Raw genomic sequence first — 48433 nt, forward strand, 5'->3', positions numbered from 1 at the left:
AGGGCCGTCCCGTTCTCGATGATGATCGCCGCGCCGATCCACAGCGCGGCGATGCCGATGGCCGCGGAGGTGCCGGTGCGCAGCCAGTTGGCCCCGCGCTGCGCCAGCAGCAACGGAAAACTGACCACCGCCGACAGCGCTGCCATCCCCGCCATCGAGCCCAGCCCGAATACCGCAAAATAGGCGAGCGCCTGACCCAAGCTCTGCGTCGCGCTGACGGTCAGAACCAGAAGTGCTCCGGACCCAGCCACGCCGTGGACCAGCCCTACGCCAAGTGCCTTGGCGTTTGTCCGTCGGTGAACGTGGTCATGGCGGGTCTCCTCGTGCGGCAGGGTCTCGCCCTTGTGCGAATGGGCATGCATGTGCTTGCGGTCGCCGTGTTCGTGAACGTGGATGTGGACACGGTCCCGGTGCAGCCGCCAGAGCGTCTGCGAGCCAAGCGCCACGATCATCACGCCAACCATGAACTCAAGCCCTGCCTGCACCCGACCTGAGATCGTCAGACCCAGAAGCAACACCACTGCACAAAAGCCGAATAGCGCGAGGGTGTGCCCGAGCCCCCAGAACGCCCCGCGTGCGATCAGCGCGCGGCGGTTGCCCTTCTGGGCCAGCATATTGGATACGGCAGCAAGATGATCGGTTTCAAGCGCATGGCCCATGCCGATGACGAAGGCAAGCGACAGGATGGCAGAGTAGGTCATGTCGTGGTCCTCATGCCTTGGGAGAAAGTAACATCGCCAGGATGTAGCCCTTGTCTTCGATACCACCGCAGCCGGTGCACAACCGCGCCGGATCGTTCACGCAGCCGACATTCCTACTTTTGGCGTCGGCGGCAAGCACAACCTGCGAATTTGGTTTGATGGAAAATCCGCGTCACCGGCAGCACGCATGCCCATGTCGCCGCCCACATTTTCAGCGCAGTCTTCCGCGAATTGCGGGGAATTTGGCACACAGTTCCGCCGGAGCTGGACAAGCCCGAAATCATGGCCACCCTGGAGCAGTCAGCGGCTATCATCTCCACGAGCGGGACCATCTGCCAGGCCAGCGAGGACAAGCCCGATGCAGAAACTGAGCCCGCCGCGCAAGCGTCCGACCTTGACGCTCAAGCGCCCCACAGCGTCGCTGACGGCCAAGGTGCCTGAGGAGCGGACTTACGTTGATCGACCCGCTGACGGCCCTGAGAATGCCGCTCAGCACCGTGCAGCGGCCCGGGCCGGTTTGGCCGAGTTGGCAAAGCGCTTCCCGGCCGCGTTCGGGCCGAAGCCGGTTCCGCTCGCGGTCGGCGTCCATGCCCATCTCCGCGAGGCCACCGGATGGTCGAACAAGCGCGCACGGCGGGCGCTGGGCTATCGCTGCAGCTGGGACGAATACCTACGTGCCCTTGCAAGCCCCGGTGCCCAGCGCCACGATCTGACTAGGCAGCCCGTCGCGGCCGATCACGCCGAACAGGCTCGCGAAGCACTGAACCGGATGCGCCAGGGCGGTCGCTAACTGCGCAGAGCCGCCGGTCACGACACATTAGTATTTCGCATGTGCAGCATCATGGTCGGAATCGGAAGCCGCCATTCGTGCCCGGAGCGGCGAAGGGCTGAGATGAGCCCGGAGCAGTCGTTTTGGACCGTTGATTAAGAATGTCCCGTTGGACTCGGCATTGTCGTTCTGGATGGTGGATTTGTGGTTGGTAGCATCGCGAGAAGAACCAGCGAGAGTCCTAATACAGTCAAACCGAGGCTCACCCACACAAAAGCGGTGGGCCAAAGCGTAGCCCTGACCGTGTAGAACGTGGGCGGAAAGCCTTGCAGGCGAAGCGGGATGTCGGAGAACCAGTAGGCCCACCAGGCGGCAATGATGAGGGTCGGCAGGATTGCTGCTGCTCTGCGCCATGCCGAGTATCTTCGCGGCCGGGCGCGGCGGCCTCTTCGCCAGCCCGATAGAACATTGCCCACGATTGCGGCACCGACCACCGTTAAGAATAGACCCGCCGCCAAATGCGCCTTGTGCAACAGCCCGAGTTGCGAACACACACCCTGCAGCGGGTCATCCGTCAACGCACGGCTCCACGGGCAGGCGATGTCAGCGAAAATGCCGGGTGCCGCGCGGTCGCTGTTGGCGAGGATCGCTAGACCGGCACCGGTCTCGGGCATCAGGAACACGATGGCCTTGTAGCCGCGATGATCGCCGCTCTTCCGTGCGACAAGCGTTTGACTGCCAAGGTGCAAGTTGTAGCCGAGACCAACTTCGCTGGCATCGTCGGTGAATGGAAACGGCTCGAAGGTCTTTCTCACGGATTCGGGCGTGATCACTCCCCGTCCAGGTTCACCTTCCTCTACGTCCAGCATCGAGGCCGCAAGGAACAGTGCCACATCGTCGGCGGTCGCCACCAGTCCTCCTTGTGCCTTGGTCGCGTGCTCGTAGTGCGGCAAAGGCTTCCCGTACCAATCGTGCCCCCAAGCGGCGCGGGTCTCCAATTCGGGAGTCCAGCCGAAGGCAGTGTCGTTCATTCCGAGCGGTCGGAGGATCTCTCGCGTGACATAGTCGCTAAATGGTTCGCCTGTGACCGCCTCGACCGCGATCTCAAGAAGGACAAAACCTTTAGACGAATAGTGATAAGTCTCTCCTGGCGGATGAGAGACCCGGACCGGGCCGAACTCCATAGTCGCGCCATCGGCGGCTTCCAGAAGCGACGGTGGGTCCTGTCCCGGATCGACGCCGGTATCGCCCCCTTTTGAAAGGCCAGCACCGTGGGCGAGGATGGCACGCGCGGTCACTTGGGAATGGTCAAACTCAGAAGGCGGGAGGGTCCAGCCGCCTAGGTAGGTTTCGATCGACGCGTCGAGGTCGATCTTGCCCTCTTCAGCGAGCTTCAGCATTGCCCATGCGGTCACCGGCTTGGTGACGGAAGCGATCTCGAAGACCGTGTCCGCCGTCACAGGCTCCCCGGTCTCGACATTGGTCACCCCGAATCCGCCCGACCAGATCGGCTGACCGCCGAATACGATGGCAACGCCCACCCCTGGCGTTCCTTGGCGTGTCAATGCGGCCGGGGCTGCCTGCTCAACGGCCGCGATCATCGAGCGGGTCTCGTCCTGCGCCCATGTGGGATTAGTCAGGATCAAACCGGCTGCAAGATACGATACCAGGCGCATGACCAAGTCTTCAGGCGGGCGTGGCGGCAGGGCGCCCGATACGTGGGATGTCCTTCTCGGTTACGCCCGTCATCAAACAGATTCCAACCAGGGTGTTGAGCCCCGCGATACCAAGGTGAACCCGGATGTCCAGCGGCTCCGCAACGAAGGGACCAGCGGTTCCCGAGGTTACGTAGATGTAATCCAGAAGTGTGTGGAGGAAAATCAGCGGCAAGAGACTGCCGGTCCGCAAGAATAGCGCGCCGTAGAGCACCGCGAAGCCGAATGTGTTGCCGAACTTGTCAATCCATTCCAGCAACGTGAACTCCTCGAATGCCGCATTCGTGAGATGACCAGCGCTGAAGATTGCCGCCGCGATCAGGACGGCGCTCCACTTGCCGAACTTGAGAAGCACGGGCAAAGCGATACCTCGCGCGAAGCCTTCCTCGCTGATACCCGTCGCCAGTACGGCCAAGAAATAGAACAGGACCCAACCAGCCGAGATTTCGACTGAGCCATAAAGAAGGGCTGGTACGAAATGGATCAACGCCGGATAGATCAGTAGATGCGTGTTTCGAACGGGACCGGCTAGACCGCTGGTCCGCCACCATCCGAGCGCCCAGATCAGCCACAGGACGAAGACCGATTGAGCCGTCGGAATGATCAGGCGGAGCGGCGTGATCTCGGTTCCGAGCACCTTAGCGACGACAACGAAGGGTAACGCGATGATCGGTTGAAGAATGGCCAGTGTGACGACAAACCAGAATGGATGCCTTTCAGCGAAAGCGCGAATTGCGTCCATTGGCCCATCTCCCCAAGATCGAATCCCGGTTTATAAACGATGCGTTTCGTTTCAAAACTTGTCAAGTTTCTCGAAATCGGCTTTACGAAAGGCGCAGCTTCGGATCAGACGAGTGAATGAACGCTAGGAACGAGAACAGTGGGAGCCGCAGCGGTGGTCGCCCAAGAAGCGAGCGATCCAAAGCCGCCATACACGCGGCGGTAAGAAAGCTGCTGCTTAAAGACGGCTATGCGAACTTGACCATAGAAGCCGTCGCGCAAGAGGCCGGTGTCAGCAAGGCAACGATCTACCGTTGGTGGAAGACCAAGGGTGAGTTGGTCCTGGAAGCGTCAGAACAGGAGATCGCCATCGGCTCTGTCCCCGACACAGGAGGTTCCAGGGCCGACATGGATGCCGCCATAGGTCAACTTATCGACACGTTCACGCGTCCCCTGGCCTCTATCGTCATCTTTGCAGCAATCACAACGGGCGGCAGTGATCCGAAAATGGCGCAGATATTTCGCGACCGGTTTGTCTACCCTTGGCGTGTTTCGGCATTTGAAGCGCTTGAACGTGCGCAAAGAAGAAACGAAATCTACCATGAGGACCTTCACTTCTTGCTCGATGTAATCGTCGGTACCGTCTTTCAGCGAACTTTGGTGATGAAGGAGCCGATGATCGACGGGTTGAAGGAGAGCTTGCTCGGCGTGATTTTCGGTCGTGACAGATGACCTGACCCTGTGCTGCTGCGAGTTGGAAGCGCGGCGCATATTTCGACATAGTGCGTGTCGTCTGGACGTCTGCTAGGTCCGCAGAACCGACCATGGTTAGCCGTGCGACGAACGTCCGGTTCTCAGAAATTGTCGACATTCGTTCTGACTCTAGAAATAGTCTCTTGTATCGTCGCTTCGGCCAAAGACGGAGTTCAACATGAAAATCTCGCTCGCTGCTGCCGTCGTCGTTGTGTCGACGTGCTCCGCGCATTCGCAGGAAGCGCAGACGCTTATCGACCACGCCGCCGCCGATTGCCGGTCGTTTGAGAACGGTGAGTTCGATCCGGGCGATGCATTGCAGCAGATTGAACTCCGTTCGCAGTTTGGGGCGGTCAAAGCGGAGCTCGTCGACGAAAGTAAATACTCATGCTCGACAGCGGCATCCCTTTACTGCGGGAGCGGCGGTTGCATGCTCAATCTCATTGTGGACGGGTCTGTCATGGCTTGGCAAGCAACGGGCTGGCGACTTGTCGACTGGGGTCCTGACACCATCCTGTTGATCGGTCGCGATGGTGGCTGGTGTGGAGGTGCTGGCGCCGAGGTCTGCTATGAAGCCTTGGTATGGAGCAACGGAAAGATCCTTTCAGTTGGGCCCGCTCCAGAGCTACGCTAGCGCCGATGGATATGGAGTTGGGAAACAACTGCGCATTTGCCTACGTAGCAGACCTCGAAAAACGTCATCGACCAGCTCTCACATGTTGCCTGACTACAATCGGTTGTCTATTTGAACGCGTGCTGCAGTCCTTCGTTTTCGGAAAACCAGAATGGTCATTGGCGCCGGAATAATACTCGCGACCGTTCTTGCGGTCTTCACGGTCTACTTCGGCGTCCGCTCGGTACTTGAACCGGATCCGGAAGACCGAACACGTGACTTGGCCACGTCTGTAGTGTTCCGGATCTCCTCACTGCATGGCCTCGTCCTTGCGCTGGTTTTCGCATCGGAGGTTGTCGAATATCATTCCTTGGCATTCGAAAGCGCCAACGAGGTCAACGCGATCTCGGACGCCTACTACGATGCTGTAAGATATGGCGACGAGGCGCACGGTGTCCGTGCGGCCCTTCGAGAGTATGTTGCAATCGTGCCGTCCGAGGAGTGGCGCGGCCTCGGAAAGGAAGGTGATCTTTCGCCAAGGGCTTGGGCACAGTGGAATGAAGCCTACCGTATCGTCTTGGACCTAACGCCCGTGTCGCCCAGACAGGTCGCCTTGCGGGACAATATGCTCAGAAAAATCCACCTGATCGCAGAAAACCGCGACCTCCGCGAGTATCAGGCCAACGCGGCTCTGAGTTCGTTTTTCTGGGCCGCAGCGCTCATCGGTGTCCTCCTGGTTTCGGTCGGCTTCTATATCTTTCCATCGAAACGCGACAATCTTGTCCTGCTCACGGTCTTCTCGGCCTACACAGGCCTGATCCTGTTCACGATATACGCCATGTCTAATCCATTCAGCGATCCTGCGGCGCTGGAACCTGTACTGTTCTTTGAACTCTCGCAAGAATTTGAGGGCTGAGAGGTCAGGCATCAGTTTCCAAATTGAACGCCGACTCGAGGCAAATGTCGGGTGCTCGCCAGGGCCATCGACCGACTCCATTCAGCCCAAAACTTCAAAGCTTCATCAATCATAAAGGTCTGTTTTGGGTTCTCTTGAGACATCTGACCATTTGACTCAGATGTCCGCAACGTCGGCAAACCTGCCATCTGTGGCCTCGTTGGGCGAGACCTGACGCTCCCTTGTCTTACAGGTCGGCTCCCTGCGCATTGCCGTCATCGAGCCGATCTCGCAGCTTCGCAGTTGCAGCAACGCTGCTTCAACCGGAAGCTGCCATTTGTGCCCGACGCGGCTAAGGGCAGCGAGGAGCCCATCTCGGACCTTCGGGTTGAGCGCAGCATTCGACACTCAAGGCGGAACGGGGCCGTTCGTCACACAAAGCTCTGAGGTCCGGTTCGGCGATTTTGGTGACTTCTGTGTCATCAGGCGGATACCCGCCATGGTACGACGATCGGAGCGTCGGAGAGCGAAGCTGCTCCCTATGGAAATAGCAGTACGGCCTCCCGAGGGACTTGCGAGAAAGAGCTTGCCTCGCCAGCGAATTCCCTGAAGGTGAAAGCGTTGGCGTGAGGTTGGGGGGACGGCGCGATGATTTCGATACTTGCTTCGCTTCTTGCGGTGAACGCGGTCCTGCACGGGATGATCATTGCTCGCTTCGGCGTGAAGGGAAACGAGCCTCCGCTCGCCTTCGGAATCGCCTACGCCGCCCTCGCCGTCGGAGTGTTCCTGGCGATCCCCTACGCGCTCTGGGCCACCCTGATCGTCTCGGTCGTAGGTGTCGCGGGCCTTACGGCGGCCTATGCGAAGATTCCGCACGAGAAATCAGTGGAGCGCCTCTGTTGGGCACTGGGGGCGATTATCATCGTGCTCACAGCCTACCTCCTTTTCCTGCACTGAGGGCGACGCTCACTCATCCCGGTGCTTCATGAAGGCCGAAGCATTGGCCCGCCCTCTGGACCTTTGCCGCGATAGGCACAACGGCAGCTTCGTCGGGATCAGTGGCCTCTGTCTGGGCCATGGTGGAGGTCAGAACAGGGTCGTTCTTTATGGTTTGGGCTCAGCGAACGAAGGTCCACTTCGTCCGCTGAGTCGGCTTTGATGTGTGGCGTGGCGAAGGTCCGGTCCTTGATCGCCATGCTGGATACCGGGCGACCGCGACGGGGATTGCTGCACTGCCGAGAATGACCGCGAAGTCGGCAAACTCGCCGTTCGATCCTGGTCGGCGGCGACCGGACCTCCCGCGCCAGCGCGAACGGCAGTGAACTGCGCATTGCGGCCCTTCAGCATTGGTGTTGGCTTCGCAGGTGCAGCAATGCCGATTTGGAGCACCCAACCACAAACCGGACGTTGGAGGAAGATGTGGCGAACGGCAGCGGGCAGCGGACATGAACGGTCGGGCATGCCGGCGACCTCCATGCGTGAGAGCGGTCACCATCGAACCGAGGCAGCACGGACAGCGGCTCGCCGAGAGTTGACAGCCAAGACTGCGTCGAACGTCCGTCGCAGATGGGGGCTCAGTCGTGCTCTCGAAGGAACTCCGCGACCACGGCACAGTAGCGCTCGGGCTCCTCGATGTGGGCGCAGTGGGCGCTGTCCTCGAAGATGACCACACGTGACTCCGGCAGACGTTGGTGCATGGTTTCGGAGCAGACAGGAGTGATCTCGTCATGGCGGCCGACCGTAATCAGCACCGGCTCGTCGATCTCGTGCAGCCGATCGGTACGGTCCCAGTCTTTCAGGTTGCCGATCACCGTGAACTCGTTTGGGCCATTCATGGTCATATAGACCTGATTGCCGTCGAGATTGGCGACGGTGCGGTTGAGGCAATCCGGCCAGTCCGGCAGACGGCAGACATGTAGGCGATAGAAGGTTTCCATGGCGGAAAGGTAGTCGGGGTGGTCATAGGCGCCCGCAGCCCCGTGAATCCGCAGCGCCTCCCGATCGGCCTCCGACATCTGGCCGATCAACCGTTGTGCTTCGGTGACGAATTGCCGGGTCGAACTGGACGTGGATGCCAGGACAGCGCTCTTCACCCCTTTTGGCCGCCGCAACAACCATTCGATCGCGAGCCACCCCCCCCATGACTGGCCAAGTACGTGGCATTCGGTCAACCCGAGGGCGTCCCGCACCTCGTCGACCTCGTCGCAGAACCTTTCGACGGTCCAAAGTGTCGGATCATCCGGTTGGTCAGACCGGCCGCAGCCGAGTTGATCGAAGAACACCACCGGGCGGTCGGCAGACAGCGCCTCAAGCGGCTCCAGATAGTCGTGTCCGGCCCCTGGTCCTCCATGGAGCAACAGCAGGGGCGTCCCCGATCCTTGGCCGGCGATGCGGTACCAGAGCTTGTAGCCGTTCCCGAGGGTGATGTGGCCGTCGTAACTCATAGGCGTTCTCCATTTAAGGTCGGTTACCGCGCAGGAGCGGTCAGATCGATTTTAAAAGAACTGTCAGCACTCAGTAAGCATCAGAGTGGATGACACAGAACATCTCGAACCCCTCGCGGTTACCTGTCCCCAATGGAGTTCCTGATGACCGAAACCGCGTCAACGCCAGAGATTTTTGCGGTTTCCGCGCCGCCGCTCGACACTCAAGCCCAACCGGAAGATTCTGGATCGACCCGGCCCTAACCGCGGGGGAAGGTCACTGGCAATCCGACAGTGATCCCTCACCTTGACCGAGGTCATCAAGTTCCTAGGAAGAATTGTGTATAATTTGGCTCGTAAGATCCAGTTGGAGGCTAACAGGAAACAGTTCTTCATCAAGGAGAGGAGTTCCACAATGAAAGGGATTTTCGCGATCTTTTGTGCTGCTCTCGTCGCCGCGCCTGCGCAATCCTTCGCCCAGGATGCAAACATCAAAGCGGGAGAGCGGGAGTATATAATAGCTTGCGCCGGATGCCACGGAGAGTCGGGCAAGGGCGATGGCCCTCTTGCGGGCCTTCTCGAGATCGAAACGCCCAATCTGACCACGATTACCGAACGCACTGGTGGAGGTGACTTCCCGTTCCACAATACATTGCTACTAATTGACGGTCGCGACGTTCGTGCTCATGGCGGGGCGATGCCCATTTGGGGTGAGCGCTTCACGGCTTCGGCAACGAGCCAGCGTGGAGAGACCGACGACATGGTAGCCCGGGGACGCATCCTTTCTCTCGTCTACTACCTCGAGTCAATCCAGGAGTAGAATCCAGGAGGCGAGTTCGGTTTCGACCGTCCGTTCCGTCCAAATCAGAGACTTCGCTGGCGCTTGCAGTGCGGGACCGGTCCCCGAGTGGTTTACGAATTGCCGGATGAGTGAAGTAGGGAGTGCTGCGCATGCAGCGAATGCCCGGTAGGTCGGCAGACTAGACCGTGGCCGGTCGGTTCGTTGCGGCTGTGAACCCTTAGCGATGGGAGGTCCGTTCACTGCGCTAGCTGCCGGTCACGGCGCATGAGCCCTTCGCAAGAGCAGCATCTTCGCTAGTACCGAAAGCCGCCGTTCATGGTCAGCGCGGCGAAAGACGGTGACGAGCCGAGAGCGGCCAGATTGAAATCGCTCAACGCCATACCCAAGAATAAGATGGTCTCCCCTTGATCTCCGAAGTGCGCGCCCTTCATCCAAAGGTCTCACGCCGAACTTGGCTCGCTAAAACAGATCAACCTGAAAATCCCCAAAACAGCTAAAATGACGTTGTTTCCCGTTTTGGCTCGGGACCTGCTACATTGCCTCACTGAATGAATCTTGTTTTGACATTGAAGGGGCAGACATGACTTCACACGCGCAGCGTTCCATCTACCTGTTCAGCTGGCACGACCGCATCAACAACGGGGCAAACACCGTTGTGGGCAGACTGCGAAAAATCACCGATGTGACGGGGCTCGTGCTCCACCAAACGTCGTTCAACCGCGGCAATGACACGGGTGCCTACGATAAGATCAATGCACATTTTGTCATCCTTCCGAATGGAACGACAGTTACCAAATTCGACGAAACTGAGAATCGTCCCTGCTCGGGAGGCTTCAACTCTTACACGGTCGGTGTCGAGTTTGTCGGTAACTTTCCAATGGATAGCGGGAGTTGGTGGAAGGGAAATGCTAGCCATGACATGCCTAGCTGGGCTCAGATCCACGCCGGACGATGCTTGGTAAATTATCTCCAGAATGCCGTGGGAATCACCCATGTCTTCGCCCATCGGCAGACCGTGCCCGGCAATCGGCGTAGCAACTGTCCGGGGCCTCACATATGGTACAATGTCGGGGAATGGGCGATGAAACGCGGTTTGAGCGATGGAGGGCTGGGCTATGCCATTAAAGGCGGAAACCCCATCCCGGAGCTCTGGCGCGAGCAGCAATTCGACTTATTTGCGTGACCTTGCGGTGGTTTGCCGAAAAGCTGAACCGAAATCCACCACTTCTCGCACTCGGCGCGAATGCTCATTCCACTACGCGGTTTATTGAGGAAATGGAGTTAAAAGGGTCCCGATACAGGTCCAGCAGGGTTTCATTGCTCAAATCGATTGAGTGGCGGACTTCTCCTTTCCCTGACGGGTACAGCCTATAGCCAAAGTGATGAGCATTGCGTACGGCCGTTTTGTCCGCTGAGCGCCTGCTCGGGGACCTTTCGATGAATGGCAGCGTCTGAATGCAGCCGGAGTTCGTACAATTTGCAGCAAAAGCCGACTTCGATCCGAGAGCCGACGTATCATCCGGCATATGATTTCTGCTACCGGTGAAGAATGACTGCATCCACTCGACCTGGTCATCGACCGGGCAAAGTTCGGAGTGGGCATTTTCGTGTTTCCGACTAGCAGTCGCCCGCTACCAACCAGGTTCGTGCCTTTTCGTTAGGCACAAGTTCAGCCAGGCGGCTGTTGAAAAGGTCGATTTCGGCTTGCGAGAGTTGGCCTTCCCACTTGCCAGAACTGCCGGAATCGAAAAAACCGGCGTCGGATTTCCAATAACCGGTACCTCCCACGGGGGCATAGTCGACTGCTCTGGCTTTCATGGCGCTAAAGGCGGTGGCCTCTGCGACCTGATCAATAAGCTCTGCATCGGCTTCAATGCCAGCTGCCCTGGCCAGATGTCGTACGGTGCGGTGACCGTCGCGCAACATGTCTGAATAGTGAGAGACGTTGAGGTTTGGATAGCGTCCGGAAAGGACAGTCTTGGAATAGTGGAGGGTTACAGACGCCAAGGTGTCTTTGTCAAAATCTTCCGGGTCCACTGGTTCGTCGATAAACCGCAGGATGGATTCCGGGACAGGTAAACTCATCGGATGATCCGGCGTGACCACTTTTTTGTTGGCTTCGTGTTTGCGTAGGGAAAAGAAGATGTCCAGCGGGTGTCGATAGACAGCAATTACTGTTACGCCGTCCCAGATCGGAAACCCGTCTGCCGGCGTATGGGTCTTTACAACCCGCCGCCCCTTTTGTCTGGCCAGGCTCGTGGCAACCTCATCGGCGGGAACCCCAAGGTCCGCGTCAACCCAGGGAGATAATACCGGTATCTTTTCCTGCAGATGCGAACTGCCGTTCACAAGCATAGCGAGCATAGTTTGTGTCCAGGTCGTACCACATTTAGGCGGCGTGCACACAAGGATGTCACCCTTTCTCGGAGCCCACGTCGCCCAACGCAATGGGTCGGTGGTCGATCCGCGATACTCCCGGACCGCGGGTGCAAGAACTGGAGCATGGGCATCCATCATCAGACGATTTCATGGTTCGGCAATTCAGGCAAGTCTCGCTGTTTCTTCTGATCACGCGTACTCATGCCACCCGCTTCCGGCTTGGCATCATCGGCCGCTACCGCGCATGCCTGACCCGTCAAGTTCCGTTTTGTCCGCTGAGTGAATATCCAACCCGCCACTGTGTGCCGAAGTCCAACGTACGGCCGCTTCGTCCGCTGATCGATCCTTGGTGTTGGCCGCCGCGAACGTCCGGTCCGCGAAGACATTGCGTATTCTCGGATGGGCGCTGATGGGAGTGCTGCGTTTGCAGCGAAGGTCTGGAAGGTCGGCAAACTCCCCGTTCGGTGGCACGAAGCGTTGGCTCTTGGACCGGACACGCCAGCGCGGTCGCTCACTGCGCTTTGCAGCTGTTGGTCGGTTTCGGGCAACGGTCCGGTGGTGCGGAAAAAAGCACGAATTCACTCTTACTAGGTTTAGGTCTTGGCCAGCATTTCCGGAGCCGCATGTGCCCGCCTCCGGCGCTAGACTGGTTCTCCTCCCCTGCGCAGGCTGTCCAGTCGGGCGTTGGTTTCCATGAAATCGTGGGCTTCGTTCGAGCGGGGGAACGGTTCGTCCGGAACATCGCAGCCAAGGAAATCACACAGTCGGGTCCACCCCTCACCGAGGTCGTAGGTCAGAAGTCTGTCGGGTCCGAAAGCGGCCTGCACCTCGGCGGTATTGCGTTCGTAGGCCGCGATCATGTGATCCTTGTCCGTGATGTTGCCTTCGAAAACACCGTCACGGATCAGCGGAATGGCTACGGGGTTCGGATCTGGCTTTTCGCGCAGAACGCGCAGGATTGTCTTCTCCATGCTGGTATACCAGGATTCGGCGCTGCGAACCGTCAGCAGGACTTTCGCCCGCGGATAGTGCTCGGCAATCTCGCGCCAGAACCTCGCTGCAGGCCAATCGACCGTCGCGCGATAACCTGCGAAGGCTTCGTCCCAGTCCGGAATTCGGCCAGACGCGGCATCGCACCACATGTCGATGCGGTCGGGGCTGATAACTTCGCGCATGTGATAGCAAGGTCCGAACCCTAGTTTCTCGAGCGCCAGTTTCATGGATTCCGTGCCAGTGCGTCCGAAACCGGCACCGATGACGTCGAGGCTCATTCAGGTCCCTCCCCCGATGGCTCGAAACGAGTAGATCACAGCGCGGTCTGAATTGCCAAGAACGGGTTCGATGTTGCGTTACCTGCTCCCGCGCCAGGCGAACACTGTAGCGATACCAATAACCGCTCTGGGGCTTTTTGCGGACATTTGATCCTTTCGCTCGGATGACCGAACTGTCGGCAAACTCCCCCTTCAGCGCCACGCGGCGCTGGCCCGCGACGCTGGCGCATCACGGCTGTCACTTCCTGCGCAATCCTGCGTTCACGCTGTGTGAGCGCTTCGCAGGTGCAGCATCATCCCTTGAACCGGAAGCCGCCGTTTGAGGTTGGCGCGGCGATTGGCGGTTAAGAGCCAAAGCACTTTCTTCCGACAAGCATTAACCGGACATTCAGGAATATTATCAAATTTCTCCGTTCCTGGCTGCTTGGAAGGCTGCCGCGATTCCGGGATCGTCTTCTGAACGTGTCTGCGGAAGATCGCCGTCAATCTTGACCCAGGGCAATTTCGACTCCACGCCGAAATGAAATTCCAGCTCAACTTTTTCGGGGTGGTCGAGGGTCCCAATTGGAATCCAAACTATGTCCGGACCGGAAGGATCGCCTTTCTCGGGTCGGAAATCGTTCAGGCTGACCAAGTATCGGTCCCAGATCGGACTGCCACATCTTCCGCAAAAACCGCGTTCCTTGATAGCGCCGGGCTCATGGAACATTGTAAGCGTGCCTTTGGTGAACTTGAGGGTCGCCGTAGGGAAGCCTACCAAGGCATAGTAGGGTCCGCCGGACCATTTCTGGCAACGCCTGCAATGACACAAACCAGCCGAGACAGGGTCTTCGTCACACTCGTACTTGATCGCACCGCACAGGCATCCCCCAGTCCACTTCATGTGCGTCTCCAACGAGCCTGCATACGTCCATCGCAAGAAGGATATATCACATCTTGGGCGGCTTTTCCTAAGTCGTATGATGCCCGGTCGCATCCGCCCGTTCCAAAGGCAACTATGTCCGCTGTGCTGACCTGCGTGCGGGTCGCCGCGAAAGTCCGGTCTGGTTACCGACGCCGGGTGCCGGGCGGGCATGTCGCGGAACTGATGCCGATGCAGCGAATAGCGGCAAGGTCGGCAAACTCGACATATTATTGCTTTGGAAATCTCCTCAAACCCCGTTATTATGTCAGCATAACTGCCCCTTTTCCGGCACACACAATGGCGACAAAGGCGACCCGATGACTGAAGACACAATCAACGACAAACGTGGCCCGGACGGTCGCTTCCTGCCCGGCAACAGGCCTCCGAGATCCACTGGCCGCCCGCCTGGATCCAACGGCGTGAATGCACGAGCCGCCCACCTCGCCAACGAGTGTCTGGAGACCATGCTCGGCAAGGCCGCCGATGTCATCAACGCCGCCCTCGACGAGGGCGACAGCCATGTCGCGACATGGCTCATCGACCGGATCCGTCCGCTGAAGACAGCTGACTTCGTACGGATCGACATCGCCTCGGATCTCGAAACCCCTCGAGAGGCCGTGGAAGCCGCCAGAGAGGCCATTCTGGCCGCTGGCAGGGGTGAAGTCAGCATGTCCGAGGCGAAGGCCTACGTGGCGCTCCTTGAGCGTCTGGGAGGCATGCAGGGGTATCTTGAGCTGGAGCAATTGAAGGCGTCTCTTGAGGAGTTGAAGGCAAGCCGGGATCGGCCGCCGCTGCAACTGCCGGAGATTTCGCGGGTGCAATGGGGGCATGGTTCGGTTGATCGGGAGATTGGGTAGACTGCCATGTTCTCGGGAGGTGCGTGAATAATTCCGCTGCCTGCGCGGAGCCGGCACTGGTGTGCCCAAGGCAACGTCCGGTGTGCGAGCTATCCGGATCTTTGGCTCGGATCGCTCAACCTTCGTTAACGGCCCACTGCCGTCATTCGTGCGTGCCGCTGCGAACGGCCGGAACGAGCCCTTCATGCCTGATTCTGCGTTCGGGACGAACTGGTAAAATGCCGACCTACCGGGCATTCGCTGCATGTGCAGCACTCCCTGCTTCACTCACCTGGCAACACGTAAACCACTCGGGGACCGGTCCCTCACTGCAAGCGCCAGCGAAGTCTCTGATGTGGACAGAACGGACGGTCGAAACCGAACTCGCCTCTTGGATTCTACTCCTGGTGACCTTCCCCCGCGGTTAGGGCCGGGTCGATCCAGAATCTTCCGGTTGGGCTTGAGTGTCGAGCGGCGGCGCGGAAACCGCAAAAATCTCTGGCGTTGACGCGGTTTCGGTCATCAGGAACTCCATTGGGGACAGGTAACCGCGAGGGGTTCGAGATGTTCTGTGTCATCCACTCTGATGCTTACTGAGTGCTGACAGTTCTTTTAAAATCGATCTGACCGCTCCTGCGCGGTAACCGACCTTAAATGGAGAACGCCTATGAGTTACGACGGCCACATCATCCTCGGGAACGGCTACAAGCTCTGGTACCGCATCGCCGGCCAAGGATCGGGGGCGCCCCTGCTGTTGCTCCATGGAGGACCCGGGGCCGGACACGACTATCTGGAGCCGCTTGAGGCGCTGTCTGCCGACCGCCCGGTGGTGTTCTTCGATCAACTCGGCTGCGGCCGGTCTGACCAACCGGATGATCCGACACTTTGGACCGTCGAAAGGTTCTGCGACGAGGTCGACGAGGTGCGGGACGCCCTCGGGTTGGCCGAATGCCACATACTTGGCCAGTCATGGGGGGGATGGCTCGCGATCGAATGGTTGTTGCGGCGGCCAAAAGGGGTGAAGAGCGCTGTCCTGGCATCCACGTCCAGTTCGACCCGGCAATTCGTCACCGAAGCACAACGGTTGATCGGCCAGATGTCGGAGGCCGAGCGGGAGGCGCTGCGGATTCACGGGGCTGCGGGCGCCTATGACCACCCCGACTACCTTTCCGCCATGGAAACCTTCTATCGCCTACATGTCTGCCGTCTGCCGGACTGGCCGGATTGCCTCAACCGCACCGTCGCCAATCTCGACGGCAATCAGGTCTACATGACCATGAATGGCCCAAACGAGTTCACGGTGATCGGCAACCTGAAAGACTGGGACCGTACCGATCGACTGCACGAGATCGACAAGCCGGTGCTGATTACGGTCGGCCGCCATGACGAGATCACTCCTGTCTGCTCCGAAACCATGCACCAACGTCTGCCGGAGTCACGTGTGGTCATCTTCGAGGACAGCGCCCACTGCGCCCACATCGAGGAGCCCGAGCGCTACTGTGCCGTGGTCGCGGAGTTCCTTCGAGAGCACGACTGAGCCCCCATCTGCGACGGACGTTCGACGCGGTCTTGGCTGTCAACTCTCGGCGAGCCGCTGTCCGTGCTGCCTCGGTTCGATGGTGACCGCTCTCACGCATGGAGGTCGCCGGCATGCCCGACCGTTCATGTCCGCTGCCCGCTGCCGTTCGCCACATCTTCCTCCAACGTCAGGTTTGTGGTTGGGTGCTCCACATCGGCATTGCTGCACCTGCGAAGCCAACACCAATGCTGAAGGGCCGCAATGCGCAGTATGCGGTCCTCTCGGAAACGAATGACTTAACTGTTTAAACCCATGCTAGATAGTGAGCGTCCCCGATGTTCGGCAAAGGTCAAATCCAGCCCCCTCAACCAGAAATTACCAAAAAACAGACACTTACAGACGCGCCCGCAAAAGCGCTCGTAAGCTGTTTTTTCTTGCTCACCACTAGCTCACCAAATTACTCGTTCTCCAGACGCGGCTTTGGCGATCGCGCGATGCGCATCGCGAGGTAGGCGAATCGGTCGATGAAGGGCACATGTGAGATTTAGTTCAGGTCGAAGGTGGGGAGGAAAGAGCTGAGATATCCGCAACCACTTCGGTTCCGAAACGCAAGGGCGGTTCCGAGGTCCGATTCGTGACCGGGAAGATTGTGCGCGCGGTGCTCGTGGTTTCGGGTGCCGGCGAGAACTCTCCGCGTTCTGCACAGGCAGCAAGGGTCAAGGTAGCGAGGACCGCCAGCACTCGGATCATGGCGTGCGGTCGTCAACGATGCGCCCATCCTCCAGCGTCACGATGCGGTCTGCCAGGTCAAGGATGCGGTTGTCATGGGTGACCATCACGGTCGTCGTGCCGCGCTCTCGTCCCAGGGCCTTGAGCATCTCCACGACCGTTCGCCCGCTTTCCTTGTCAAGCGCTGCGGTCGGTTCATCGGCAAAGACGATCTCGGGGTTTCCGACGAGGGCACGGGCCACGGCGACCCTCTGTTTCTGTCCGCCAGACAGGCTGCCGGGCAGATAGTCCAGCCGTTCGCCCAGCCCGACAAGGCCCAGCATGTGATTGGCCGCCTCGACATAGGCCGCCGAGGCGCCGCCTCCGTGAACTTCCAGTCCGATCAACACGTTTTGTCTTGCGGTCAGGCTGCCATGCAGGTTGTGGGCCTGAAAGATGAAGCCGAGGCGGCGGCGCAGCGCCACCTGCTCGGCGGTCCGGGCACCGTTGAGTTCGTGATCGAGCAGGCGCACCGATCCGCCTTGGACATCGCGAAGACATCCCATGAGTGTCAGCACCGTCGTCTTGCCGGAGCCTGAGGGGCCCATCAGGATCGTCAGGCTGCCGCGTGGAATGGTGAGGTTAACGTCGAAGATCGCCTGTTTGCGGGCCTCGTTCTTGCCGAACCAGTGGTTCAGTCCGGTCACGCGGATGGGCGAGGCGACTTTGTTCACGGCGGGGCTCAGAACAGATCGGCCGGATCGGCGGCCGCGAGCCTGCGCGTCGCGATGGCGCCCGACAGCGCGCAGGCGGCCATGGTGCCGGCGAGAACCGCAAGCGCCGTATCCACGGTCATAACCAGCGGCAGCCCGGTCGCGGTATTGAGCGCGGCATAGAGGCCAGTCGCGATTGCAATGCCCGGCACAAATCCGAGTGTGGCCAGGATCAGTGCCTCTTCCAGTATGATTGAGATAAAATACCGATGGGGATACCCTACCGCTTTGAAAGTTGCGTATTCGCGCAGATGGTCGGCGACATCAGTGGACAGGACCTGATAGACGATCACGATCCCGACGAGAACGCCGATGACGACCCCGAAGCCGAAGATGATGCCAGTGGGCCGCTCGGTCCCCTGGTATTGCTGGTCCTCGGCGATGGCATCGGCCATGGACCGGACGCGAAGATCGCCGCCCAGATCCCTGCGCAGCCGGTCAGCCACCTGCGCCGGATCGGCGCCGGGAGCGAGCCGGATCAGAAGATGGTTTGGCGCGCCGGACAACCGCCGCGGAAACAGGGACAGAAAGGTCTGGTCCGAGACCAGCATGTACCCATCTGCGCTGAAGCCGACGCCACCCGTGAAAGCGCCGGTCACGCTCAGGGTCCGCCCGCCGCCTTCGAACGTTAGGGGCGTGGTTTCCGACAACGTGGCGACAAGCCCCGGCTCCAGCCTGCGGGTCATCCGGTCGATCACCGCAGTGTCCGCCCGCATCAGCGAGGCCGCGTGGGGAGCCAGGTTCGGCGCGAGGAAATCCCCCTTGTCCGGACCGATCCCGAAGGTCTGGAGCGCGGTGTCCCCGCTCGTCCGTGACCAGGTTAGCGTGCCGATATACAGCGCAGCACCGTCGGCTACATCCGGATCCGCCAGTGCCTGCCACAGATGCTGGCGCGCGACGTTGCCACCATCCGTCATCGTGTTGGCGTCCGGAGCCGAGATCAGGATGTCGGCACGAAACAGGTCATATCCCTGCGCAATGGTTCCATTTAGCGCGCCGGCGATCCCTAGCTGGACGAGGACGAGCACGTTGGCAAAGGACACGCCCGCGATGGCGGCCGCGAGTCTGCCGCGCGAATGGGTCAGCTGAAGCCAGCCCACAGGGAGTCGTCCGAGAATGCGTTGGAGAAGCCGAGTCACAGAGCGCCCTCGATTTCTATGTGAGCAACGGCTTCAAGGTTCGACAGACGCGCGGCGCGAGCAGAACTGTCGGCGTCCAGTCGCACCAGAACCTCAATAACGCGGGCATCCGTATTGGCCGCCGCGTCGTCCGAGACAAGGTTCTGCCGCCCGACGACAAGTCCGATCCGCTCCACTTGGCCGGTCAGGGGCGTATCGAGGGGGGCGGCGGTCAGTCGCACCGGCTGGGCTTCACGCACGCGTCCGATCTCGGTCTGGTATATCTCGACGCGCGCCACCATCCGCTCGGTTTGGCCCAGCGTCATCAAGCCGTCCGAACCGGGCCGTTCGCCGGGACGGCTGTCGATCTCCAGCACGACGCCTGAGATCGGTGCTCGCACTTCCGACCGGGCCAGGTCGCGCGCGGCGCGCTCGAGGTCGATCCGTGCTGCATCGCTTGCAGCCTGCGCGATGACGATGTCCGGGTGGGTGCCGATTTCCCCGGTGTCCCATCGCGCAAGCGTCGCGCGCGCCCTCGCCAGACCTTGCGCAGCCTGCGCCGCTGCGGCTTGCAGATCATCCAGTGTTGCTGCCGTTGTCACACCACGCTCTGCCAGAGCCCGCGCTCTCGCGAGGCGGGTTTCGGCAATTTGCGTTGCCGCCTCAGCCTCGCCGACCGAGGCCCGCGCTTCCAGAAGGCCGATGCGGACCGTCTCGCGCGATTGGGCAAGGGCGGCTTCGCGCTGCACAACAGCTGCCTTCGCCGCGAGGCGCGCGCTTTCAAGAGCCGGGCGGTTGTCGAGCACGGCGAGCAGATCGCCGGTCGCGACCCGATCGCCTTCAGACACAAGGATCTCCGCTATACGCGCGTCCGCCGCACCGAAGGGGGGCGACACACGGATCAGATCGCCGTCCGGCATCAGCCTTGCGAGCCCCAGGACAGGGCGGGACGCCTCGGCGATCGGGATAATCGCCTCGGATTGTGCCGGCAGCGTCCCTGCCGCCCCGTCCACAAGGTCTGCAAGGCCGGCGAAGGCCTCCGGTTCCCGCACGGTCGCAAATACCCCGCCAGTTACGAAGGCGGTCGCGACAACGGCAAGAACCAGTAGTTTGCCTGCCCACTTCGAGCATGCACGAGCCATCTTCTTTGGAAGCTGGACTTCGAGCGGCAAAGGGGGGGCGCCCGGATCGACCTTCTTCAGCATGTCAGACTCCCGGCCAAACGATCAGCACGATTTTGAGATGAAGTCGGCTGCCCGGGTGCAAGAGCCAGTTGAACCAGTGCCGGATGATATTGCGCGGCAAAAGGATAACGGAACCACCGTCCAAAGCCGATCTTTGCGAATTGATCGACGATTTGTGGAGCGCTAGCGAGCTTTGTACTCGCCGCTCCGCGAAAGGCGAGGGACAGGACGATCTGTCCGGCCATGCGGAGGCGCGGGCGCTCTGCGCCATTTGGTTGCCTTGGCGAATCCATCGGTTTCTCCTTCGATCACCTCAAAAGTGGCCTTTGGGTCATTTTTGTCAAGATAAAACTGTCCCTAAGGTCATTTTTAATGTAATATCGAATCCAAACAGGTATTGAGGGGCATCGATGGCAGAGACACGTCGCGGGCGGGGCCCGAGCCCGCAGAAGACGGCGGAAACCCAGGCGAGGATCTGCGAGGCGGCCCTGACCCGGTTCCTGTCAGAGGGCTTCGAGCGCACGCGGATGCTGGACGTTGCGCGGGATGCCGGACTCGCGAAAGGAACGCTTTACCTTTACTTCCCAACGAAAGAGGCGCTGTTCGAAGGTGTCGTGACCGAGATGTTGGGCGGCGCAGTGGAACGGTTCGACCTCGAACCCCCAGGAGAGGACGAGCCAACGCTCGACTTCGTGCTTCGCGCGATGATGCCCCTTGTCACCGACGAGCAAGCCGAGCTGCGGCAGGCGCTCTTTCGGTTGATACTGAGCGAGGGGCAGAGGTTTCCAGAAGTGCTGGTCGCCTACCGAAAGGTCGCATTGGATCCAGTGCTCGCGGCGGCGCGTCGGATCGGTGCCCGAGCGAGGAGCAGGGGCGAGATCCAAAGCGATGCGCTGGAACGCTTGCCGATGCTTCTGCTGGCGCCGGGAGTGCTGGTAACGATGTGGAACCACTTGTTCCCAGGCGAAGCGCTGGAACCTTCTGATCTGTTCAGAAGCTATCTTGGGCTACTGTTCGACGAAGCTGACTCAGATAGGAGGCGAGGCCAACAATGACGCCGTAGCCCAAGGCTCGGAAATGGACTCGAGCAGTAAATCTCACAGCATATCATGTAGTTGGGTGGGGCTTCGGGGTGCGGGAACGGTGTATTCCCAACTGGAGGATTTTTTTGCGTCGGGCCCGTCCGCTACATGCAATGACGGATAAAGAGCGGACTTTCGTCGGGGGTATCGCCGAGGTTCACCAAGCGGACGAGGCAGACCTCTGTGATTGTCAGATTTCGAGAACGCTCAAGACTTCGTTCGTTAGCCACAGAGTTCGCGGGTCATTGTCGTTTCGGCGGTGCCAGAAGACAGACACCGGAAAGCGCCTGGCGTCCACCGGGGGCTTTGCCGTGACGAGACCGAACGCAGGGGCAATTGCATGAGCAACTCGGGCGGGCAGAGTGACGAGCGCACCTGACGCGGAGACCGCTGAGAGTGCGGGCAGGAAGGCGGGAAACCCGAGGACCACGCGGCGAGAGAGTCCAAGGGCGGCAAGCTGCCGGTCCACAATGCCGGAGAGATCTCCGGCAGGTGAGACAAGAACGTGCTCCGCCGTGCAATAAGCGTTGAGGCTGATCGCTGGCGCCTCGGGAAGAGCCTCCGGCCGCCCGGCGACGAGAAAGCCTTCGTCGTAGAGCCGCTGACCAGAGAGCCAGTCCGGGACATCCCACAGGAAGCCAAGAGCGAGGTCGGCCCGCCCATCAGCCAGCGCCGCCACGGCCTCGCCCCGGCCGAGGGGAAGAACCGACATTCGCAGGCCTGGCGCCGCCGCCCGAACTCTTGCCGCGAACGGCGGGATGAGAACGGCTTGCTCGGCGTCGAGAGCGCATACGCGCACGACGCCGTTCGCCCCCGCTGGGTTGAAACGGCGCGCGACCCCGAGTGCTCCCCTGAGTGTCTCCACAGCCTGCGCCACCGGAAGCTCGAGCGCGAGCGCCGTCGCTGTCGGATCCATGCCATGTGGGCGGCGAAGGAAAAGCTCGTCGCCGAAGATCTCGCGAAGGCGCTTCAGCGCTTGGCTGATAGCCGATTGGGTGAGGCCGAGTTCCACTGCCACTTCCGAAGCCTTCCGGTGCCTCAAGAGGCCGAGGAAGACCAGAAGCAGCGTCAGGTCGAGCCTTCTGAGTTCGTTAATACTTAAGTCAGACATGATACGTATTCGTTTTCACTTTTATCTCCTTGCGCCTAACTCCGGACCATGGCTTCGCGCAAGGAGAATTTGATGCGGATATCAATCATCGGCACGGGAAGCGTGGGCACGGCTCTTTCACGCGGGCTGAGTGGCAAGGGCCACGAGGTCATGCTCGGCGCACGGACGCCCGACGCAGCAAAGGTTCAGGCAATCGCCGCCGGGACGCAGGCTGCAGTGTCCGAGCCAGCCGAGGCCGCAGCATTCGCTGACGTCGTCATCCTCGCCCTGCCCTGGGCGGCGATGGAGGACGCACTGTCGGGGTTGGGTGATCTCGCGGGCAAGATCGTGATCGACTGCACCAATCCCCTCGGCCGTTCGAACGGCGGCATCGCTTTGTTGCTCGGACACACGACTTCGGGCGGCGAGACGGTGCAGCGTCTCCTGCCGCATGCGCGCGTGGTCAAGACGCTGAACCAAGTCGGCGCTGAATTGATGGCGGAGAATGGTCGCCTGTCCCACCGGCCCGCGATGCTGATGGCGGGTGACGACGATGCCGCCAAGGGCGCCGTGGCCGATCTCCTTCGCGACCTCGGTTTCGAGCCACTCGATGCAGGTGACATAACGATGTCCCGCCTGCTGGAGCCCTTCGCGCTCGTCTGGATCAACCAGGCGCTCGCGCGCGGAAAGGGCCGCGACTGGGCCTTTTCGGTCATATCTTGAGAAGGAGCCCAGGGTGTCCAAGAACCTCCACGCTTCCTGCCATTGCGGTACCGTGCGGATCGCTCTTCCGTCAGAGGCGGCTGGCGTCCTCGCCTGCCACTGCGGCGACTGTCTGAAGACGCATGGCAATTTCAACGCCTTCCTCGCAGCCCCTGTCGCGGACGTATCACTCGACGGCGCGGAAGCGCTGGTCTGGTACCAGTCCTCCGAGACCTCTCGCCGTGCCTTTTGCGGCACCTGTGGCGCGCGTGTCCTTAAAGAGGTCACGCCTACGGGGCGCTGGCTGATTTCCGCAGGCCTTGTCGACGGCCCGACCGGAAGACGCATTATCAAGAACCTCTGGGAGCAGTCTATGCCCGACTGGTACGACCTGCCTTCGGTTGTCCCATGAGCGACCCCGTCACCGTCGTCGTCCGCCGCAGGGTCCGGGCGGGATGCGAGGCGGAGTACGAGGCCTGGCTCGCCCAGCTAACCAAGGGTGTTGCACAGAATTTCGAGGGCTACCTCGGAGCCGAGTTCTCCCGGCCCCGGCCCGGCGGCGCCTATCGAAGCGTCTTCCACTTTGACAGACTCGACCATCTCGAGGCGTTCGAAAGCTCAGATTTCCGCACGCCAATTGTGGCGGAGGCCGCGGACTACTTCGACGGGGAAGCAGCCTGGGATCGCATGACCGGACTCGAGTTCTGGTTCGGCCTGCCACACGGTACGCGGATGCCGCAGCCTTCGCCGCACCGTATGGCGCTGGTTCTGATCGCGGTGATCTTCTTCCTCGTCCTAGCATTAAATCTCGCACTCGGCCCCGCCATGGCGGGCTGACCCCTTCCCCTTCGCATCCTTGTCACCGTCGCCACCCAGGTCGGGCAGATGACCTACCTCGTCATGTCGAGGCTGACGCCTCGGATCGCCCGCTTTGTCTACCCCAAAACCACAACTCTAAGAACTGGAGAGAGAAATGACCGCATCCATTGACATCCACGTGAAGAAGCGCGTCCTGATGATCGCCGCCAATCCTGGCGTATCGCCGACAACCGGCTGGCCCATCGGCTTCTGGTGGGCCGAGCTTACCCATCCCTTCTGGGTTTTCACCGAAGCGGGATACGAGGTCGACATCGCGAGCCCCAAGGGCGGCGACCTTGAGACCGACAGCTACTCGGACCCCGAGGACCCGTCTGGATACTCCGCCCATGACCTTATTTCGCTTGGCTTCAAGAAGTCCGAAACCCACGCCAAGCTACTGAAAGGCACGCGCTCCATCGCAGAGGTCGAACTCGACAGCTACGACGCGATCTTCCTCGCGGGCGGGCAGTCGCCCATGGTCACGATGATCGGCGACACTGACCTTCACGACTTCGTCGCCCGCGCCTACGAGGCGGGCAAGATCGTGGCCGTAGTCTGCCACGGGACCTGCGTCCTCCTAAAAACGAGGCTTTCAAGCGGAGATCTCCTCGTCAAGGGCAAGACATGGACGGGCTTCGCCAACAGCGAGGAAGCCTACGCGGACGCTTTCGTGGGCATGAAGATCCAGCCCTTCTGGATCGAGGAGGAGGCAAAGAAGCTTCCGGACACGAACTTCATCGTCTCGGGCATGTTCAAGGCGTTCGCCGTGCGGGACGGCAACCTGATCACCGGGCAGCAGCAGTATTCCGGTGCCGCCGCGGCCGAGTTAACGGTCGAGGCATTGGGAAGATGAATGCCTCAAAGGGTGGTCACGGGTCGTTCTGCTCGGACCGGCAAAAGGAACGCCCGCGAGTTCCGACACACCGCAGATAATAACATGACAGGGCCCAAAACAGGCGCTCGGTGCGGTCGCGCTGAACATCCACTTCTCGGACAAAGCCGTCATTCTTCACAGCGCAGCATCAACACGCTTTCTGAAAGTCGACTGAGCGGACGAAGACGACCTGTCGCGGACCTGACGATCCTCATTCGACGCAGCATCGCTACACTCACCTGGCGACGCAGCGGTTTACAATGCGTACGGTTCTGCAAGACTTCTCCCCATCGGATGCCTCGGAGCAGATTCTTATGACTGACTTTCTTCTGCTGGCCTTCGTCTTCCTGATCGCGGGCGTCGTTTCGGTCCCACTCGCAGCTCGCCTGGGGCTCGGGTCGGTCCTCGGCTACCTAATCGCTGGGATCGTCATCAGCCCGATCTTGGCCCTGCTTCATGTGGATGTGGTCTCTATCCAGCACTTTGCGGAGTTCGGCGTCGTGATGATGCTGTTTCTAGTCGGGCTGGAACTGGAACCGAAGATACTCTGGTCCATGCGGGCGCGGCTCTTGGGTCTCGGCGGCGGTCAAGTGGCACTGACGGCGGTGGCCGTCATGGCCGTGACGATGGCCTTTGGGCATGTCTGGTCCGTGGCTCTGTCCGTCGGGCTGGTGTTGGCGCTCAGTTCGACGGCCATCGTCCTTCAGACGCTGCAGGAAAAAGGCCTGATGCGGAGCGACGGGGGGCAGTCTTCATTCTCCGTACTTCTGTTCCAGGATATCGCGGTGATCCCGATGCTGGCGCTGATCCCGCTGCTTGCCATGCCGGATCTCGCTCACACGCTCGTCGAGAACGCAGGCGGCGGACACGGTGGTGGTAACGAGCATGGTGCCAGTCTTAGCCTGGTAGACGGCTTGCCGGGTTGGGGAGTGGCGCTGGTTACACTGGCAGCTATCTCGGCGGTCATCGTCATCGGTTCGTTCCTCACTGGGCCTATCTTTCGCTTCATCGCGGCCGCCAATTTGCGCGAGCTCTTCGTCGCGACCGCACTGATGATCGTCATCGCGATCGCGCTGCTGATGACGCTGGTCGGGCTGTCACCGGCCCTCGGAACTTTCCTCGCGGGCGTGGTGCTGGCCAACAGCGAGTACCGCCACGAGCTCGAAAGCGACATCGATCCGTTCAAGGGTCTGCTCCTCGGGCTGTTCTTCATGACTGTGGGAGCAGGGATTAACTTCGGGCTTCTCTTCGATGATTTCCTCGCCATTTTCGGCCTGTCGGTAGGGCTCATGGCGGTCAAGGCGGCGGTCCTCTACGGACTGGCGGTTGCGTTCCGGATCGGCGGGTCGGACAGGTTCCTGTTTTCCCTCGGACTGGCGCAAGCCGGCGAGTTTGGCTTCGTGCTCTTGTCATTCACTGTTGCGAGCGCCGTTATTCCCGGAGACTTGGCGGACCGGCTGCTCCTGATTGTGGCGCTGTCCATGCTGCTGACGCCGGTGCTGTTCATCCTCTACGATCGTATGGTTGTGCCCCGCTTCTCGGCACAAGAAGAGCGGGAAGTGGATGCGATCGAGGAACAGAGTGACATCATCATTGCCGGGCACGGCCGGGTCGGCGGTATCGTCGCGAGGCTGCTGCGTGGGGCGGGCCTGCGGCCGACGGTGATCGACTACAGTTCAAAACAGCTGGAGATGCTCAAGAAATTCGGGATTCAGGCGTACTACGGCGATGCGACCCGGGCCGATCTGCTTCACGCCGCCGGTATCCAGCATGCGAAGCTCTTCATCATCGCCATCGATGAAAAGGACCAGATCACCGAGCTCGCCAAGCACCTGCACGAACACCATCCCGACGTACACGTCATAGCCCGCGCGGTGGATCGCAACCATGTCTATGACCTCTGGTATGTCGGCTGCCGCGACATTATCCGTGAGACCTATGACAGTTCGCTAAGAATGGGCCGTTCCGCGGTTGAGGCCCTGGGCTACTCGCGCGACCAGGCCGAGCGGGTCACGGCGGTTTTTCAGGACTTCGACCGCAAGGTAATGGTGATGGCGGCGGAGCACTACGACCCTGCCGTGCCCGCTACCGAGAACGAAGCCTACCTTGCTAGCATCAACCAGATGCGGGACGAATCGGAGGCTGAGTTGGCCGACCGCATGCATGGGATCATGGCAGAGCCGAAGGCCGGTACAGCGTGAGCGACCTGCCGGCCGCCTTTCTCACCGGAAGCCTTACTCGACATATCATCGTCATGTCGCTCACGTCGGCGGTAGGACTCGTCGCCATCTTCTTGGTCGACGTCGTGGACATGCTCTTCATCTCGATGCTTGGGGTGGAGGAACTTGCCGCAGCCGTGGGGTTCGCCGGAACGGTCCTGTTCCTGACGACTTCGATCTGCATCGGTATGGCCATAGCGGGCGGGGCCCTCGTGGCCCGCGCCCTGGGCGAGGGCTTCACCGATCGGGCCAGCGAAGTGCTGACGCACGTCATGATCGTGGGCGTCGTCTTCGCGATCGCTTTCGCGACGCTGATCCTCGTCAATCTCGAGGACCTGACAAGGCTCATTGGCGCCCGCGACGAGACACAGCGTCTCGCCATGTCCTACCTGACGATCCTTCTGCCGAGCATGCCGCTCTTGATGATCGGCATTGTCGGCAGCGCTGCGCTGCGCAGCCATGGCGCCGGACGGCTATCCATGCAGGTTACGCTGGTAGCCGGGGTAGTGAATGCGGCGCTCGACCCGATATTCATCTTTGTCTTCGGTTGGGATTTGGACGGCGCCGCGGCTGCCAGCGTGGTTTCGCGGTTCGCCCTTGCCGCCACTGCTCTCTGGCACCTGCAAACAAGATTTGGCGGCTTGTCGCGGCTGGACCCAGCGGCCTTGGCCCGTGACCTGAAAACCATCGCGGCGATCGCCGTCCCGGCCATGTTGTCGAACATTGCGGCACCCATCGGCGGCGCGTACGTTGTTCGCGCCGTGGCCGAGTTCGGAGAGGCCGCGGTCGCGGGGATGGCGATCGTAGGCCGGATCACTCCCATTGCCTTCGCCCTGATCTTTGCCATGTCGGGCGCCATCGGACCCATTATCGGGCAGAATTTTGGGGCTGGACGGCACCACCGCGTGCGCACGGCCTTCAACACGAGTATCGGGCTGATCGTCGTTTACGTTGTGCCAGCCGTTGCTGTCCTGTTCTTGGCTCGTGGCTGGATCGCTGACTTGTTCGGGGCAACAGGGGACGCCCGGGAACTCGTCTTTCTCTTCTGCGGGCCGCTCTCGCTTCTCTGGATCTTCAACGGCGTGATCTTCATCGGAAACGCTTCATACAACAACCTAGGCCACCCATTCTATTCGACATGGGTCAACTGGGGGCGCAACACGCTGGGTATCTTTCCGTTTGTCTGGGCTGGGGCGCAGATCTGGGGCGCCGAAGGCGTGCTCATTGGGCAGATGGTGGGAGGTGTTCCCGTGGCCGTCGCCTCATTCATAATTGCAGAACGACTGATGCGTCGTGCCGAGGTCCGCAAGATATCGCAAGCGCCAGACTTTGCTGCGCACCGGAGGTGGTTCAACATCGTGCACACCAGGCGCTGATGCCGCTGTTTGCGGAAATCGTCTGCACTTCGCAACAAGACCCCAATGCGCCGGACCCGAAATTGAAGACAATCTACGGTCGATCTTTTTCAGTTTCTCAAGGGCAACACGCCCGATCAGGGAGTCCTTTCCCTGAGAATGTGATGCCACCTGTCGAACTTTATAAAATGTTGCGTCCGCTGCGGTCTGTCATCGGTCCTTCGTCGCACGGCTGACGAATGGCAGCTTCCGAGTGTCGGCGCTTTCTGCAGCGATGCTGCACGTGCAATGCGTTCGGGTATCGTGAGTGACCGCAATGAGCAGGTAGCGACCCAACAGGTTGGCACGCTCGACTGGCGGCTTAGTTCGCAGAGCAGCGTTCTAAATCGTTCTCACAGCAACTGAGGCGCACTGGGAATCTTCTGTATGGTTTTGAACAATAGCTGCCATTGAAAGTGAGCGCCTTGACGACATGCAGCGTGCGCTGAGAATGGTGATCCGTACCGTTCGACAAAAGGCGCATGGAATGTCTGACCTGCAATGAGGTATTTTTTTCTGAGCACCTTGCTGGCCGCCTTGGCAATCCTTCATCAGCGCGATGTTCTGGCGGAGGAGGTAGCGAGCTTCGATTGCGCGAAGGCGAGCACCGCCGTGGAACAGACGATTTGCGAAGATGCGTATTCGATGCTCATGGACCGGGAGATCGCGCGCCAATTCGACGCTCTGCAGTCAACGCACCCGGGCATCGTCGCCGAGCAGTTGAACTGGTTGAAACAGCGGAACCGTTGCCAAGACGACCGCATCTGCCTTTGGACTGCGTTGGCGGATCGGTGGGTCGCGTTGGGCCGGCAGATCGAGGAAAATCTGGGCATTCCAAAGCTTTCCGGTGTCTACGACTATGTCGTCCGCCCCGAAGAGATCGCGGGCGATCTGACGCTCGCGGCGGGACCTGGGGGCGATTACGGGTTCTTCATCTCTACGGTGACCCTGACGCACGGACATCTATGCGAAGTCATGGGTGCCAATGCCAGCCGGGCCGAAGCCGGCGAAGTTTTCTGGCGAATCCCCGAAACGGGCCGGGCCCTGACATTGACCCCCGGTGATGACGGGGTCGTAACACTCGCAATCGAGTACGACGACGAGCGCAGCTTCTGTGGCGCACGCGCGTATCTTTACGGCCCGTATCGGCTCACGGCAGACGGCGGAAACTGAATTCTCAGCTGCCGCGGCCAACGGGTCACTCTACCGTCGCGGGCTCCGGGGCATTCGCGAGGGCGGAGGTCAGGAAACCATGCAGCCACTCGGCATTTTTCGGGCTCAACGGCCTGATTTTCATGACATTCCTGTCGGTCTCCACGCGCACGCTGGCGACGATGTCGTCAAACTTCAGCACTTCCATGATCGCGTCGAGTGGATAGCGCCGGCCCGGTAGCGCCAAGACGCCGAGCGTCCGACGCATGATCATGTGCTCGGGCGTCATTTCGATGCGATAGTCTACAGCCATCCAGACCAGCAGGATCGCCGCCGGCCCACCAACGATCACCAGCTTCACGACCGGGGGATCGTTGGGCAACATCACGGTGAGGAACAGCACCGGCAGCAAGCTCAGCAGGAAGGGCCAGCGCGACTTGCGGATCACTACCGAGACCATGCCGTCGGCATGCCACCAGGTCAGGCCCTTGGGGACCTCCTGCTGAAGGTCGAAGAAATACGCCATGCGCCCCTGGCGAGCCCGCTCCCGGGCTGATCGGGTCAGGTCCTCGACTTCAAGGCGCGTTACCTTTCCGTTGCCCGTGTCGCGCAAGGCCGGCAAGTCCAAGGCGAGCGCCATTTCGCTCCACCGCCGGCGCATGCCATAGTCGCTCTGCGACCGGTAGAGGGTGATGGTGCGCTTCGGATCGGTGCGGTGGACCAGCATGAGGATGTTCCAGATGCCGGTCTTGTCGCGAGCCGCTCGTTCCACCCGCCACAGGACGCCGTCGAAATTCCTGACCGGTTCGGACCAGTCGTCCTGACCGTCGTCGAAATGAACGACACCGCCCTGAACCGTGATCTGGTCGGTGAAGTCGTCGTCGTTCGCCATCGCCTCGGAAAATGGCACGTCGCACGTGGCCATTCTGTAGACCACGATTGCCGAGAAGAAGCCGAAAAACGCGGCGCCGATCGGGTCTTCGATGAAGCGCAAATAGGCGTAGACTCCCAGCGCGCACAGAACGGCAACCGGGAGCCATCGGGGGAGGGCATTGAAAGCCATATCGCCAGTCTAGGCGTCGCGGCTTGGGACATCCACCGCGAAACACGCCCAATCTGCGAACCGTAGCAGGGGACGAATCCGCCACGCAACAGGGTCGATGGCGGATCGGGACTTCAGCCCCGAGACCGCATCAGGGCGCTGACGCCCTTGTAAATCAGATATAAGCCGTAGAGGACCGGCCCGGCAGCGGTGACCAACACCGTTCCACCGCCCATTTCCATCACCCACAGAACGCCGCCAATGGTGACGGCGCTACCCACAACGACCACTGCAAGACCGGCCTTGATTGCGAACCAGCCCGCGCTGGCGAGGGTAGATCCGGGAGGCTGCGGCGGGACGAAAAGCCTGAGCAGGACAAGCCCGCCCGCGGTCACGGCCATTGGCATGGACCAGTAGAACAGTTCGGGATCGTTGAGGCCGATCAGCGGAGCCGACACCACGGGCGCGGGACCCAGCGATACCGCCAGCGCGCCCAGATAAGTGACGAAGCCAGGCCATCGCAACATGGCCAGGCCAAGCAGCGAACCACCCCCAAAAACTACCGCCATCAAGACGGCGACATCGTCGAACTCACGTCCCATCTCGGTGATGGCAGCGTTCAGCCGGTCAACCCGTTGCTCGAGGGTGGAATTGTCGCGTTGCCAGGTGCTGGGCGCCGTTACCGCCCTGGTTCGGTCCGCAACCCAGAACAACGGCCCCGCCACAAGTGGCCGCGCCGTTGCCGTCAGGTTCCCCTCGATCCAATCGAGAGCCTCGGCCGCCTCGATCGCTGCTTGTCTTTCCGCCGTGTTTGCCGCTGCGGAAAGCCGGGGGAGCTCCGATGGAAATGTAAGGATGGCATGCAGCACCGCGCCACTGCCGAGCAGTGCGAAGACCAGATAGGCCACGGCCAACAGGCGATTCAACCGCTCCAAGATGTCGGTCCCCAGCCGAGAAGTGTATAGCGTAATTGTAGAGCAGATTCCGCCATCCTACACTACCGATCACAAAGCCATGGCGAGGGGACACGCCATCATGGGAAGCGGCAAGCGGTCGCGCAAACCCCGCGCGGTCAAACCGCCTACAACCGCAACCGCCTGGTCGAAAGCGGTGTCGATCGTCATGATGGTCATCATCATGGGGCCCGCGGGGGGCTTCATGGGCGGTATGGTTGGGGCGGCCGTCTCGTTTGACCTGCGGGCGCTGCAACTGGGCGCAGGAGACCTGTTCACGGACGTGATCGTGGCCGCAGGAGTTGGCATCGGAGTTGCCGTCGCGGCCGGTCTCGCGACCGCGCCTTTCGACCGTGGCAGCATTGTCCCGTTCGCGACGATCGGAGGGCTGGTGGGGGCCGTCGGGTATTTCCTCTACTCGGTATCGGTGAATGCTTGGACGATGAGCCCCTGGGGCGCCAGGATTGGCGGCAGCATCGGCGCCCTATTGGGCATACCGGCCGGGTTGGCGGTCAGCCGCGAGGAATACGTTTCTCCGTCGTTGCGCGCGGCGGCCATGCGGGCGACTCGAGCGCCGGGCCAGCGGATTGACGACGTGGACTGGTGGCGCGCCGATCTGCGATCAGGGGATACCGCGGCCGACACCGATGCCGAAGACGCGGATTGAATGCCTGCGGGAGGTGCGGCGCTGACCGTCTCTGCCAGTGTTGACGGCCTGTCCCGACACCCCTGGCATTACCACCCGAGGTCGGCGCGCTCACGGCATCGAGACACGAAGCCATCACGGCAACGCCGTGAACCGCCGTCACTCCTGGACGAGATCCACGAAGCAGAAGGCGGATCTGGCCTCCTCGATCTGTGCCGCCGAGAGCTGGTCGCTCAACGCCTTGAGCCGCCGGTTCGCCGGTTCGTAGTGGCTCAGCGCCGCACGGAAGTAGCATGACCAGGCCCGCAACGGCTCCTTTTTCATCGACTGGCCGTATTCGAACATGATTCCCAGGTTGGTCAGGGCGGCATAGTCGCCCTGACCCGCCGCCTTCAAATACCACGCGAGAGCAGCCGGGAAATTCTGGGCCATCCCCTCCCCGTTCGCGGCCATGATCCCGAGGTTGCGCTGGGCCGGTGCATAATCCTCGGCGGCCGCTCGGCGATACCATGTGAGGGCGGCGCGTGGATCCTTGTCCACGCCTTCTCCGTGGCGGTAGAGGTCGCCCAGCGCATTCATCGCCGCCGGGCTGCCGTCTTCTGCCGCCCGGGTGAACAGCGAGACGGCCCGCGCGATATCCCGGTCAACGCCGTCACCGCGTCGATACAGATCGCCGAGCCCATACAGCCCCCCGGCATGGTTCTGCGCCGCCGCCTTCTCGAACCACCGGCGCGCCGCTGTCGAGTCGACGGGCAGGCCCTGTCGCCCCGTTATCCGGTAGAATCCCATCAGATATTGTGCGTGCGCCTCGCCATCTTCGGCCCGGGCCAGGATCCGGAGGTCGTGGCGGGTCGGGTTGGTATCAGTGTAGACGAAGTAGTTCAGATAGAGTTGGTAGCCGATGAAGATCGGCAGCCCGATGATCATCGACAGGAAAAGGAGTCTTTCTAGGGATCTCAAGGCTTTCTTCTTCCGGCGGCGCTGGCGGCAGGCCGCGTTAAAGCGGCCAAGGCAGGCAATCCAATCACGGCGGCCGATCGCCCCTCGCGTCCGGGCTTTCCTTGCATTTTCTACGGGAAACGTGCGCTGAACAGAAGAATGTTATCGCAATGGCTAGCGTGCTTTCGTCGCCCGCGAAACAACATTCAGTTGCCCGAGATCGGCGCAATCCGGCAAAGTAGAAGTTATCGGATGAGGAGGGAAGCCATGACCCGGTGGTTCGTTCTTGCGGCGTCTGTAGCGCTGTTTGCAATGCAATCGAGCCCTGGGCTCTCCGAGGACCTCAGTTCTAACATCATGAGGCGGGTCAATGCGGCAAACCTTGCTCTGGACAAGGTAGAAGACTTGATCAGGCGGGAGAATGCCGACCTGACGGAAGGACCATTTCGCGAGGCGCGTCAGGAATACGAGCACATTTTCAACTATTATGGGTCATCCTTCGACCACGAACACCCGATCATCGTGGAGCTGAAACAGCGGATCGACACGCTGTCGGCTCAGGCCGAGGGCGCATCCGCCGCCGCAGAGGCACCGGCCGCTTCGACGGAGACAGCAGCATCGCCGCCGAGGGACCTCAGTGCCAACATCCTGCGCCGGGTTGACGCGGCCAAACAGTCGCTCGATCGGGTCGACGGCATGATCAGGACCGGAAATGCGGACCTTGCGGCGGGACCGTTGGCCGCCGCGCAGACCGAGTATGACAACATCTTCACCTACTACGATAGGCAGTTCGATCCTGCGCATCCGACCCTGACGGCGCTCAAGGCACGCATCGACAGGCTGACGGCCGAAGCGCAGAAAGCGGAGGAGGAGGCGGAGGCGACCGCCGCGGCCGGATCGCCGGCCTCGGGCGATTCCGATCTGCTTCCGAACGTCCGCCGCATGATCGGAATCATCGAAGAGGATGTCGAAAGCGTGGAAACCCTGATCGCCAAAGGGCAGCGTACTGACGGCGCCATGAACCGTCTCAGGAACGACTACACTCAGATCGCCGCGCGCTACAGCGGCCTATACGATCCCAATCACCCGGACCTGGTCGCGTTGGAGCAACGGATCGCCACACTGGAACAGTCCGTGACCGCGGCGAACCAGACGAAGATGGCCGCTACCCCGGTCGAGAAGATGGATCTGATCACCGGGATGTCGGAGGAGGCGGCAGGCCAGCTCAAAGAGGTGGGAGTGGCCCTGTCGATGCTGGACCGCGCGCTCGCGCAGGCCCGCGAAGCCGAAGCCGCGGCGGCAGGGATGGTGCCCAAGCTGACGCCGCTGGCCGACAACGCCCAACTCATCGCAGGACGGATGCAGGAGGTCGAGACCGCCTTCGCCGCCTTCGACCGCGAATTCGACGGGTTGGTCGATCCCGATCACGCGGCCTATGTCCAGGTCAAGAACCGGATCGCCGCGGCGCGCGATGGGGTCGTCGCCTACCAGGCCGACGTGGCCGCCGAAGCCCGCGCGGTGCAGCAGGAACGGGACGCCAAGTTCGCCGCGGAGATCGCCGCGATCATGGGGAAATACAGTGACCAGCCGCCAACCAGCAATCTGCATGCCGCCAATGCCGGGAAGATGGTGTTTTCCACCCAGCCCATTCCCTTCGCCGAGCAGGACCAAGCCGAGATTCTAGACACGTTCAGGCTGACCGACCCGATCTTCGGCCGGGTATTCCTGATGCACTCGATCGGCAACACACCGATTTACGGATCGGATGGAAGACCAAGTGCCAACGACGCATTCGGCTATACAGTGCGCCTGTTCATCAATGGCGAAGAGAAGGCATACAAGTTTGACGTCTTTGCCGAAGGCCAGCTGCAAGGCGAGGCGGGGGAGAGCTGGACGACATGGCAGTTCGCGCCCAACCCCCAGCCCTTCGATGAAGCCTTCAAGGCCGAAGCCGACGCCTGGCGCGCCACCACCCGCGAACTGGCGCCCGGCGCACACGAGGTCCGGTTCGAGCTGTGGAGCACGCAGGGACAATTCACGTCACGCCAACCGGTCTCGGTGGGCGAGTTCGCGCTGATGGTCGGCGAGGGTGACCGCATCGCCGCCGGTTCCGCGTTTCCCAGCGACGCCCATGAAGGTGGCGATACTGAAGCACTTCGAGCCCAGATGCTCCAGGCCATCGTTGGGCCGGTCACGAAAAGTGCCGACGAGATCCTGAAGATCGCGGTCACCAGCAATTGGCGCGAAGGGGTCTACAGCGACACCAAGCGACGCTATCGGACTGTCAGCGGCGCGGTGCTGTGGCGCGACACGGACAGCGATGGCGTCTGCCGGTTCACGACCTACAATTTCGTTTCCGACCACCTGGGCGGAAACGACTGGAGTCCCGCCGCTTTCAATTCCTTTTGCCTAAGTTGCCCGGAAGGAGATGTGGAATGCCCGTGAGGCGAGGCTCGGTCTCGTCCCGACGCTGGCGATCGGCGGTGTCGCATCAGCCGATTGCCGACTCGTCGAGCGCGCGCTGTATCCGGTAGGCGTCCCGCTCCTTCAGGTTGGGTATGGCAGTCTCGCGGTGGCCCGCGCACAGGAATGTAAACAGCGCTACCCCGAAGCGGGTATAGTGGACCATGGTTCGCTCGACGTCGCGGCGTTGTATGGTTCTGACGTCGTAGCGCCAGATCCAAAGTCGCGAATAGACGGTGACGGTGGTGGCATCGATGTGGACAGCTTGTTTCGAATAGGCCCAGGCAAGAACCAGCAGGTAGGCGATCGCCGACGCCAATGCCGCCGCGATGTGGATTTCGCGAATGGCGCCTATCGCGCCCCGCGCGAAGTTCTGGATCACCGCCGCCAGGACGAGAGCGGCAAGACAGGAAGACAGGATCGGCCAAGCGTGGCGCTTTGCCTTGGCGAACTCCAGGATGACCGGCGTTTTGTCCTCCGGGTCGGGCCGTGCCGGGACCGGAAGCCACGTTTCCTGCAGCAGCGTGCCGGGGATTGTCCCAGCGAGCAATCTCTGCCTGTCCTCGATGCGCTCGCGCGCCCTTGACGGGTCGAAAACCTGCGCCCCCGTGCTGCCCGTAAATTCGAGCGGAAGCCCCAGGGCCTCGGCCAGCGCCTCGGCCCGGGCGCGCCAGGGCTCCCTGCGGCTGGTGAACAGACCCTTCGAATACAGGGGGACGGACCGGGCAGAATCGCTGCCATGGCGCAGCACGATCGCCCACCCCACCAGGTTCGCCCCACCGCCGCGGTAGCTGCGTATTTCCTCGACAGTCTCGCTCCAGGCGACCGCCCGGTAGGCGGACAGGGGTTCAAACCACTCGCTGCTGCCGCGCCGGAAGCGGACTCCGGTGGCGTCGATCTTGTAGCGCTTCCCGAATGCCCGTTCCAGCAGCACGCCGATGGCTTCGAGGACCAGGGGCGCGGCAACGGCGACCGGCAAGGTCGACATGGCTTCCGACCGCCCGAAGGAACTCCCCTCGATGAGGGAATAGATTCCGTAGCCACCAAGAAGGACAGCGATCGAGAGGCCAACATAACGGAACCCGCGGCGCAGTGAACGGGTCACGACGAAGGGCAAGGAGAAGTGGCCGGGAGCTGTCATTGCGGTTTCCTGTCGGCGAAGCCGATCATACGTAGACGTCGTCCAAGCGGCCGGACTCGATTTGAGTCACGGCGTGATGCAAAGCCTTGATCCGGTTTTGGGACGCCCGTATCCGAGCATGGTTTTTTTCGATTTCAGTCAGGGCCCAGGCCAGCATGATCCCCGCGTTGCGCTCGGCGCCGCGCTTCAGGTAGATCGGCGCGCGCGGATTGTTGGGGTGGCGCATGTCGACCACATCCTCGGGTCGATAGTAGTTCTCGATTCCGGCGAGAAGCTTGATCATGTCGTCTTCGTTCCCGAGGAACTCAATCTCGACGGCGTTTGGGTCGAGACGCGATCTTTCGCTCAGCACGCCACAATAGGTGTCGTAGAGGCCTCCCTTCCAGACGACGCAGAGTTGCGAGTAACCACAATAGGGCACTTCGCGATCGTGCTCGTCTTTCCAACGCCATTTGTAGATATCTCGCTCTCGCATTGCTTTGTCCTTTTCGACGGTGGACGGGCTCTGTTGATGGCGTGGATGCCCCCACCTGACGGCATCGCAATGTGCCAATGCAATAAGTTTTGAAACCATCACAGAAGGAGAGAGCATCCATGTCTGAGGTTACGACCGTCGGGATCGATCTGGCAAAGCGCATTTTCCATCTGCACGGCACCGACCGCAACGGGTCCGTCGAATTTCGCAAGAAGCTCAGAAAGGTCCATGTTGGTCTTGGTCATCGGGGTCTCCGTGTGGTTCGTGGTTGAAGCGTCGAAACTCCACCTCGACCATACACCTCGATGGCCACCCAGGATTACACCGGCACCGCCGATGAAATTACACCACGTCCTCGGACACTAACAAACAAACAAAACATGCGAAGTTCAGTAATTTTGATCCCCCTAAGATCTTAAAAACTCAAGCACCTACGAGCCGGTGCCTCACCTTGCCGATTTTGTCCCCCCCATCATCTCGGCCTGTAAGTCGCATCGATGTCGTATGCGCTTGTGCTGTTCTTTCCGGTTCACGTCTCATCAAGTGGTGAAGCTTAGCTGTGAAGCGATCTCGTCAAACGAGATAACGGCACTGATATTGCGTGCGACACGTCGCGCGTATCGGTCGAGCCCGGCCCGTGATGCAATCACACCGATTGCGACCAGCAGAGCGCTAATCTTGTGCTGGTTAGCCACTCTCTTGACCTCGGGTGCCTCTGCCAGGCGTTCAATCAGATCCCGGGAATGGCGATCCAGTCTCGAGAAGTCGCCGACCGACAGGCTGCGCCCCAAATGCGCCCAGTCTATCGACGCGGCCAGGCGCTCGACGTCTTCCTTTTTTGGGCTCTCGCCGATGCGAAGAGGAGAACCCTGAACGAGCTTCCGGGGAGCACGGCTGAGAGAAGGTCTTTCCGCACGCCGGAATTTTGTCGTGGCAAAGCTCTCACTGCTATATGCGTCAATCGAAGGGGTCCTTGCCGCGAGTATTGAAAGATGCGGAGCCGCCATTGGTATGCTCATAGCGCGCGCATCACCCGCAAAGCCCATCAGCGGCACTTTCCGCATTTCCGGCGGTCGGCTGTCCTCATTGATTTCTGTGTCCGTGAGGATGAGGCTGGTTAAATGGGAGCACAGTCCGTTGGCCTCGGCCCATTTCTGTGCGGCCGCCTTCCTCAGAAGCGGAACGGCCAGCGCTGCGGCGTAGCGGCCCGGTGGGTTGGCGGTGACCGTTTCGACCCTGTCTCCCCATTCGGCGCGGATCTCGACCCCGCCGCGAGTTGCGGATAGCAAGGCAACGCGATCGTCGTCGACTTCGCCGGTGACGTAACCCCCTGGGCGCCGCATCGATTCCAGCGCCGTTTTCAGGGCCGGGGACACGTCATCGCCCCTGGCGAAGAAGACCTGACCACCGGTCATCGCACAGACGTGGCCGATATGGGCGTCGAGACTACCGGCCCCTACGAGGATCGCCGATACTCTGGCCTCGGAGGCTTTCAGGTCCTCGACCAGCGTTGCGTGTGTCATTCCGTCCGTCAGCACGAGAATATGCCGCGCGCCGGACGCCAAAACTTTTTTCACCGCCGCACCGAGTTCGGTACCGCCCCGGGGACTCTCTAACGAACGTGCCAGATCTGCTGCTCGGGCACCACTTGCTTCACCCACGTTTTCGCAAGTCGAATCGAATTGCCAGAGATCGATACGATCGTTGTCACCAATAATTCCAAGTTCTCGCACCAGCGCCGACTTCATCGCGGAAAACACGGTGCTGCCTGAGCTGTTCACCGCCGCGCCGGTGGATCCCGACCGATCGACAAGGATCGAAAGGGCGAGCGGTGCGTCATTCCTTTCGAGCAGAGAGAGAGATATCTGCACGCCACGCCCGTCAGCCGTGACGCCTTGATGCTGGCCAAATACCCCGCCTTCGACGCTGAGTTCTATCGCCCGATCTAAGGGGATGCGGAGACCCCGGATAGGCAGATCGGAATTGCCAATGAGACGCACGGCACCCTCGTCGGCTGTGACTGTAAGGGTCGCCTCGTGTCGGACATGTGCCGACACCGCGAGGTCATCCGCGGGAAGAAGAGGCGAAGTGCCATAGAGGTGTCCCACGGTGACCGGAATCCGAAGAAACGGCACCCCGTCGAGGTTGGTCAGGGGGGCTACTGCTTCGAGCGTGACCGAAACCTCCTCTCCGGCGGGCAACGATCCAACCGACAGGATGTGAACACCGCGCAATGCCTCTTCGTGCAAAACGGCAAGCCGCCCATCATCGATCGCGTTCTCATAAACCTCCCGGGCGGTCGTTTTGGCCTTGGCCTGCGCCTCGAAAGTCCGCTCTCCGATACTTGCCGATAACCCGGTGACGACCGCGTCAAATCCGACCGGCATGGTCAGGACAACCTCGATTGGAACCTCTTCGGCATTTCGGAAGGTGCGGGTAGTTGTGATCGTGGCGAGGCCGCACGAAATCTGAACGTCAATCTCCGTGTCGGTCAAAGGCATTGGGCGGCCATCGCCGTCAAGAAAACAAGTGGCTCCTTCGTTGAGGGTTTCGATCCGATGGCCCAGGGCTGTTGCGATCATTCCTGTGTCTCCTTTCCGACATAGGCCTCTAGCGCCGTTTTGACTTTTTCGAGAACGTCGTCGATATCGAGGGATTGAGGAGAAACATCCTGTGCCACGCGCAGTTCGACCCCGCCCTCCTGAAGCACTGGCACGGCATCGTCGAATGCCATCAGCACCTTGATCGAACCGGGTTTCATGCCCAGGCGGTGCAGGCCCAGGTAGCGGCGTGCCCGAGAGAGGTGCTCATTGTCATAGGCGTCTGCCGCGCGACCGGTCTTGTTGGCCGGGGGTAGTATTCCTTCGGCTACCAGGAAACGAATCTGCCGAGGTGGCACATCCAGTGTTTCTGCCAGTTCTGAAAGAGTCATCATGCCTCCTATCGCGACATAAACTATGTTTTGTTTTAGGTGATGTCAATAATCGCGACAAGAGAAATGTCTCGATTTCTAATCAGACACCGAACGCGGGCCAGGATCTAGCTTGCGGCGTTCTCGAGGCGTATGCCGACCAAAGGATGCTGTAGTTCTTCCGTGCAGATGCCGCCTTCGCCCTGCTGGAACTCCCCGGGACGCTGGAGGCGGCGGGCCACTCTGATTCCGTCCGTCCGCCCACCAACACCTTTCTTCACGGACGTATCGCGTATCGGCTAATGTGCCCGGTCGGGCGTCCGCCAAACATGTCCGACTGTTCTACGAGATCTTCGAGTGCTGGGCCAAAAGCTGGTACAAGCCGCGCAGGGTTGTCGTGAAGATCGAGTGGCGTGCCGGCGAACTGTTCCCGCGCGTCGGCTTCGTGGTGACCATCCTGCGGAGGGAGCCTGAATGGGTGATCGACTTCTTCAACCGCCGCGGCACCGCCGAACAACACATCCGCGAGGGCAAGTATGCCATCCATTGGACGCAGCTGTCCTGCCGCCACTTCTGTCACAACGAGGTGCGCGTTCAGTTCTACGCTTTGGCCGATATCGGCCGACTGCGACGAGCGGCTGATCTACCTCCCGTCTGCCGCTCGTCGAATTCGACGAGCCTGAGCACGGAATTGTCGGGTGTGGCGCCAGTCGGACGGAGTACAGCCGGTGAACAGCACCCCCTCGCTGCAGACAAACGCCATGTGCTTGCGGCGACACCGAACTTCGAGAAGTGTCAGGCCCTCGGCGGCATTGATCTGGATCAGCGCGCGATTCCGAAACTCCCCTAGTTTTCTGATATGCGCCGCGTGGCGCGAAATGAGCGCTCCATGGACAAGGATCGGGTGATCGGTTCCGCGAAGGTCGTCAAGGGAAAGGTTAAGGAGGCCGTAGGAAAGGCTGTGGGAGACGCCAAGCTTGAGACCGAAGGCAAGGCAGACAAGGCTGAGGGCAAGGTTCATAATATCGTCGGCGGGCTGAAAGATGTGCTGCGCGGTGAGTGACCGTCAGGATCAGGTGGCGGGTCCCGCGCACCAGCGCCGCGGTCCATACAAGGTGCCACCAAGGTCGAGGATGGCGCCACGCGGGGGGCGTCGGGAGGCGCGATCAAGATGAACCGCAATGCACTTTATCTGGTCATCGGCCTGCTCGCCGCAGGCGTCCTTGTCGTGGGCTACCTGTATTATCAGGAAAGCCGGAGCCGGAGCGGCATCGAAATCGAGATCGGCGAGCACGGCGTCTCGATAGAGGAGAGATAGTCCGCCGAACCTTATCGGGCGGCGAATTGTGCAGGACGCATCAGACAACACCGGAAGATGCGTCCGGTTCTCGGAATACTCAACGGCTTGGCAGGATCCTGCCATCGAAAGGGGGCAATAATGTCGCTTGGTACCATTCTTCTCATCCTCCTCGTCATCTTCCTGCTCGGGGGCTTCAGCGGCCGCTTCGGCGGTTACGGCTATGGCTTCGGACATGGCGGGATCGGTGTGATCGGGGTCCTGATCATCATTCTTCTTGTTCTGGTGATTGCCGGACGCCTCTGACTGCGTGCCCGTTGGTCAGGGGGAGACGGTGCCGCGCGACTGATGGTAGGACGTCGTAATGCGGTTTCGAGCCAGAACTCTATCGTCCGATGAGGGGGCCGCGACTTGAAACCATCCGTCCGGCAACCGCACTCCGCAGCGCCCGTTGGTCGCGGCCTCACCCAAGCCGAGGCAGAGTCGCGCCTGGCCGCCGAAGGCTTCAATGAACTGCCCCGCGCGCGCCGTCGCACACCCTTGCGGATCGTGCTGGAGGTCCTGCGCGAACCGATGTTGGCGCTGCTGATCGCGGGGGGTGTGGTCTATCTGCTGCTTGGCAGCCTGGAAGAGGCGCTGGTCCTGCTGGCCTTCGCGTGCCTGTCGGTGGGCATCACCGTGGTCCAGGAGGCGCGGACCGAACGCGTGCTGGAGGCGCTGCGCGATCTGACCAGCCCGCGCGCGCTGGTGATCCGGGGCGGCGAACGGCTGCGGATCGCCGGGCGCGAGGTTGCACGCGGCGACCTGATCGTGCTGGCCGAAGGCGACAGGGTGCCGGCCGACGCGGTGCTTCTGGAGGCGACGGGCCTTTCGGCCGACGAATCCCTGCTGACAGGCGAGGCTGTTCCGGTCCGCAAGCTTGTGGGAACGCCCGATCCAGACACCCGTCCGGGCGGCGAGGATCTGCCCGTGGTCTTCTCGGGCAGCATGATCGTTGGCGGATCGGCCATCGCCGAAGTCACGGCAACGGGGTCTGCCAGCGAGATCGGGAAGATCGGCGCTTCTCTCGCCACGCTGGAGACCGAGACGCCGCACCTGCAGCGCCAGATGCGCAGGCTGGTCATCGGTTTCGCAGCGCTGGGGGGCGCGGTCAGTGTGGCCGTCGTGGTGCTCTATGGTCTGTTGCGCGGCGGCTGGCTGGAAGGCGTGCTGGCGGGCATCGCCGTCGGCATGTCGATGCTGCCCGAGGAATTTCCGATGGTACTAGCCGTCTTCATGGCGATGGGGGCGTGGCGGATTTCCCGCGTCAGGGTGCTGACGCGCCGGGCCTCGGCGATCGAGACGCTGGGCGCGGCCTCGGTGCTGTGCACCGACAAGACCGGCACCCTGACCGAGAACCGCATGACGATCGCCGAACTCCGCCTGCCCGACGGTACGGCGGCGAGGGTCGACGACACGGCCCTTCCCGAGGCATTTCGCGAGCTTGCGGCGGCGGGGGTCATGGCCTCGGCCCCCGAACCGTTCGACCCGATGGAGAAGGCGTTTCATGTGCTGGCCGCAGCAGACCTGCGCCCGGGCGAGACCGTGCCCGGCGCGGGCCGGACGCTGGTGCGCTCCTATCCGCTTGCACCCGACCTGCTCGCCATGTCGCAGGTCTGGGCCAGCGACGGCGTGGGTTGGCAGATCGCCGCCAAGGGCGCGCCCGAGGCGATGGCCGATCTGTGCGGGCTGGATGCTGCCGCCCGCGCCGGGGTCACGGTGCAGGTGAACGACATGGCCGAAGCCGGCCTGCGGGTACTGGGGGTGGCCGAGGCCGCGTTTGCCGGCGCCGATCTGCCGGACAGCCAGCGCGCGTTCGCCTTCCGCTTTCTGGGCCTTGTGGGCCTGGCCGATCCGCTGCGGGCCTCGGTACCCGCGGCGGTGGCGCTGTGCCGCAGCGCAGGCATCCGCGTCATCATGATCACCGGGGATTATCCCGCCACGGCGCAGGCGATTGCGGCGCAGGCGGGATTGCGGGGCGGGCGGGTGATCGACGGGACCGCACTTCAGGCGATGTCGGACGCCGATCTGGCAACCGCCGTGCAGGACGTCACCATCTTCGCCCGCATCATGCCGGAACAGAAACTGCGCATCGTCACCGCACTGAAATCCGCGGGCGCCGTCGTGGCCATGACCGGCGACGGCGTGAACGACGCGCCCTCGCTGAAGGCCGCCGATATCGGCGTGGCCATGGGCGGGCGCGGCACGGACGTGGCACGTGAGGCGGCGTCGATCGTGCTGCTGGATGACGATTTCGGGTCCATCGTGACGACCGTACGACTGGGGCGGCGCATCTACGACAACCTGCGAAAGGCCATGAGCTTCATCCTGGCGGTGCACGTGCCGATCGCCGGACTGGCGCTGATGCCTTTGCTGTTTGGCATGCCGATCCTGTTCGGCCCGATGCACATCGCCTTTCTGGAGATGGTGATCGACCCGGTTTGTTCGCTCGTGTTCGAGGCCGAGACCGAGGAGGACGGCGTGATGGACCGCCCGCCGCGCCCGCCCGCCGAGCCCCTGTTCTCCGTCCCAACCATCCTCTGGAGCGTGGTCCAGGGCGCGATGGTACTGGGAGTCACCGCCACGATCTTCGCGCTTGCCCCCGGTTACGGGCTGGACGCTGATCAGGTGCGCGGCCTCACCTTTGCCGCCCTGGTACTTGGCATCGTGGCGCTGATCTTCGTGGACCGGTCGCTGTCGTCCTCTCTCATCACCGCCATCCGGCGGCCCAACAGGGCACTGGCGGTTGTGCTGCCGATCGTGGCGGTCCTGCTGGCTGTCACCCTGTTCTGGCAGCCCGCCCGCGACCTGTTCGGCTTCGCGGCACTGGACCCGGTCTTCCTGGCCGTCCCGCCGCTTGCAGGGCTGGCCGTGCTGCTGGTGCTCGAAATGGTCAAACCGATCTGGCGGCGGAGCGTCCGCGTGGGCACCATAGTCCAAGGGTAAAAGGCTGCCCGGTTCCTTGCGTCCAAAGCAAAAGCGCGAGCGCAATGCGCGGCGGGCGCGGAGAGGTCCGATGTCGGAGCGGCCGGGGCGCCGGCTCGGGAACGGCGAATGACGGCAAGGCGAAAGCAGGAGGCGGTTCTGCGGGTTCTTCGCGGCGAACCGCTGGAAACCCTGGCGCGGGAACTTCGGGTCACCGTGAAGGAGCTCAGCGGATGGCGGAATGCATTTCTCGAAGCAGGGGCCGAGAGCCTGAAATCCCGTCCGAGGGACGATCGGGACGACCGGATCGCGCTGCTGCAGGCCAAGCTCGGCGCCGTCACTATGGAGTTCGCGCGTCATGAAATCGGTCCGGGGGACCGATTTTAGCAAGAACGAACTGCTTTACGAGAAGGTCGCGCGGATGGAGGGCGGGCGCCCTTTGGGCCGGCGGAGGTCGAGGCGATGAGTGCCGTGCTCTCGATCTCCGGGCGTCGTCGCTACGGGCTTTCTCGCGTCTGCCGGGTCTGGGGTGTTCCTCGCGCCGGCATCTATCGCCGGCGGCGGGTCGCCAACCTGCCCGCGACCCCGCGCCGCCGGCCAGGGCCGCAGGGCCCGATGCCTGATGCCGCCCTGGTGGAGAAGATCCGCACCATTCTGACCGACAGCCCCTTTCACGGCGAGGGCTATCGCAAGGTCTGGGCGCGCCTGCGTCACAAGGGCGAGCGGACCTCGAAGGAACGCGTGCGCCGTCTGATGCGGGAGAACGGTCTCTCGGCGGACACGGGCCGGGCGACGCCGCGCGGGCCGCGGGCTCACGATGGCACGATCATCCCGGAGACGCTCGATACGATGTGGGGCACCGACATGACGGCCACGGTGACGACCGAGCACGGCCAGGTGGCGGTCTTCGTCGCTGTGGACCACTGCTCTGCCGAGTGCGTCGGCATCCATGCCGCGCTGCGCGGTACGCGCCACGAGGCGCTGGAGCCGGTGCGCCAGGGCGTGACGGCCTGCTTCGGCGCTATCGGCAAGGATGTCGCCGTCGGGCTGAGCCTGCGCCACGATCACGGCTCCCAGTACATGTCCCACGACTTCCAGACCGAAATCCGGTGGCTGGGCATCTCGTCCTCGCCGGCCTTCATCCGGGCACCGGAGGGCAACGGCTGCGCTGAGAGATTCATCCGGACCCTCAAGGAAAACCTGTTGTGGGTCAGGACTTTCGACACCGTCGAACAACTCCGCGAGGCGCTGATCGCATTCCGGCAGACCTACAACGAACAATGGCTGATCGAGCGACACGGTCACCGCTCGCCAGCCCAGTTCAGAGGTGACCAGATGGACAGCCAGCCCGTGGCAGCGTAGATGCAAACCGGTGTCTCAGAAACCAGGGGCGGTACACCTTGGCGCAAGTCGCGGCTTGTGCATTGGCGAACGTCCGATTTCCGTTCCATCTAGCCGAGCGCCACTGAATTCGCAGTGCTCAGCCTTGGTTCCGGAAAAAACATGCGATCTTGGTCAGCTTCACCTGCAGGCTGGTCAGCGACCAGTCGGCCTTGGCCTCAGGCATCCCGATGCACAGGAAGGTGGCCAGGTTGTAGGCCAAGGCATTGAGATGCAGCCGCACCTGGTTATCGAGGAACCGCCAGCACGGCATGGCGATAGCCCAAACTCAGCGCTCGTTGCTCTTTGATCTTGGAATGCCCTGTCCCCATTGAATTCTGCTTTCCGGCGGAATGCGGCTCTGGTCGAAGACCCGTGCCGATTTGGTCGCGGACTGCTTCAACTCCTCAAGCGACGCCTTCAACTGCTCCAGCTCAAGATACCCCTGCATGCCTCCCAGACGCTCAAGGAGCGCCACTTAGGCCTTCGCCTCGGACATGCTGACCTCCTTCCCCCTGGCAACGGTCAGAATGGCCTCTCTGGCAGCCTCCACGGCCTCCTGTGGGGTCGTGGTCGATGGTCTGGTTGCCGCTGGTCAAGATTGGAGGATAGGTTCCCACCACCCCGCTATTGGACCAGGCATCAGGCCATGCATTTCCGAACTACCCCGACCTCCTCCAAGGTTCGCCGTGACCAGCAGGTTGGTGCACCAGCGTTTCTCTTGTGGGTTGTTGGGGTCATGGCCCTGATTGAGTTCACCCTCAGCGCTGCCGACGCCGATATTGTCGGTTCACCTTCGTGGCGTTGGGTCGCCTACGGTTTCGGAGCATTTTGGCAGCCATTGATTTCTGGGGACGTCTCGCCGATTTTTCCCGGCCAAACCGCAACGATGTTCGTCACACACGCTTTCTTGCACGGAGGACCAATGCACTTGGTCCTGAACAGCGTCATCCTTCTCGCCCTTGGAAAATACATTTCCGCACGTATTGGTCCCGCCAAGACCATGTTGGTTCTTCTTCTTTCAGCCGTAGGAGGCGGGGTCGCCTTTGGATTTATCTCTACGAGCAGCGCTCCCATGATTGGAGCCTCAGGAGCCGTTTTTGGTTTGATCGGCATCTGGCAGACTTGGGACTATCTCAGCCGCCGAAGGCTTCGACTGTCGATCCAACCCGTTGTGAGCGCAATGTTGGGCTTAATCTTCGCGAACTTTGTCCTTTTTGCCTTTCTCGACGGTGGGCTCGCATGGCAAGCACATCTCGGGGGCTGGGTTGTCGGATGCATCTCGGCGACCACTTTTGTCCGAAACTGAGGGCAAGTTTTCAGGGCTCGGATGACGGCTTCGCGCTCGCAAGCCGCCCTCCATGCCGACCGCAGCATCCCGTAGGAAGGGCGGAGAGCGGGAATTCGCCGCGTGCAGCAGCGATGGCCGTTCAGCGGACATTGCCGCCGATCATCGACTCTGTCTTTCCAACCGCTTTCTGCGCATATGTATGTGCCGACTGCTGATCGCAATGGTTTTTGCGTGGCTTCAGATATCGCTCATATGTATCCGGTCTGTTTGTCGGCGCGCGGGCCGTGACCCTGTTGGAAATACGCACGCACTTTGATCTCATTAGCAGCTCGGCCGACTTGGGGCCAAATGCGCAGTCAGATTCCGGGTGCGTTATCTATCCGTCCCATGCTGTCTCCTTCGCGAACCTCTGTTCGGTGCCGGGCGTCAGATGGCCTCGACAACCGTATTTCCTGGGGTGTCGAAGCCCCGTTTGTACCGCAGAACCGCCCAGGCTATCCGGGCAAGCTTGTTGGCCAGGGCGACCGCCAGCTTGTTGCGATGCATCCGTCGATCCGCTTCCGTGAGCCATGCTCCAAAGCTGAAGTTGGGCCAGTTGTGCGGGCGCAGCAGGATGACCTTGGCCGCCTGGATCAACAACGTTCGCAGGTATCGGCTGCCGCGCTTGGATATCCCGCCAAGGATCGTTTTCCCACCGGTGCTGAATTGTCTTGGAACCAGCCCGAGCCAGGCCGCCATGTGACGCCCGTTGTCGAAGGCTTCTCCCTTCCCAACAGCCGCAACGAGGGCAGTCGAGATGATCGGGCCTATTCCGGGAATAGTTCGCAGATCGCGGCAGTGCGCCTCGTTTTCGCCGATCTCAGCAATCTCCGAGGACACGGCATCAATCCGTTCGTCCAATCGCATCCAATCGCCGTGCAGATCCAGAATGATGTGGCGCATCCGGGGAGAAATCTCGTCTCGCCGCTCGTCGAGCAGTTTCAGCAACGAGTTCCGGACAGCGCGTAGCCCCTTGCGAATGGTGATCCCCTGTTCGATCAGGAATGCCCGGATCTGGTTGACGGTGGCTGTTCGACGGGAGACGAGGCGTGAACGGACCCGGTGCAATGCTGTCTGACGTCAGCACCCCGCGGAGAGATTTAGGGGTTTGAGCAACGGAGGGTTCTGGTTCATCGAAGCCGCCAAGGAGCGAAGATGAAACAGACACCCGGAACATCGAAGGATGCCGCTGACAAGCTGGTCAGGGGGATCAAGCGGAAGACCCGCAAGCATTACTCGGCCGAGGAGAAGATCCGCATCGTGCTGGCTGGACTTCGAGGCGAGGAGAGCATCGCCGCGCTGTGCCGCCGCGAGGGGATCGCCGAGAGCCTCTACTACACCTGGTCGAAAGAGTTCCTCGAGGCCGGCAAGAAACGCCTGGCTGGAGACACTGCCCGTCAGGCGACGGCGCCGGAGGTCAAGGAACTCCGCTCGGAGG

Annotated in this window: 44 protein-coding genes and 5 pseudogenes; 28 read left to right on the top strand and 21 right to left on the bottom strand. The window is 61.4% G+C overall.

Annotated elements, in window-relative coordinates:
• On the bottom strand, nt 1-701 hold a 701-nt coding region (locus tag EU800_RS19470), incomplete at its 3' end, for a hypothetical protein (protein ID WP_129634857.1).
• A gap of 358 nt (nt 702-1059) precedes the next feature.
• Between EU800_RS19470 and EU800_RS19475 the strand changes: the two genes are divergently transcribed.
• Nucleotides 1060-1491: a ProQ/FINO family protein gene (locus tag EU800_RS19475; RefSeq protein ID WP_165354746.1), complete on the top strand. Its 432-nt coding sequence runs from the start codon at nt 1060-1062 to the stop codon at nt 1489-1491.
• Between the two features lie 134 nt (nt 1492-1625).
• On the opposite strand, the gene EU800_RS19480 is transcribed toward EU800_RS19475, so the two are convergent.
• Both EU800_RS19480 and EU800_RS19485 read right to left on the bottom strand, forming a co-directional pair.
• Nucleotides 1626-3146 carry a serine hydrolase gene (locus tag EU800_RS19480; protein WP_129634862.1) on the bottom strand — a complete coding sequence of 507 codons (1521 nt, stop codon included), beginning with the start codon at nt 3144-3146 and terminating at the stop codon, nt 1626-1628.
• Nucleotides 3147-3156: 10 nt separating this feature from the next.
• On the bottom strand, nt 3157-3927 hold the full coding sequence (locus EU800_RS19485) for a CPBP family intramembrane glutamic endopeptidase (RefSeq protein WP_129634864.1): 771 nt from the start codon (nt 3925-3927) through the stop codon (nt 3157-3159).
• A gap of 116 nt (nt 3928-4043) precedes the next feature.
• On the opposite strand from EU800_RS19485, the gene EU800_RS19490 reads away from it, so the two are divergent.
• The 4 genes from EU800_RS19490 to EU800_RS19505 all read left to right on the top strand — a co-directional run bounded on the left by EU800_RS19490 (nt 4044) and on the right by EU800_RS19505 (nt 7123).
• Nucleotides 4044-4637 (top strand): TetR/AcrR family transcriptional regulator, encoded by a 594-nt coding sequence (locus tag EU800_RS19490; protein ID WP_129634866.1) that lies wholly within the window; start codon nt 4044-4046, stop codon nt 4635-4637.
• A gap of 199 nt (nt 4638-4836) precedes the next feature.
• On the top strand, nt 4837-5292 hold the full coding sequence (locus tag EU800_RS19495; protein ID WP_129634868.1) for a hypothetical protein: 456 nt from the start codon (nt 4837-4839) through the stop codon (nt 5290-5292).
• 151 nt (nt 5293-5443) lie between these two features.
• Nucleotides 5444-6187 (top strand): DUF4239 domain-containing protein, encoded by a 744-nt coding sequence (locus tag EU800_RS19500; protein WP_129634870.1) that lies wholly within the window; start codon nt 5444-5446, stop codon nt 6185-6187.
• Nucleotides 6188-6814: 627 nt separating this feature from the next.
• Entirely contained in the window at nt 6815-7123 is a 309-nt protein-coding gene (locus EU800_RS19505; protein ID WP_129634872.1) for a hypothetical protein, read from the top strand.
• 617 nt (nt 7124-7740) lie between these two features.
• Here the strand turns inward: EU800_RS19505 and EU800_RS19510 are convergent.
• A complete protein-coding gene (locus EU800_RS19510; RefSeq protein WP_129634874.1) occupies nt 7741-8610 on the bottom strand; it encodes a proline iminopeptidase-family hydrolase in 870 nt (289 codons plus the stop codon).
• A gap of 394 nt (nt 8611-9004) precedes the next feature.
• Between EU800_RS19510 and EU800_RS19515 the strand changes: the two genes are divergently transcribed.
• Together EU800_RS19515 and EU800_RS19520 are read left to right on the top strand one after the other, a co-directional pair.
• Nucleotides 9005-9409, top strand: a complete 405-nt coding sequence (locus EU800_RS19515) for a c-type cytochrome (protein ID WP_242500640.1) — start codon at nt 9005-9007, stop codon at nt 9407-9409.
• A gap of 562 nt (nt 9410-9971) precedes the next feature.
• A complete protein-coding gene (locus EU800_RS19520) occupies nt 9972-10574 on the top strand; it encodes an N-acetylmuramoyl-L-alanine amidase (protein ID WP_129634875.1) in 603 nt (200 codons plus the stop codon).
• Between the two features lie 434 nt (nt 10575-11008).
• Here the strand turns inward: EU800_RS19520 and EU800_RS19525 are convergent, their stop codons facing one another.
• The 3 genes from EU800_RS19525 to EU800_RS19535 all read right to left on the bottom strand — a co-directional run bounded on the left by EU800_RS19525 (nt 11009) and on the right by EU800_RS19535 (nt 13924).
• Complete coding sequence (locus EU800_RS19525; RefSeq protein ID WP_129634877.1) at nt 11009-11908, bottom strand: sulfotransferase domain-containing protein; 900 nt, start codon at nt 11906-11908, stop codon at nt 11009-11011.
• Between the two features lie 503 nt (nt 11909-12411).
• Nucleotides 12412-13041 carry a sulfotransferase family protein gene (locus EU800_RS19530; RefSeq protein WP_129634879.1) on the bottom strand — a complete coding sequence of 210 codons (630 nt, stop codon included), beginning with the start codon at nt 13039-13041 and terminating at the stop codon, nt 12412-12414.
• Nucleotides 13042-13441: 400 nt separating this feature from the next.
• Nucleotides 13442-13924, bottom strand: a complete 483-nt coding sequence (locus tag EU800_RS19535) for a GFA family protein (protein WP_165354747.1) — start codon at nt 13922-13924, stop codon at nt 13442-13444.
• A 338-nt stretch (nt 13925-14262) separates the two neighbouring features.
• Between EU800_RS19535 and EU800_RS19540 the strand changes: the two genes are divergently transcribed.
• Together EU800_RS19540 and EU800_RS19545 are read left to right on the top strand one after the other, a co-directional pair.
• Nucleotides 14263-14802, top strand: a complete 540-nt coding sequence (locus tag EU800_RS19540) for a hypothetical protein (RefSeq protein ID WP_129634883.1) — start codon at nt 14263-14265, stop codon at nt 14800-14802.
• 646 nt (nt 14803-15448) lie between these two features.
• Entirely contained in the window at nt 15449-16318 is an 870-nt protein-coding gene (locus EU800_RS19545; protein WP_129634884.1) for a proline iminopeptidase-family hydrolase, read from the top strand.
• 728 nt (nt 16319-17046) lie between these two features.
• Here EU800_RS19545 and EU800_RS19550 read toward each other — a convergent pair.
• From EU800_RS19550 to EU800_RS19560, 3 genes are read right to left on the bottom strand one after another with little or no spacing between them, the layout of a single operon-like run.
• Complete coding sequence (locus EU800_RS19550; protein ID WP_129634886.1) at nt 17047-17742, bottom strand: ATP-binding cassette domain-containing protein; 696 nt, start codon at nt 17740-17742, stop codon at nt 17047-17049.
• 8 nt (nt 17743-17750) lie between these two features.
• Nucleotides 17751-18881 carry an ABC transporter permease DevC gene (gene devC, locus EU800_RS19555; RefSeq protein WP_242500642.1) on the bottom strand — a complete coding sequence of 377 codons (1131 nt, stop codon included), beginning with the start codon at nt 18879-18881 and terminating at the stop codon, nt 17751-17753.
• A gap of 35 nt (nt 18882-18916) precedes the next feature.
• Nucleotides 18917-20104: an HlyD family efflux transporter periplasmic adaptor subunit gene (locus EU800_RS19560; protein ID WP_129634890.1), complete on the bottom strand. Its 1188-nt coding sequence runs from the start codon at nt 20102-20104 to the stop codon at nt 18917-18919.
• Nucleotides 20105-20493: 389 nt separating this feature from the next.
• Here EU800_RS19560 and EU800_RS19565 point away from each other — a divergent pair, with 389 nt between their 5' ends.
• Nucleotides 20494-21138: a TetR/AcrR family transcriptional regulator gene (locus tag EU800_RS19565; RefSeq protein ID WP_129634892.1), complete on the top strand. Its 645-nt coding sequence runs from the start codon at nt 20494-20496 to the stop codon at nt 21136-21138.
• A 217-nt stretch (nt 21139-21355) separates the two neighbouring features.
• Here the strand turns inward: EU800_RS19565 and EU800_RS19570 are convergent, their stop codons facing one another.
• Entirely contained in the window at nt 21356-22276 is a 921-nt protein-coding gene (locus EU800_RS19570; protein WP_129634894.1) for a LysR family transcriptional regulator, read from the bottom strand.
• Nucleotides 22277-22348: 72 nt separating this feature from the next.
• On the opposite strand from EU800_RS19570, the gene EU800_RS19575 reads away from it, so the two are divergent.
• The 7 genes from EU800_RS19575 to EU800_RS19605 all read left to right on the top strand — a co-directional run bounded on the left by EU800_RS19575 (nt 22349) and on the right by EU800_RS19605 (nt 29475).
• Entirely contained in the window at nt 22349-22978 is a 630-nt protein-coding gene (locus tag EU800_RS19575) for an NADPH-dependent F420 reductase (RefSeq protein ID WP_129634896.1), read from the top strand.
• A 13-nt stretch (nt 22979-22991) separates the two neighbouring features.
• Nucleotides 22992-23369 (top strand): GFA family protein, encoded by a 378-nt coding sequence (locus EU800_RS19580; protein ID WP_129634898.1) that lies wholly within the window; start codon nt 22992-22994, stop codon nt 23367-23369.
• A complete protein-coding gene (locus EU800_RS19585) occupies nt 23366-23794 on the top strand; it encodes an antibiotic biosynthesis monooxygenase (RefSeq protein WP_129634900.1) in 429 nt (142 codons plus the stop codon). The genes EU800_RS19580 and EU800_RS19585 overlap by 4 nt, the downstream gene beginning before the upstream one ends.
• A gap of 136 nt (nt 23795-23930) precedes the next feature.
• The gene (locus tag EU800_RS19590; RefSeq protein ID WP_129634902.1) at nt 23931-24668 is read left to right on the top strand and encodes a type 1 glutamine amidotransferase domain-containing protein; all 738 of its coding nucleotides are present in this window, start codon (nt 23931-23933) and stop codon (nt 24666-24668) included.
• A 335-nt stretch (nt 24669-25003) separates the two neighbouring features.
• Nucleotides 25004-26890, top strand: coding sequence for a cation:proton antiporter (locus EU800_RS19595; protein ID WP_129634904.1), 1887 nt, complete (start codon nt 25004-25006; stop codon nt 26888-26890).
• Nucleotides 26887-28284 (top strand): MATE family efflux transporter, encoded by a 1398-nt coding sequence (locus EU800_RS19600; protein WP_129634906.1) that lies wholly within the window; start codon nt 26887-26889, stop codon nt 28282-28284. The genes EU800_RS19595 and EU800_RS19600 overlap by 4 nt, the downstream gene beginning before the upstream one ends.
• 519 nt (nt 28285-28803) lie before the next feature.
• The gene (locus tag EU800_RS19605) at nt 28804-29475 is read left to right on the top strand and encodes a lysozyme inhibitor LprI family protein (RefSeq protein ID WP_129634909.1); all 672 of its coding nucleotides are present in this window, start codon (nt 28804-28806) and stop codon (nt 29473-29475) included.
• A gap of 25 nt (nt 29476-29500) precedes the next feature.
• Here the strand turns inward: EU800_RS19605 and EU800_RS19610 are convergent, their stop codons facing one another.
• Both EU800_RS19610 and EU800_RS19615 read right to left on the bottom strand, forming a co-directional pair.
• Nucleotides 29501-30517, bottom strand: coding sequence for a hypothetical protein (locus EU800_RS19610; RefSeq protein ID WP_207209945.1), 1017 nt, complete (start codon nt 30515-30517; stop codon nt 29501-29503).
• Nucleotides 30518-30630: 113 nt separating this feature from the next.
• A complete protein-coding gene (locus tag EU800_RS19615; RefSeq protein WP_129634913.1) occupies nt 30631-31431 on the bottom strand; it encodes a hypothetical protein in 801 nt (266 codons plus the stop codon).
• Nucleotides 31432-31531: 100 nt separating this feature from the next.
• On the opposite strand from EU800_RS19615, the gene EU800_RS19620 reads away from it, so the two are divergent.
• Nucleotides 31532-32116 (top strand): hypothetical protein, encoded by a 585-nt coding sequence (locus EU800_RS19620; protein ID WP_129634915.1) that lies wholly within the window; start codon nt 31532-31534, stop codon nt 32114-32116.
• A 138-nt stretch (nt 32117-32254) separates the two neighbouring features.
• Here EU800_RS19620 and EU800_RS19625 read toward each other — a convergent pair whose 3' ends face one another.
• Nucleotides 32255-33055, bottom strand: a complete 801-nt coding sequence (locus EU800_RS19625) for a tetratricopeptide repeat protein (protein ID WP_129634917.1) — start codon at nt 33053-33055, stop codon at nt 32255-32257.
• Nucleotides 33056-33301: 246 nt separating this feature from the next.
• On the opposite strand from EU800_RS19625, the gene EU800_RS19630 reads away from it, so the two are divergent.
• Nucleotides 33302-35479 (top strand): hypothetical protein, encoded by a 2178-nt coding sequence (locus EU800_RS19630; protein WP_129634919.1) that lies wholly within the window; start codon nt 33302-33304, stop codon nt 35477-35479.
• A gap of 46 nt (nt 35480-35525) precedes the next feature.
• Here EU800_RS19630 and EU800_RS19635 read toward each other — a convergent pair whose 3' ends face one another.
• Complete coding sequence (locus EU800_RS19635) at nt 35526-36638, bottom strand: hypothetical protein (protein ID WP_129634921.1); 1113 nt, start codon at nt 36636-36638, stop codon at nt 35526-35528.
• A 25-nt stretch (nt 36639-36663) separates the two neighbouring features.
• Complete coding sequence (locus EU800_RS19640; protein ID WP_129634923.1) at nt 36664-37113, bottom strand: hypothetical protein; 450 nt, start codon at nt 37111-37113, stop codon at nt 36664-36666.
• A gap of 119 nt (nt 37114-37232) precedes the next feature.
• On the opposite strand from EU800_RS19640, the pseudogene EU800_RS27610 reads away from it, so the two are divergent.
• A pseudogene (locus EU800_RS27610) lies at nt 37233-37346 on the top strand (IS110 family transposase); the annotation flags it as partial.
• A gap of 306 nt (nt 37347-37652) precedes the next feature.
• On the opposite strand, the gene EU800_RS19645 reads toward EU800_RS27610, so the two are convergent.
• Together EU800_RS19645 and EU800_RS19650 are read right to left on the bottom strand one after the other, a co-directional pair.
• Nucleotides 37653-39695, bottom strand: coding sequence for a VIT domain-containing protein (locus EU800_RS19645; RefSeq protein WP_129634925.1), 2043 nt, complete (start codon nt 39693-39695; stop codon nt 37653-37655).
• Nucleotides 39692-40045 (bottom strand): helix-turn-helix domain-containing protein, encoded by a 354-nt coding sequence (locus EU800_RS19650; RefSeq protein WP_165354749.1) that lies wholly within the window; start codon nt 40043-40045, stop codon nt 39692-39694. The genes EU800_RS19645 and EU800_RS19650 overlap by 4 nt, the downstream gene beginning before the upstream one ends.
• Nucleotides 40046-40164: 119 nt before the next feature.
• Between EU800_RS19650 and EU800_RS27615 the strand changes: the two are divergent.
• The 6 genes and pseudogenes from EU800_RS27615 to EU800_RS19675 form a co-directional block, all read left to right on the top strand.
• A pseudogene (locus EU800_RS27615) lies at nt 40165-40718 on the top strand (transposase); the annotation flags it as partial.
• Between the two features lie 195 nt (nt 40719-40913).
• Nucleotides 40914-41087, top strand: a complete 174-nt coding sequence (locus EU800_RS19660; RefSeq protein ID WP_129634931.1) for a CsbD family protein — start codon at nt 40914-40916, stop codon at nt 41085-41087.
• A 108-nt stretch (nt 41088-41195) separates the two neighbouring features.
• Nucleotides 41196-41342: a hypothetical protein gene (locus tag EU800_RS26970; protein WP_165354750.1), complete on the top strand. Its 147-nt coding sequence runs from the start codon at nt 41196-41198 to the stop codon at nt 41340-41342.
• A gap of 120 nt (nt 41343-41462) precedes the next feature.
• Complete coding sequence (locus EU800_RS19665) at nt 41463-41627, top strand: DUF3309 family protein (RefSeq protein ID WP_129634933.1); 165 nt, start codon at nt 41463-41465, stop codon at nt 41625-41627.
• Between the two features lie 105 nt (nt 41628-41732).
• Complete coding sequence (locus EU800_RS19670) at nt 41733-44306, top strand: cation-translocating P-type ATPase (protein ID WP_129634935.1); 2574 nt, start codon at nt 41733-41735, stop codon at nt 44304-44306.
• 108 nt (nt 44307-44414) lie between these two features.
• A pseudogene (locus tag EU800_RS19675) lies at nt 44415-45647 on the top strand (IS3 family transposase).
• A gap of 145 nt (nt 45648-45792) precedes the next feature.
• Here EU800_RS19675 and EU800_RS19680 read toward each other — a convergent pair.
• Both EU800_RS19680 and EU800_RS19685 read right to left on the bottom strand, forming a co-directional pair.
• Nucleotides 45793-45927 (bottom strand): annotated as a pseudogene (locus EU800_RS19680) (IS1380 family transposase); the annotation flags it as partial.
• Nucleotides 45928-45954: 27 nt separating this feature from the next.
• Entirely contained in the window at nt 45955-46143 is a 189-nt protein-coding gene (locus EU800_RS19685; protein ID WP_129634937.1) for a hypothetical protein, read from the bottom strand.
• A 261-nt stretch (nt 46144-46404) separates the two neighbouring features.
• Between EU800_RS19685 and EU800_RS19690 the strand changes: the two genes are divergently transcribed.
• Entirely contained in the window at nt 46405-46974 is a 570-nt protein-coding gene (locus EU800_RS19690) for a rhomboid family intramembrane serine protease (RefSeq protein ID WP_242500643.1), read from the top strand.
• A gap of 408 nt (nt 46975-47382) precedes the next feature.
• Here EU800_RS19690 and EU800_RS19695 read toward each other — a convergent pair.
• Nucleotides 47383-48066: pseudogene (locus tag EU800_RS19695) on the bottom strand (IS110 family transposase); the annotation flags it as partial.
• Nucleotides 48067-48150: 84 nt separating this feature from the next.
• Between EU800_RS19695 and EU800_RS19700 the strand changes: the two are divergent.
• The coding region (locus EU800_RS19700; protein WP_165354751.1) for a transposase at nt 48151-48433 on the top strand (283 nt) is incomplete at its 3' end.

The organism is Tropicimonas sp. IMCC6043, assembly GCF_004146235.1.
Taxonomy (GTDB): Bacteria; Pseudomonadota; Alphaproteobacteria; order Rhodobacterales; family Rhodobacteraceae; genus Tropicimonas.

Bases quoted from the DNA above. Each gene is read 5' to 3' on its own strand.
- EU800_RS19475 (WP_165354746.1), top strand. From the start codon at position 1,060: ATGCAGAAACTGAGCCCGCCGCGCAAGCGTCCGACCTTGACGCTCAAG.
- EU800_RS19480 (WP_129634862.1), bottom strand. From the start codon at position 3,146: ATGCGCCTGGTATCGTATCTTGCAGCCGGTTTGATCCTGACTAATCCC.
- EU800_RS19485 (WP_129634864.1), bottom strand. From the start codon at position 3,927: ATGGACGCAATTCGCGCTTTCGCTGAAAGGCATCCATTCTGGTTTGTC.
- EU800_RS19490 (WP_129634866.1), top strand. From the start codon at position 4,044: ATGAACGCTAGGAACGAGAACAGTGGGAGCCGCAGCGGTGGTCGCCCA.
- EU800_RS19495 (WP_129634868.1), top strand. From the start codon at position 4,837: ATGAAAATCTCGCTCGCTGCTGCCGTCGTCGTTGTGTCGACGTGCTCC.
- EU800_RS19500 (WP_129634870.1), top strand. From the start codon at position 5,444: ATGGTCATTGGCGCCGGAATAATACTCGCGACCGTTCTTGCGGTCTTC.
- EU800_RS19505 (WP_129634872.1), top strand. From the start codon at position 6,815: ATGATTTCGATACTTGCTTCGCTTCTTGCGGTGAACGCGGTCCTGCAC.
- EU800_RS19510 (WP_129634874.1), bottom strand. From the start codon at position 8,610: ATGAGTTACGACGGCCACATCACCCTCGGGAACGGCTACAAGCTCTGG.
- EU800_RS19515 (WP_242500640.1), top strand. From the start codon at position 9,005: ATGAAAGGGATTTTCGCGATCTTTTGTGCTGCTCTCGTCGCCGCGCCT.
- EU800_RS19520 (WP_129634875.1), top strand. From the start codon at position 9,972: ATGACTTCACACGCGCAGCGTTCCATCTACCTGTTCAGCTGGCACGAC.
- EU800_RS19525 (WP_129634877.1), bottom strand. From the start codon at position 11,908: ATGATGGATGCCCATGCTCCAGTTCTTGCACCCGCGGTCCGGGAGTAT.
- EU800_RS19530 (WP_129634879.1), bottom strand. From the start codon at position 13,041: ATGAGCCTCGACGTCATCGGTGCCGGTTTCGGACGCACTGGCACGGAA.
- EU800_RS19535 (WP_165354747.1), bottom strand. From the start codon at position 13,924: ATGAAGTGGACTGGGGGATGCCTGTGCGGTGCGATCAAGTACGAGTGT.
- EU800_RS19540 (WP_129634883.1), top strand. From the start codon at position 14,263: ATGACTGAAGACACAATCAACGACAAACGTGGCCCGGACGGTCGCTTC.
- EU800_RS19545 (WP_129634884.1), top strand. From the start codon at position 15,449: ATGAGTTACGACGGCCACATCATCCTCGGGAACGGCTACAAGCTCTGG.
- EU800_RS19560 (WP_129634890.1), bottom strand. From the start codon at position 20,104: ATGCTGAAGAAGGTCGATCCGGGCGCCCCCCCTTTGCCGCTCGAAGTC.
- EU800_RS19565 (WP_129634892.1), top strand. From the start codon at position 20,494: ATGGCAGAGACACGTCGCGGGCGGGGCCCGAGCCCGCAGAAGACGGCG.
- EU800_RS19570 (WP_129634894.1), bottom strand. From the start codon at position 22,276: ATGTCTGACTTAAGTATTAACGAACTCAGAAGGCTCGACCTGACGCTG.
- EU800_RS19575 (WP_129634896.1), top strand. From the start codon at position 22,349: ATGCGGATATCAATCATCGGCACGGGAAGCGTGGGCACGGCTCTTTCA.
- EU800_RS19585 (WP_129634900.1), top strand. From the start codon at position 23,366: ATGAGCGACCCCGTCACCGTCGTCGTCCGCCGCAGGGTCCGGGCGGGA.
- EU800_RS19590 (WP_129634902.1), top strand. From the start codon at position 23,931: ATGACCGCATCCATTGACATCCACGTGAAGAAGCGCGTCCTGATGATC.
- EU800_RS19595 (WP_129634904.1), top strand. From the start codon at position 25,004: ATGACTGACTTTCTTCTGCTGGCCTTCGTCTTCCTGATCGCGGGCGTC.
- EU800_RS19605 (WP_129634909.1), top strand. From the start codon at position 28,804: ATGAGGTATTTTTTTCTGAGCACCTTGCTGGCCGCCTTGGCAATCCTT.
- EU800_RS19610 (WP_207209945.1), bottom strand. From the start codon at position 30,517: ATGGCTTTCAATGCCCTCCCCCGATGGCTCCCGGTTGCCGTTCTGTGC.
- EU800_RS19620 (WP_129634915.1), top strand. From the start codon at position 31,532: ATGGGAAGCGGCAAGCGGTCGCGCAAACCCCGCGCGGTCAAACCGCCT.
- EU800_RS19630 (WP_129634919.1), top strand. From the start codon at position 33,302: ATGACCCGGTGGTTCGTTCTTGCGGCGTCTGTAGCGCTGTTTGCAATG.
- EU800_RS19635 (WP_129634921.1), bottom strand. From the start codon at position 36,638: ATGACAGCTCCCGGCCACTTCTCCTTGCCCTTCGTCGTGACCCGTTCA.
- EU800_RS19640 (WP_129634923.1), bottom strand. From the start codon at position 37,113: ATGCGAGAGCGAGATATCTACAAATGGCGTTGGAAAGACGAGCACGAT.
- EU800_RS19645 (WP_129634925.1), bottom strand. From the start codon at position 39,695: ATGATCGCAACAGCCCTGGGCCATCGGATCGAAACCCTCAACGAAGGA.
- EU800_RS19650 (WP_165354749.1), bottom strand. From the start codon at position 40,045: ATGACTCTTTCAGAACTGGCAGAAACACTGGATGTGCCACCTCGGCAG.
- EU800_RS19660 (WP_129634931.1), top strand. From the start codon at position 40,914: ATGGACAAGGATCGGGTGATCGGTTCCGCGAAGGTCGTCAAGGGAAAG.
- EU800_RS26970 (WP_165354750.1), top strand. From the start codon at position 41,196: ATGAACCGCAATGCACTTTATCTGGTCATCGGCCTGCTCGCCGCAGGC.
- EU800_RS19665 (WP_129634933.1), top strand. From the start codon at position 41,463: ATGTCGCTTGGTACCATTCTTCTCATCCTCCTCGTCATCTTCCTGCTC.
- EU800_RS19690 (WP_242500643.1), top strand. From the start codon at position 46,405: ATGGCCCTGATTGAGTTCACCCTCAGCGCTGCCGACGCCGATATTGTC.